49 protein-coding genes, 1 tRNA gene, 2 rRNA genes, 1 other RNA gene and 1 pseudogene (1 of these 54 running past the window's edge) are annotated in these 57671 nt (G+C 51.7%); 35 read left to right on the plus strand and 19 right to left on the minus strand.

Annotation, left to right across the window (positions count from 1 at the left end):
• From rrf (E6C74_RS13240) to rrf (E6C74_RS13250), 3 genes are all read left to right on the plus strand, one after another.
• Window positions 1-94 (plus strand): 5S ribosomal RNA (gene rrf, locus E6C74_RS13240); the annotation flags it as partial.
• Between the two features lie 96 nt (window positions 95-190).
• Window positions 191-266 (plus strand) — tRNA-Thr (locus E6C74_RS13245).
• A 34-nt stretch (window positions 267-300) separates the two neighbouring features.
• Window positions 301-416: ribosomal RNA gene (gene rrf / locus E6C74_RS13250) — 5S ribosomal RNA — on the plus strand.
• Window positions 417-584: 168 nt separating this feature from the next.
• Here the strand turns inward: rrf (E6C74_RS13250) and E6C74_RS13255 are convergent.
• The 5 genes and pseudogenes from E6C74_RS13255 to leuA all read right to left on the minus strand — a co-directional run bounded on the left by E6C74_RS13255 (window position 585) and on the right by leuA (window position 6330).
• Window positions 585-1374 (minus strand): annotated as a pseudogene (locus E6C74_RS13255) (DUF547 domain-containing protein).
• A 151-nt stretch (window positions 1375-1525) separates the two neighbouring features.
• Entirely contained in the window at window positions 1526-2128 is a 603-nt protein-coding gene (gene leuD, locus E6C74_RS13260; protein ID WP_136485969.1) for a 3-isopropylmalate dehydratase small subunit, read from the minus strand.
• An 18-nt stretch (window positions 2129-2146) separates the two neighbouring features.
• Complete coding sequence (leuC, locus tag E6C74_RS13265; RefSeq protein ID WP_136485971.1) at window positions 2147-3553, minus strand: 3-isopropylmalate dehydratase large subunit; 1407 nt, start codon at window positions 3551-3553, stop codon at window positions 2147-2149.
• Window positions 3554-3627: 74 nt separating this feature from the next.
• Entirely contained in the window at window positions 3628-4719 is a 1092-nt protein-coding gene (leuB, locus tag E6C74_RS13270; protein ID WP_136485973.1) for a 3-isopropylmalate dehydrogenase, read from the minus strand.
• Window positions 4720-4779: 60 nt separating this feature from the next.
• Window positions 4780-6330: a 2-isopropylmalate synthase gene (gene leuA / locus E6C74_RS13275; protein WP_136485975.1), complete on the minus strand. Its 1551-nt coding sequence runs from the start codon at window positions 6328-6330 to the stop codon at window positions 4780-4782.
• A gap of 534 nt (window positions 6331-6864) precedes the next feature.
• Here leuA and E6C74_RS13285 point away from each other — a divergent pair.
• The 6 genes from E6C74_RS13285 (at window position 6865) to ilvN (ending at window position 14382) form a co-directional block, all read left to right on the plus strand.
• Complete coding sequence (locus tag E6C74_RS13285; RefSeq protein ID WP_136485977.1) at window positions 6865-7398, plus strand: phosphatase PAP2 family protein; 534 nt, start codon at window positions 6865-6867, stop codon at window positions 7396-7398.
• Window positions 7395-8441, plus strand: coding sequence for an MJ1255/VC2487 family glycosyltransferase (locus E6C74_RS13290; protein ID WP_136485979.1), 1047 nt, complete (start codon window positions 7395-7397; stop codon window positions 8439-8441). The genes E6C74_RS13285 and E6C74_RS13290 overlap by 4 nt, the downstream gene beginning before the upstream one ends.
• A gap of 360 nt (window positions 8442-8801) precedes the next feature.
• Entirely contained in the window at window positions 8802-9758 is a 957-nt protein-coding gene (gene leuO, locus E6C74_RS13295; protein ID WP_136485981.1) for a transcriptional regulator LeuO, read from the plus strand.
• 175 nt (window positions 9759-9933) lie between these two features.
• Window positions 9934-11742 (plus strand): long-chain fatty acid--CoA ligase, encoded by a 1809-nt coding sequence (locus tag E6C74_RS13300; protein ID WP_136485983.1) that lies wholly within the window; start codon window positions 9934-9936, stop codon window positions 11740-11742.
• A gap of 422 nt (window positions 11743-12164) precedes the next feature.
• A complete protein-coding gene (locus E6C74_RS13305) occupies window positions 12165-13886 on the plus strand; it encodes an acetolactate synthase 3 large subunit (RefSeq protein ID WP_136485985.1) in 1722 nt (573 codons plus the stop codon).
• A 1-nt stretch (window position 13887) separates the two neighbouring features.
• Window positions 13888-14382 (plus strand): acetolactate synthase small subunit, encoded by a 495-nt coding sequence (gene ilvN / locus E6C74_RS13310; RefSeq protein WP_136485987.1) that lies wholly within the window; start codon window positions 13888-13890, stop codon window positions 14380-14382.
• Window positions 14383-14510: 128 nt separating this feature from the next.
• On the opposite strand, the gene serA is transcribed toward ilvN, so the two are convergent.
• The 5 genes from serA to E6C74_RS13335 form a co-directional block, all read right to left on the minus strand.
• Window positions 14511-15740 carry a phosphoglycerate dehydrogenase gene (serA, locus tag E6C74_RS13315; RefSeq protein WP_136485989.1) on the minus strand — a complete coding sequence of 410 codons (1230 nt, stop codon included), beginning with the start codon at window positions 15738-15740 and terminating at the stop codon, window positions 14511-14513.
• A gap of 376 nt (window positions 15741-16116) precedes the next feature.
• Window positions 16117-16773: a ribose-5-phosphate isomerase RpiA gene (gene rpiA / locus E6C74_RS13320; RefSeq protein ID WP_136485991.1), complete on the minus strand. Its 657-nt coding sequence runs from the start codon at window positions 16771-16773 to the stop codon at window positions 16117-16119.
• Between the two features lie 119 nt (window positions 16774-16892).
• Window positions 16893-17483, minus strand: coding sequence for a 5-formyltetrahydrofolate cyclo-ligase (locus E6C74_RS13325; RefSeq protein WP_136485993.1), 591 nt, complete (start codon window positions 17481-17483; stop codon window positions 16893-16895).
• A 3-nt stretch (window positions 17484-17486) separates the two neighbouring features.
• Window positions 17487-17670, minus strand: a non-coding RNA gene (gene ssrS, locus E6C74_RS13330) — 6S RNA.
• A gap of 18 nt (window positions 17671-17688) precedes the next feature.
• Window positions 17689-17997, minus strand: a complete 309-nt coding sequence (locus E6C74_RS13335; RefSeq protein ID WP_136485995.1) for a cell division protein ZapA — start codon at window positions 17995-17997, stop codon at window positions 17689-17691.
• A gap of 240 nt (window positions 17998-18237) precedes the next feature.
• Between E6C74_RS13335 and E6C74_RS13340 the strand changes: the two genes are divergently transcribed.
• From E6C74_RS13340 to E6C74_RS13350, 3 genes are read left to right on the plus strand one after another with little or no spacing between them, the layout of a single operon-like run.
• Window positions 18238-18813: a YecA family protein gene (locus E6C74_RS13340; protein WP_136485997.1), complete on the plus strand. Its 576-nt coding sequence runs from the start codon at window positions 18238-18240 to the stop codon at window positions 18811-18813.
• Window positions 18814-18833: 20 nt separating this feature from the next.
• Window positions 18834-20009, plus strand: coding sequence for a 2-octaprenyl-6-methoxyphenyl hydroxylase (gene ubiH / locus E6C74_RS13345; protein WP_168797034.1), 1176 nt, complete (start codon window positions 18834-18836; stop codon window positions 20007-20009).
• A gap of 15 nt (window positions 20010-20024) precedes the next feature.
• A complete protein-coding gene (locus E6C74_RS13350; protein WP_136486001.1) occupies window positions 20025-21251 on the plus strand; it encodes an FAD-dependent 2-octaprenylphenol hydroxylase in 1227 nt (408 codons plus the stop codon).
• Between the two features lie 69 nt (window positions 21252-21320).
• Here the strand turns inward: E6C74_RS13350 and E6C74_RS13355 are convergent, their stop codons facing one another.
• The 3 genes from E6C74_RS13355 to ygfZ all read right to left on the minus strand — a co-directional run bounded on the left by E6C74_RS13355 (window position 21321) and on the right by ygfZ (window position 23531).
• Entirely contained in the window at window positions 21321-21527 is a 207-nt protein-coding gene (locus E6C74_RS13355; protein ID WP_136486003.1) for a DUF1107 domain-containing protein, read from the minus strand.
• Between the two features lie 563 nt (window positions 21528-22090).
• Window positions 22091-22570 carry a YbaK/EbsC family protein gene (locus E6C74_RS13360; RefSeq protein WP_206208412.1) on the minus strand — a complete coding sequence of 160 codons (480 nt, stop codon included), beginning with the start codon at window positions 22568-22570 and terminating at the stop codon, window positions 22091-22093.
• Window positions 22560-23531, minus strand: coding sequence for a tRNA-modifying protein YgfZ (gene ygfZ / locus E6C74_RS13365; RefSeq protein ID WP_136486005.1), 972 nt, complete (start codon window positions 23529-23531; stop codon window positions 22560-22562). Before ygfZ ends, E6C74_RS13360 begins: the two co-directional genes overlap by 11 nt.
• 267 nt (window positions 23532-23798) lie before the next feature.
• On the opposite strand from ygfZ, the gene E6C74_RS13370 reads away from it, so the two are divergent.
• Entirely contained in the window at window positions 23799-24059 is a 261-nt protein-coding gene (locus E6C74_RS13370) for a succinate dehydrogenase assembly factor 2 (protein WP_136486007.1), read from the plus strand.
• Window positions 24028-24420, plus strand: a complete 393-nt coding sequence (locus E6C74_RS21155; protein WP_240798190.1) for a hypothetical protein — start codon at window positions 24028-24030, stop codon at window positions 24418-24420. Before E6C74_RS13370 ends, E6C74_RS21155 begins: the two co-directional genes overlap by 32 nt.
• A 22-nt stretch (window positions 24421-24442) precedes the next feature.
• On the opposite strand, the gene nadB is transcribed toward E6C74_RS21155, so the two are convergent.
• A complete protein-coding gene (nadB, locus tag E6C74_RS13380; RefSeq protein WP_136486009.1) occupies window positions 24443-26056 on the minus strand; it encodes an L-aspartate oxidase in 1614 nt (537 codons plus the stop codon).
• Between the two features lie 443 nt (window positions 26057-26499).
• On the opposite strand from nadB, the gene rpoE reads away from it, so the two are divergent.
• The 11 genes from rpoE (at window position 26500) to acpS (ending at window position 35864) form a co-directional block, all read left to right on the plus strand.
• Window positions 26500-27072 carry an RNA polymerase sigma factor RpoE gene (gene rpoE / locus E6C74_RS13385; protein WP_136486011.1) on the plus strand — a complete coding sequence of 191 codons (573 nt, stop codon included), beginning with the start codon at window positions 26500-26502 and terminating at the stop codon, window positions 27070-27072.
• 30 nt (window positions 27073-27102) lie between these two features.
• The gene (locus E6C74_RS13390) at window positions 27103-27732 is read left to right on the plus strand and encodes a sigma-E factor negative regulatory protein (protein WP_136486013.1); all 630 of its coding nucleotides are present in this window, start codon (window positions 27103-27105) and stop codon (window positions 27730-27732) included.
• Entirely contained in the window at window positions 27729-28697 is a 969-nt protein-coding gene (rseB, locus tag E6C74_RS13395) for a sigma-E factor regulatory protein RseB (RefSeq protein ID WP_136486015.1), read from the plus strand. Before E6C74_RS13390 ends, rseB begins: the two co-directional genes overlap by 4 nt.
• Window positions 28694-29164 (plus strand): SoxR reducing system RseC family protein, encoded by a 471-nt coding sequence (locus E6C74_RS13400; RefSeq protein ID WP_136486017.1) that lies wholly within the window; start codon window positions 28694-28696, stop codon window positions 29162-29164. Before rseB ends, E6C74_RS13400 begins: the two co-directional genes overlap by 4 nt.
• A gap of 299 nt (window positions 29165-29463) precedes the next feature.
• On the plus strand, window positions 29464-31257 hold the full coding sequence (gene lepA, locus E6C74_RS13405) for a translation elongation factor 4 (protein WP_136486019.1): 1794 nt from the start codon (window positions 29464-29466) through the stop codon (window positions 31255-31257).
• A gap of 93 nt (window positions 31258-31350) precedes the next feature.
• A complete protein-coding gene (gene lepB, locus E6C74_RS13410) occupies window positions 31351-32247 on the plus strand; it encodes a signal peptidase I (protein WP_136486022.1) in 897 nt (298 codons plus the stop codon).
• A 35-nt stretch (window positions 32248-32282) separates the two neighbouring features.
• Complete coding sequence (gene rnc, locus E6C74_RS13415) at window positions 32283-32960, plus strand: ribonuclease III (protein ID WP_136486024.1); 678 nt, start codon at window positions 32283-32285, stop codon at window positions 32958-32960.
• Window positions 32953-33918, plus strand: coding sequence for a GTPase Era (gene era / locus E6C74_RS13420; RefSeq protein WP_136486026.1), 966 nt, complete (start codon window positions 32953-32955; stop codon window positions 33916-33918). Before rnc ends, era begins: the two co-directional genes overlap by 8 nt.
• A gap of 100 nt (window positions 33919-34018) precedes the next feature.
• Window positions 34019-34744: a DNA repair protein RecO gene (gene recO / locus E6C74_RS13425; protein ID WP_136486028.1), complete on the plus strand. Its 726-nt coding sequence runs from the start codon at window positions 34019-34021 to the stop codon at window positions 34742-34744.
• Entirely contained in the window at window positions 34741-35472 is a 732-nt protein-coding gene (gene pdxJ, locus E6C74_RS13430; protein WP_136486030.1) for a pyridoxine 5'-phosphate synthase, read from the plus strand. The genes recO and pdxJ overlap by 4 nt, the downstream gene beginning before the upstream one ends.
• A 14-nt stretch (window positions 35473-35486) precedes the next feature.
• Window positions 35487-35864 carry a holo-ACP synthase gene (gene acpS / locus E6C74_RS13435; protein ID WP_136486032.1) on the plus strand — a complete coding sequence of 126 codons (378 nt, stop codon included), beginning with the start codon at window positions 35487-35489 and terminating at the stop codon, window positions 35862-35864.
• Window positions 35865-35924: 60 nt separating this feature from the next.
• On the opposite strand, the gene barA is transcribed toward acpS, so the two are convergent.
• A complete protein-coding gene (gene barA, locus E6C74_RS13440; RefSeq protein ID WP_168797027.1) occupies window positions 35925-38723 on the minus strand; it encodes a two-component sensor histidine kinase BarA in 2799 nt (932 codons plus the stop codon).
• Between the two features lie 174 nt (window positions 38724-38897).
• Between barA and rlmD the strand changes: the two genes are divergently transcribed.
• The 5 genes from rlmD to eno all read left to right on the plus strand — a co-directional run bounded on the left by rlmD (window position 38898) and on the right by eno (window position 46655).
• A complete protein-coding gene (rlmD, locus tag E6C74_RS13445; protein ID WP_136486036.1) occupies window positions 38898-40220 on the plus strand; it encodes a 23S rRNA (uracil(1939)-C(5))-methyltransferase RlmD in 1323 nt (440 codons plus the stop codon).
• A gap of 62 nt (window positions 40221-40282) precedes the next feature.
• Window positions 40283-42508 (plus strand): GTP diphosphokinase, encoded by a 2226-nt coding sequence (gene relA, locus E6C74_RS13450; protein WP_136486038.1) that lies wholly within the window; start codon window positions 40283-40285, stop codon window positions 42506-42508.
• Window positions 42509-42643: 135 nt separating this feature from the next.
• Window positions 42644-43453: a nucleoside triphosphate pyrophosphohydrolase gene (gene mazG, locus E6C74_RS13455; protein ID WP_136486040.1), complete on the plus strand. Its 810-nt coding sequence runs from the start codon at window positions 42644-42646 to the stop codon at window positions 43451-43453.
• Window positions 43454-43638: 185 nt separating this feature from the next.
• Window positions 43639-45276: a CTP synthase gene (locus tag E6C74_RS13460; RefSeq protein WP_136486042.1), complete on the plus strand. Its 1638-nt coding sequence runs from the start codon at window positions 43639-43641 to the stop codon at window positions 45274-45276.
• Window positions 45277-45353: 77 nt separating this feature from the next.
• Entirely contained in the window at window positions 45354-46655 is a 1302-nt protein-coding gene (gene eno / locus E6C74_RS13465) for a phosphopyruvate hydratase (protein ID WP_136486044.1), read from the plus strand.
• A gap of 175 nt (window positions 46656-46830) precedes the next feature.
• On the opposite strand, the gene E6C74_RS13470 is transcribed toward eno, so the two are convergent.
• A complete protein-coding gene (locus E6C74_RS13470) occupies window positions 46831-48045 on the minus strand; it encodes a multifunctional CCA addition/repair protein (RefSeq protein WP_136486046.1) in 1215 nt (404 codons plus the stop codon).
• Window positions 48046-48134: 89 nt separating this feature from the next.
• Here E6C74_RS13470 and E6C74_RS13475 point away from each other — a divergent pair, with 89 nt between their 5' ends.
• Both E6C74_RS13475 and E6C74_RS13480 read left to right on the plus strand, forming a co-directional pair.
• Window positions 48135-49730: an ExeA family protein gene (locus E6C74_RS13475; protein WP_136486048.1), complete on the plus strand. Its 1596-nt coding sequence runs from the start codon at window positions 48135-48137 to the stop codon at window positions 49728-49730.
• Complete coding sequence (locus E6C74_RS13480; RefSeq protein WP_136486050.1) at window positions 49730-50581, plus strand: general secretion pathway protein GspB; 852 nt, start codon at window positions 49730-49732, stop codon at window positions 50579-50581. The genes E6C74_RS13475 and E6C74_RS13480 overlap by 1 nt, the downstream gene beginning before the upstream one ends.
• A gap of 94 nt (window positions 50582-50675) precedes the next feature.
• On the opposite strand, the gene E6C74_RS13485 is transcribed toward E6C74_RS13480, so the two are convergent.
• The 3 genes from E6C74_RS13485 to E6C74_RS13495 all read right to left on the minus strand — a co-directional run bounded on the left by E6C74_RS13485 (window position 50676) and on the right by E6C74_RS13495 (window position 53532).
• Window positions 50676-51284, minus strand: coding sequence for a TIGR04211 family SH3 domain-containing protein (locus E6C74_RS13485; protein WP_136486053.1), 609 nt, complete (start codon window positions 51282-51284; stop codon window positions 50676-50678).
• A 164-nt stretch (window positions 51285-51448) separates the two neighbouring features.
• Window positions 51449-52708: an inorganic phosphate transporter gene (locus E6C74_RS13490; protein WP_136486055.1), complete on the minus strand. Its 1260-nt coding sequence runs from the start codon at window positions 52706-52708 to the stop codon at window positions 51449-51451.
• Window positions 52709-52851: 143 nt separating this feature from the next.
• Window positions 52852-53532: a TIGR00153 family protein gene (locus tag E6C74_RS13495; protein WP_168797028.1), complete on the minus strand. Its 681-nt coding sequence runs from the start codon at window positions 53530-53532 to the stop codon at window positions 52852-52854.
• Window positions 53533-53737: 205 nt separating this feature from the next.
• Here E6C74_RS13495 and E6C74_RS13500 point away from each other — a divergent pair, with 205 nt between their 5' ends.
• The 3 genes from E6C74_RS13500 to glnE form a co-directional block, all read left to right on the plus strand.
• Window positions 53738-55255, plus strand: a complete 1518-nt coding sequence (locus E6C74_RS13500) for an inorganic triphosphatase (protein ID WP_136486059.1) — start codon at window positions 53738-53740, stop codon at window positions 55253-55255.
• Between the two features lie 329 nt (window positions 55256-55584).
• Window positions 55585-56841: a methyl-accepting chemotaxis protein gene (locus tag E6C74_RS13505; protein ID WP_136486061.1), complete on the plus strand. Its 1257-nt coding sequence runs from the start codon at window positions 55585-55587 to the stop codon at window positions 56839-56841.
• 264 nt (window positions 56842-57105) lie between these two features.
• Window positions 57106-57671 carry the 5' portion of a bifunctional [glutamate--ammonia ligase]-adenylyl-L-tyrosine phosphorylase/[glutamate--ammonia-ligase] adenylyltransferase gene (gene glnE, locus E6C74_RS13510; RefSeq protein ID WP_136486063.1) on the plus strand. It continues 2278 nt past the right edge of the window, so the window shows 566 of its 2844 coding nt (coding positions 1-566); its start codon is at window positions 57106-57108; the stop codon falls past the right edge of the window.

Raw genomic sequence — 57671 nt, forward strand, 5'->3', positions numbered from 1 at the left:
ACCCACCTGACTCCATTCCGAACTCAGAAGTGAAACGAAACAGCGTCGATGGTAGTGTGGGGCCTCCCCATGTGAGAGTAGAACATCGCCAGGCTTTAACTTCTTGTTTTCAGCTTTTTCAGAAAAGCTGAAGGCAAAGCAGAGACTTGTTTTAAACAGGTTTCTCGTCCTCAGTGACAAGATTTAGTGTGCTGATATGGCTCAGTCGGTAGAGCGCATCCTTGGTAAGGATGAGGTCCCCAGTTCGATTCTGGGTATCAGCACCATTTATTCGACACGCGTAAGCGGTCAAAAAATTTGTTTGGCGACCATAGCACTTTGGACCCACCTGATTCCATTCCGAACTCAGAAGTGAAACGAAGTAGCGCCGATGGTAGTGTGGGGTTTCCCCATGTGAGAGTAGGACATCGCCAGGCTTGATTTCAAAACCCTGACCACAAGGTCGGGGTTTTCTCGTTTTAAGCTTCCAGAATCCTAGTTCCTAGAGTGACAACTTGTCCCTTCCTTCTCTCTGTTTTTATCAATAATTGTTCTCACATGGGTGTGGCTTAGTATGCCCCTATGCGACATATTTTCTAGACCCTCTATATTCCCGCTCCCGCCTCATTTAATGCCCAGTTGTACTGATAGCGGATATTGCCCCGAAAACCGGACAGGTCTGCACGATAGGTAGCCAGGTGCTGTATGAGCTGCTGACGGGAGCCAAAATCGACCTGATACCAGTCATAAATACTGGAGAGAACCAGCTTTTCGTCTTGCATGTGCGCGCCTTTTTCACTATTGATAAACTCTTGTGCGGCACTATCGAGCAACTGATCGAGATTATCAGCAGTAAAGGCTTGAGGCTGCAGATTGGGGCAGCCCAGGCTGGCGCAGTTGAGTGCATAGTGAGTTCTTGGTTCGAGCCAGATCGGGCGCAGTATACGGTGCTCTATGTCATTCAGGGTTAACGTTTGACCGGCAATCGTGAGCACTTTGTCATCCCAGGGCCCAAAGCTGAACAGGCCGCCTAATTGGGTAATGGAGTCGAGTGGGATAGTGTTGCAGGATGAGTTGTACCGTTTGTGCATTATAGAGATTTATCCAATAGGCATATTGCTCTGAACGGTTAAGCGTCCTTGGGTCGATAGCCGCCAGAGAAGAAAGGTAACGACTGAGTTTGTGCTGATCTGTCTGGCTGACGGCGGCGTAGTTAAACAAGGTATATTCGCCATTGCGGGAGAGATAGCGATCAAGTAGTTGTTGCCAGGCGTCATGAGCTATTTTTTGCCGGTTTTCTTGGTTACTGGCCGCCCAAAAAAGCCACAAATCAGCTTTTGGTGCAGCGAATACGCTGACAGGCAAGCAGAGTAATAAACTCAGTAGGTATTTCATCGGCTTAACTTTCCTTACTGTTGCTGAGCTGATGTCATTCAGACCGGATAAGGTGACAATTGCTTATAGAAGTTAATACTAGCCGCTAAAATACGTCAGGTACAAAAAGGGCTGCAGTATGCAGCCCTTGTACAGAATCTCAATCGCGCCGTTATTTCAGAAACGCCGGGATTTTTGCTTCATATTCGGCGATCTTCGCTTCATGCTGAAGCGTCAGGCCGATGTTGTCTAACCCGTTGAGCAGACAGTGACGACGGAACTCATCGATTTCAAATGAGTAGCTTTTGCCATTCGCAGAAACTGTCATGCTTTCCAGATCAACCGTGATGTGTGCACCTTCGTTAGCTTCAACGTAAGTGAACAGTTCATCCACTTCCTGCTCGGTCAGGCGTACCGGAACCATCTGGTTGTTGATTGAGTTACCGTAGAAAATGTCCGCAAAGCTTGGGGCGATCATGACACGGATACCATAATCAGCCAGTGCCCAGGGAGCGTGCTCACGAGATGAACCACAACCGAAGTTCTCGCGCGCCAGCAGAATACTGGCGCCCTGATAACGGGCTTTGTTCATCACAAATTCCGGATTGGCCTGCTGACCGGCATCATCCAGGAAGCGCCAGTCGTGGAACAGGTGCTTACCAAAACCGATGCGGTTTACTTTCTGCAGAAACTGTTTCGGGATGATGGCATCTGTATCGACGTTTGCTGCGTCCAGAGGAACCACTAAGCCTGTATGTTGTTGAAAACCTGCCATTGTTTATGTCCTCTGTCCTTAGTTAATTTCGCGGATATCGACGAAGTGGCCAGCGATCGCGGCGGCTGCTGCCATTGCCGGGCTGACCAGATGGGTACGACCATCACGGCCCTGACGGCCTTCAAAGTTACGGTTGGAGGTCGATGCACAACGCTCCCCAGGACCTAAGCGGTCATTGTTCATCGCCAGACACATTGAGCAACCCGGCAGGCGCCATTCAAAACCGGCTTCGATAAAGATCTTATCCAGACCTTCAGCTTCCGCCTGAGCTTTCACCTGTTCAGAGCCAGGGACGATCAGAGCCTGCACGTGAGAGGCGACTTTCTTGCCTTTGGCAACTGCCGCTGCTGCACGCATATCTTCGATACGTGAGTTAGTACAGGAACCGACGAAGACTTTATCAACCGGGTAGTCAGACAGCATTTTGCCTGCTTCCAGACCCATGTAAGCCAGTGCTTTTTCTGCTGAAGCGCGTTCTACCGGATCGGCAAATGAAGCCGGAGCCGGAATCGGTTGATCAACCGCGATCACCTGGCCCGGGTTGGTTCCCCAGGTAACCTGCGGTTTGATGTCAGCACCGTTCAGAGTTACGACAGCATCGAACTGCGCGTCTTCGTCCGTTTTAAAGGTTTTCCAGTACTCGACGGCCGCATCCCAGTCAGCACCGCTTGGTGCAAACTTACGACCTTTGATGTAGTTGAATGTGGTCTCATCTGGTGCGATCAAGCCAGCTTTTGCGCCTAACTCAATAGCCATGTTACACACGGTCATACGGCCTTCCATCGATAGATCACGGATAGCTTCGCCGCAGAATTCAACCACATAGCCGGTACCGCCAGCCGCCGTGGTTTCACCAATGATAGCCAGTACGATATCTTTCGCGGTAATGCCCTCGGCAACTTTGCCTTTGACTTCAATTTTCATTGTCTTGGCGCGCGCTTGTTTCAGCGTCTGGGTCGCCAGAACATGTTCAACTTCGGACGTACCGATACCGAATGCCAGTGAACCGAACGCACCGTGAGTCGCAGTATGTGAGTCACCACATACGATCGTCATGCCCGGCAGGGTAATACCCAGCTCAGGTCCCATAACGTGTACTATGCCCTGGTATTTGTGGTTGAGGTCATACAGGGTGACGCCAAACTCTTCACAGTTCTTAGACAGGGTTTCCATCTGAATACGGGCCATTTCGCCGGACGCATTGATGTCTTTGGTGGTGGTCGATACGTTGTGGTCCATGGTCGCGAAGGTCTTACCGACCTGACGCACTTGGCGTCCTTTTTCGCGCAGGCCGTCAAATGCCTGTGGCGAGGTCACTTCGTGGACCAGGTGGCGGTCGATATACAGAATCGGGTTTTCACCCTGCGCCGCAACGACAACGTGCGCATCGTAAACTTTTTCGTATAAGGTTTTTGCTTGGGACATTGCTACTTCCTTGAGCTCAAGAGAGCCAGAGTGGAGCCGGTTTAAACCGGCTCTTTTAGTTATGCTTGAGACGATTATGCGTTCAGAATGTATCCGGCAATCACATCACCCATTTCGCTGGTCGACAGCGCTGGTTTGTCACCAGCCAGATCTCCGGTCAGCTGGCCTGCAGACAGCGCCTTGCTGACGGCTGTCTCGATGTCCTGCGCCGCATTCTCTTCGCCCAGACTGTAACGCAGCATCAGTGCCGCAGACAGGATCTGCGCGACCGGGTTGGCGATGTTCTTACCTGCGATATCCGGCGCACTGCCGCCCGCAGGCTCAAACAGGCCAAACTGGCTCTCGTTCATGCTGGCAGATGGCAGCATCCCCATGGAACCTGTGATCATTGCACATTCGTCAGAGATGATGTCACCGAAGATGTTAGAGCACAGCATGACATCGAACTGAGATGGATCTTTGATCAGCTGCATGGTCGCGTTGTCGATGTACATGTGCGACAGTTCAACGTCCGGGTAATCCTTGGCGATTTCAGTCACCACTTCGCGCCACAAAATGGAACTTTGCAGTACGTTGGCTTTATCGATTGAGCAGACTTTCTTACGACGCAGGCGCGCAGACTCAAACGCAATCTTGGCAATACGTTCAATCTCGTAACGGTGGTAGACCTCGGTATCAAACGCTTTTTCATTTGCGCCTTCACCTTCACGGCCTTTTGGCTGACCAAAATAGATACCACCGGTCAGCTCGCGGACCACCACAATATCAAAACCACGCTCAGAAATATCAGCACGTAAAGGAGAAAAGGCTTCCAGACCTTTATGGATCTGCGCAGGGCGCAGGTTACAGAACAACTGGAAATGCTTACGCAGTGGCAGCAGGGCGCCACGCTCTGGCTGATCGTTTGGTGGCAGGTGTTCCCACTTAGGGCCACCGACAGAACCGAACAGCACGGCATCAGACTCTTCACAAGCCTGCAGAGTGCTTTCTGGCAGCGGACAACCGTGATTGTCGATGGCGATACCGCCAATGTCATGTTCTTCACGCACGAAAGTTAACTGGTGTTTCTTTTCTACTGCATCCAGCACCTTGTGTGCCTGCTGCATTACTTCTGGGCCGATGCCGTCACCTGGAAGTACGGCAATCTTGTAAGTTTTGTCTGTCATGCGAGTCCTTTACGTATCTGATATTTTTCGTTCAAAGTTGTGTTTGCGATAGTGGCGGTCTTAAACCGTCGCTATTTTCTTTTTCTGTTTAATTTCGGCAATCTGGTCAGCACGGTGAATGCTGTTAATCACGTGCAGTAGTGCCTGGCCGGATGCTTCTACGATATCGGTTGAGATGCCGGTACCGTGATATTTACGGCCTTTGTAATTAGCGATGATATCCGCCTGACCTAAGCCGTCTTCACCTTCGCCTTTAGCGGTCAGATCAAACTTGTCCAGTACGATATCGTAACCGGTGATGCGGTAGATACATTGGTATAGCGCATCTACCGGGCCGTTACCGACTGCGGCTTCGCATTTCTCTTCGTCACCGCATTGCAGTTTGATGGATGTTGTCGCCATCACACTACCGGACTGGACACTCAGGTAGTTCAGCTTGTAGAAATCATCTTCTTCGCGCAGATTCGAGAAGTGCATCAGCGCTTCCAGATCGTAGTCAAATACCTGGCCTTTACGGTCAGCCAGTTTCAGGAAGTCGGCGTATAAAGCATCCAGATTGTACTCAGCCTCGTTGTAACCCATGCTATCCATGTGACTCTTGACTGCAGCACGGCCGCTGCGGCTGGTCAGGTTCAGAGCTTGGTTTTTCAGGCCAATCGACTCCGGTGTCATGATTTCGTAGGTATTCTTATTTTTCAGCATACCGTCCTGGTGGATACCGGAAGAGTGACTGAAGGCATTGGCACCGACGATGGCTTTGTTACTTTGAATCGGCATGTTACACAGCTGGCTGACCAGTTTACTGGTACGGCTGATTTCTTCATGCTTGAAGCCGGTTTTTACGCCCATCAGTTCGCCACGCGTTTTGATGATCATAGCCACTTCTTCCAGCGCGGTATTACCGGCGCGTTCACCGATACCGTTGATAGTCCCTTCTACCTGACGTGCACCAGCTTGAACAGCTGCAATTGAGTTGGCAACCGATAAGCCTAAGTCATCGTGACAATGAACGGAGATAACCGCTTTATCGATGTTTGGTACGCGGTTAAACAGCTGCTCAATAATACCACCGAATTCGCTTGGCAGGGTGTAACCCACGGTATCCGGGATGTTAATTGTGGTCGCGCCCGCATTAATCGCCGCTTCCACCATACGGCACAGATTATCGATAGGAGTGCGGCCAGCATCTTCACATGAGAACTCGACATCATCGGTGTAGTTACGCGCATGTTTAACGGCATTTACTGCCATTTCTACCACATCATCGTAAGTGCGGCGTAATTTGTCTTGAACGTGGATGGTGGAAGTCGCCAGGAAGGTGTGGATTCGGAAAGCTTCAGCGACTTTCAGTGCTTCTGCTGCGACATCGATATCTTTTGCAACGGCACGGGAAAGGGCACAAACACGACTGTTTTTGATGTTTTTAGCGATGGTTTGCACCGATTCAAAATCACCAGGTGATGAAACCGGAAAGCCCGCTTCGATCACGTCAACACCCAGGCGTTCCAGTGCGAATGCGATTTGCAGCTTCTCCTTTACAGTTAGGCTGGCAGATAATGCTTGTTCACCATCGCGCAACGTTGTGTCGAATATAATCACCTGATCGTTCATGTTTGCTTCCTCTTTCCGAGAGTTAATCGTTTACTTCCTGAATTTAATTATAAAAAAACCCGCATTGGATGCGGGTTTCTGTAAATCTGTTGTGGTGTTTTTCTGCCACAGACTACCCGCGCGATGGAATCACGATAAGGAGCAGGCTGAGGAGTAGAGAAAAGCGCATTGTCATTACAAGCTGACCACCAAAATTAAGATAACAGATTAGTACCGCACTCACTTGAGCACGTCAACCATAAGTTGATTTTTTATTCGCGGTCTGGAGTTTTAAATTGCAATCGAATCTACAGTTAGCATTATATGCTATTGCTCGTATCGTAATCCCACTCTAAATACAGAGTTGCCGAAGTTTTCTCTTTTTGTCTTTTGTTCTGTTTTATAGCAATAAGGTGCTTATCTGGCGTTAAGCGCGTGCATGAACTTGTGCCTGCTGACTTTGTCATTCATTTACAAACAAAGCATCACCGATTTGTCATCTGCTGCTCTTATCTTTGGCCTAGATAGGGTATCTCAACAGGGAGAAGAGTGCTTATGCGTACCATCGAACCTATCGCTAAGCTTGACTTGGCCTTTTCAATACTGTGTTTACAACACAAATTCAATCATCCGATCGCCCGGGTGAGCAGGGCCGTATCCCATACTGGCGACGGCCACTTGTACGTTTTGTTTGGGGTATTGGCGTGGGCGTTGGATGGGCACAACGGACATCTTTTTTTGTATGCTGGTCTGCTGGCGTTTGCGTTTGAGTTACCGGTGTACTGGGGGTTAAAAAACAGCTTTCAGCGCCGTCGACCGGCAGAATTATCACCTCATCTGACCGCGTTTATTACTCCGTCTGATCGCTACAGCCTGCCATCCGGTCACACCGCAGCAGCGTTTGTAATGGCAACCCTGATTGGCCATTTCTATCCTGAGATTTATGCACTGGCCTTGTTATGGGCGGCATTGATTGGCAGTGCACGTATTTTGCTCGGGGTACATTTTTTAAGTGATGTACTGATTGGTGCCTGTCTGGGCATCGGCAGCGCGACTCTGTCGCTGTTATTGCTGGAGAGCTTCCTGTGAAGATCCTTTACGGTGTGCAAGGCACGGGCAACGGGCATATTACCCGTGCTCGCGCGATGTGTGAGGCATTTGCCCTGCGCGGTGCGCAAATTGACTTTTTGTTTTCCGGCCGGGCACAGAGACAATATTTCTCGATGGAGTGTTTTGGGGATTACCAGACCCGGCGTGGAATGACGTTTGCCACCGATAAGGGGCGGGTGAATTATTGTAAAACCGCACTCAATAACAGTCCGCTGCAACTGCTGCGCGAAATTAAGCAGTTGGATCTCTCTGCTTATGATCTGGTGCTGAACGACTTTGAACCGGTGTCCGCCTGGGCGGCAAAGCAGCAAAAGGTTCCTTGCATCGGCATTAGCCATCAGAACGCTTTTCGTTACTCGGTGCCCCTGAAAGGCGCGAGCTGGCTTGATAAAGTGATCATGCGCCGTTTCGCTCCGGCCGATCACCACCTTGGCCTGCACTGGTATCATTTTGAACAGCCGATTCTGCCGCCTATTGTGCACACTTCACTGCAACCGAGCAGCTGTCAGGATTACATTCTGGTCTATCTGCCGTTTGAAAACGTCGAAGAGGTGTGTGAGCTGCTGTTCCGTTTTGCTAATCACCAGTTTGTGTTTTATCACCCCAATATTGTTGAAGATGAGGTGATCGAGAACGTTGAGTTGCGCTCGCTTTGTCACAGTCGCTTTCAACAACATTTGCATCATTGTGCCGGTGTGATGGCCAATGGTGGTTTCGAGCTTCCGTCAGAGGCGATGTCGCTGGGTAAGAAACTTTTACTCAAGCCGCTGAATGGTCAGTTTGAACAGCAAAGTAATGTCGCGACATTAGATATTCTTGGCTTGGCGTCAGTGATGGATTTTCTCGATCCTTCCGCAGTGAGCCGCTGGCTGGATGAAAAACAGGCAGAGAAAGTGGTGTACCCTAATGTGGCGAATGCGATCGTTGATTGGGTGCTGAAAGGCCACTGGAATGATCACTCTGAGCTATGCAACAGTTTATGGCAGCAGGTCGATTTTCCGAGCTATGTCTCAATAAATTGATTGCTCTCATGATTGGATTTTATGCTTCTATTAACCCGCTAAATGATGGTTAACGATAAAACTTTTATTTATTAATCCAGTCAATGAGTGTGGTTATGTCATTGATGTCGATTTTTACATTTTTTTATAAAAAGCCAATGTATTGAATTGCATTGGCTTTTTTTGTGTTCGGGTAAAAAATACTGACTTTTTATCAATCGTATTGCCAATCGATTAGGGAATGTTGATATTAGATTTCCCGATGGATGTATCCGGTAGATAAATACCACCAATAATGGCTATTCACTTGCCCCTCCGGACATCAATAAGTCGTCGAATGTTTCGCGACTGTGAGCAGACAACTACGAAGAGGCGTACCAAATGCTAGATAGAAAAGATACGATGAGCGCCATAGCCAGCTATCGAATGGAAAGTACATTACGTGGTGTAGACCTCAATTTGCTGACGGTGTTTGATGCTGTCATGCAAGAGCAGAATATTACCCGAGCCGCACACAACCTGGGCATGTCTCAACCGGCGGTGAGTAACGCCGTTGCCCGTCTGAAAGTGATGTTTAATGATGAGCTGTTTATGCGTCAGGGACGTGGTATCCAGCCAACCCAGCGTGCGCGTCAGTTGTTTGCTCCTATCCGTCAGGCTCTGCAATTAATTCGCAATGAACTGCCAAGTGCGGTGTTTGCCCCTGAATCTTCAACCCGTCTGTTTAAACTGGCGATTTGCAGTCCGTGTGATATTCGTTTCGCACCGCAAATCATGACCGGAATTCACCAGCAGGCTCCGAATGTTCAGCTGCATTTAGATGCGGAATTTGATCGTCAACTGGCTGAGCGTATGCGTTATCAGGAGATCGATTTCGTTATCGATTACGCTCACTTTGATGAGCAGGGCTTCTCCAGTACAGAAATCTTCCAGGATGAGCTGGTGGTCGTCACTTCAAAACACCATCCGCGTATTCAGGGGGCTGTGAGCCGTGAAGAGTTGGCACGCGAGCAGCACGCGAAGCTGTCCAAAGTCCATGGCCAGCGCAGTTTTTCTGAGCAGGCTTATCGTGAGCTCGATTGTCAGCCAAGCTACGAAGGCACCGGTCTGAGCAATGTACTGTATGTGGTTGGCCAGTCTGAGCTGGTGACCATTGCTCCACGCTGGATGGTAGAAAATGCCGCCAACAAGCAAGAGCTGCAAATGCTGGAGTTTCCGTTTGATCACGGCCGTATCAGTGGTTACCTGAGCTGGCATGAATCGAGTGAAAAAGACAAAGGACACATTTGGTTACGAGATCAGTTAATGATGATTTGTGGTAACGTGGTCGCCGGATAACCTGCCACTCAAGCCAGAAATGACCTCAGATTGAAGTGATTCAGTCTGAGGTTTTTTTATCTCTGTAGCACACCACGATTACTGATAACTTTGATATCCATCGTTGTCTTTTACTCCGCGAAAGGTAGACTTGCGCGCGAAATAGCTTACAGGTGTAAGCCAAAGGTAAATAGAGATGACGAAGTTGACTTTTCATATCGTTAAACGCATCCGGGAGCAGGTGGCTACCGGCAATAATCGAATCGCACTGCAACATAAAGTTGGCGGGCAATGGCAAGGTATCAGCTGGACGCAGTTCGGCCGGCAAATGGACGAACTGTCACTGGCACTACTGAGTTTTGGCCTTGATGTGCAGGACAAAATCGGCATCTTTGCCAATAACAGCCCGCGCTGGACGATGGCTGATTTTGCCGCGTTACAGATTCGGGCGGTATCAGTGCCTATCTACCCGACCAATACCCTCGAGCAGGCGGCTTTCATTGTCCAGGATGCGCAGGTAAAAGTTCTGTTTGTCGGTGAGCAGGCACAATATGACGCGGCGCGCCAGTTACTGGCACTGTGTCCGTCTTTGCAGCTTATCGTGGTGATGAGTGATGAGGTTGCAGTCCGCGATGAGCCGCAGGTTATTCACTGGCAGCAGTTTGTTGCTTCAGCTCAGCCCGAACAGCAATCACAGCTATCTGAGCGTCTGCTGCAGGCCAACGACGATGATCTGTTTACCCTGATTTATACCTCCGGCACGACTGGCAGACCGAAAGGGGTGATGCTGGACTATCGTAATGTGGCGGCACAGCTTAGTGGTCATGATCAGCGTCTGACCCTGACAGAGCAAGATGTATCACTCTGTTTCCTGCCTTTATCACATGTGTTTGAACGGGCCTGGACCTGTTTTGTGCTTTATAAGGGAGCGACTAACTGTTATCTGCAGGATGTCGCAGAAGTGCGTGATGCCCTGACCCAGGTGCGGCCGACAGTGATGTGTGCAGTGCCGCGTTTCTACGAGAAAATTTTCTCAGCCATTCACGACAAAGTCGCCAGCGCACCCTGGCATAAAAAGTGGCTGTTTACCTGGGCGGTCAACATGGGCGCCAAAATGGCCCAAAGCCGGGCGAGGCAGGTTAAGCCAGCCTGGCTATTGAGTCAGGCTTATCGGCTGGCCGACCGCCTGGTGCTGACTAAGCTGCGCGAGCTGCTTGGTGGCAGAGTGCGCTTTATGCCGTGCGGTGGGGCCAAACTCGATGCCACCATTGGCCGTTTTTTTCATGCGGTGGGGATCAACATTAAACTGGGCTACGGCATGACAGAAACCACGGCAACGGTCTCGTGCTGGGATGATGATACGTTTCATCCGGACTCGATCGGTACCATGATGCCGGGTGCCGAGGTGAAAATTGGTGCCAATAACGAAATCCTGGTTCGTGGTCCTATGGTGATGCGCGGTTACTACAACATGCCGCAAGAAACAGCGAGTGCCTTTGATGAGCAAGGATTCCTCAAGACCGGTGATGCGGGTTATCTGGATGCAGAAGGTAACCTGTTTATTACCGATCGGATTAAGGAGCTGATGAAAACATCAGGGGGTAAATACATAGCGCCGCAGATGATTGAAGGCACGCTGGGTAAGGATCATTTTATTGAGCAGATCGCGGTGATCGCGGATACGCGTAAATTCGTGTCGGCGCTGATCGTTCCCTGTTTTGATACTTTGGAACTCTATGCCAAACAGCTGAACATTAAGTATCAGGATCGCCTTGATCTCATCAAGCACAGTCAGATCATTGAGTTGTTTGAGCAGCGTATCAACGATCTTCAGCATGGGCTGGCAAAATTTGAGCAGGTCAAAAAATTCAAATTGCTTCCCAAAACCTTTTCGATGCATGACGGAGAATTAACCCCGACGCAAAAACTGCGCAGAAAGGTGATTCATGACCGTTATCAGGATGAAATCGAAGAAATGTATCAGGATAAACCTGATCGCCGTTAAGACGATTAGGCTCTGATTTTACCTTCAATCCCCGCTGCCACTGGTGTGCGGGGATTTTGCTATTGGCAGACTGTGCTGGTGGTCTGATAGGTATTTTGTGTGGTTTTAATCCGGCTGCAGCAAAATATTCCACTTTTTTTTATGTGTATGGTTGCGTTACTGGCTGAATATGTAACCTGGGTTAGAATTGAACACTTGAGATTGCACTATTTGCCATATCTTGTCAGAAATGCGTGTTTTGGCCGGTTAGACCTGATGGAAATAAAGCGTTAAAGTTGTTGCGTTACCTTAGTGCTTGTTATGACAAGTACGGGACATAGCCGAAAGCGGAAAGTTTTCGAATTAGGCTACGAATAAGCCCTAACTATGTATAACCCATCCCGTTTACTGACCTGGTAACTGGTGTTGGGTAAGGAGAAAATATGGCAATGTTATCCGGCGCAGAGATGGTGGTTCAGTCTCTGATCGAAGAAGGTGTAGAGCAAATCTTTGGCTACCCAGGTGGCTCCGTTCTCGATATCTACGACGCCCTGCACGAAAAAACTGACAGCATCAAACACGTTCTGGTTCGGCATGAACAGGCTGCTACGCATATGGCCGATGGTTATGCGCGTGCAACCGGTAAACCGGGTGTGGTTCTGGTCTGCTCTGGTCCGGGTGCGACCAATACCGTGACCGGTATTGCGACCGCATACATGGACTCTATCCCAATGATCGTAATTTCCGGCAACGTGGCGACCAATCTGATTGGTAATGACGCGTTCCAGGAGTGTGATATTGTCGGCGTCTCCCGTCCGATCGTGAAACACAGCTTCCTGGTGAAAAAAGCCGAAGACATTCCTGAGACGATCAAAAAAGCATTTTACATTGCATCCACCGGACGTCCCGGCCCTGTGGTTATCGACGTGCCAAAAGATGTGATGAATCCGCAGATCAAATTGCCTTATCAGTACCCTGAAAGCGTTAAAATGCGCTCTTACAACCCGACCACTTCCGGGCATAAAGGTCAGATCAAGAAAGCACTCAAAGCGCTGTTAGAAGCGAAAAAGCCGGTGCTGTACATTGGTGGCGGCGCGGTAATTTCCGAAGCGCACGAACAGGTGATCAAACTGGCGGAAGAGCTTAACCTGCCTGTGGTCAGTACCCTGATGGGGCTGGGCGCGTTTCCGGGTACCCACAAGAATTCTCTCGGTATGTTGGGCATGCACGGTGTGTATGAAGCCAACATGGCGATGCACAATGCCGATTTGATTTTCGGGGTCGGCGTGCGTTTTGATGATCGCACCACCAACAATCTGGAAAAATACTGTCCGGATGCCAAGATCATGCACATCGATATCGATCCATCCTCGATCTCGAAAAACGTCAAAGTTGATCTGCCGATTGTCGGCTCGGCTGACCAGGTGCTGGAGACCATGCTTAAGCTGCTGGCCGAGCAGCCAGAGCGTAATGACAGCGAAGCGCTGGCAGCGTGGTGGAGTGAGATCGAAGTCTGGCGTTCACGTCAGTGCCTGGCGTATGAAACCAATCCGGAGCGCATCAAACCACAGCAAGTGATTGAAACGCTGCACAAACTGACCAATGGTGATGCGTATGTAGCATCGGATGTGGGTCAGCACCAGATGTTTGCAGCCTTATACTACCCGTTCAATAAACCACGTCGCTGGATAAACTCCGGTGGTCTCGGTACGATGGGCTTTGGCCTGCCGGCTGGGATTGGGGTCAAGTTCGCCATGCCGGAAGAAGAAGTGGTGGTGGTGACGGGTGACGGCAGTATCCAGATGAATATTCAGGAACTGTCTACTGCGCTGCAGTACGATATTCCGGTCAAAATCATTAACCTTAACAACCGCTTCCTGGGTATGGTCAAGCAGTGGCAGGACATTATCTACCAGGGGCGTCACTCAAACTCATACATGAGTTCTGTGCCGGACTTTGCGGCAATCGCAGAAGCTTACGGCCATGTTGGTATTCGAATCTCCACTCCGGATGAACTGGAGGCGGGGCTGAAAAAAGCGCTGGATATGAAAGATCGTCTGGTGTTTGTCGATATCAACGTGGATGAAACGGAGCACGTCTACCCAATGCAAATCAAAGGCGAGGGGATGGACAAAATGTGGTTAAGCAAAACGGAGCGAACTTAAGATGAGACATATTATTTCACTACTACTAGAAAACCAGCCGGGTGCTTTGTCTCGTGTTGTTGGCTTGTTCTCACAGCGTGGCTATAACATTGAAACCCTCAATGTGTCGCCAACCGATGATGAGACCTTATCGCGTCTTAACATCACCACCACCTCAAACGAGATGCAGCTTGAGCAGATTCAGAAGCAGCTGCACAAGCTGATTGATGTGCTCAAAGTGCAGGAAGTGACGGAGTTTGAGCATATCGAACGTGAACTGATGCTGGTTAAGGTCAAAGCCAGTGGTTTTGCCCGTGCCGAAGTGAAACGTACTGCTGATATTTTCCGTGGTCAGATTGTTGATGTGACCGCCTCACAATACACAGTCCAGTTGGCAGGCAGCAGTGATAAGCTTGATGCTTTCATCGACGCGATTGCGGAAGTGACCGATGTGATCGAAGTGGCGCGTAGTGGTGTGGTGGGCATTGCCCGCGGTGAGCGTGCACTGCGCGGTTAACGAAGCCGTCAAATAAAAAAACCAGCCGCATGGCTGGTTTTTTTATGTTCAAGCAACTTGGATATTCAAACCACTCTTATATTTAAGCGATCACAGCGGGCGAAGCGCTTTGCTCCGCCCGGTGAGGCTTAGTGCAGGATACGTGCGCGAATCGTGCCTTCGATGTTCTTTAGTTTGTCCAGCGCTTCTTCTGAACGTTCTGCTTCAACGTCAATCACCACGTAGCCGATCTCCGGAGAGGTTTGCAGGTACTGGGCTGCGATGTTGATGCCATCCTGAGCAAAGATGATGTTGATTTGAGTCAGGATACCCGGACGGTTCTGGTGGATGTGCAGCAGACGAGAGGTGTTACGCTGCTCTGGCAGTGAGACCTCTGGGAAGTTCACGCTCGACAAGGTTGAACCATTGTCTGAATATTTCGCCAGTTTGCCCGCCACTTCAATCCCGATGTTTTCCTGGGCTTCCTGAGTTGAACCACCCACGTGCGGAGTCAGCAGTACGTTGTCGAACTTCATCAGCGGTGATTCGAACGCTTCTTTGTTTGAGCCAGGTTCAGTCGGGAATACGTCGATGGCGGCACCAGACAGGTGGCCTGACTCCATCGCATCACACAGGGCCGGAATATCGACCACAGTACCGCGTGCTGCGTTGATAAAAATCGAGCCCGGTTTCATGCGTGCGAATTCTTCTTTACCCATCATGTCTTTGGTACCTGCTGTTTCAGGCACATGCAGCGAGATCACGTCACACTTGTTCAGCAGCTCACTCATGGTGTGCACCTGAGTGGCGTTACCTAATGACAGTTTGTTCTCGATGTCATAGTAGTAAACATGCATGCCGAGGTTTTCAGCAATAATGCCCAGCTGAGTACCGATATGGCCGTAACCGATGATGCCAAGTTTCTTGCCACGTGCTTCGTAAGAGTTGTCCGCACTCTTTTTCCATACACCGCGGTGTGCCAGGGCGTTTTTCTCAGGAATACCGCGCAGCAGCAACAGAATTTCGCCTAATACCAGTTCTGCCACACTACGTGTGTTCGAGAATGGGGCGTTAAATACCGGAATACCACGTTTGGCAGCCGCGTTCAGATTAACCTGGTTAGTACCGATACAGAAACAACCAATTGCGACCAGCTTCTCTGCTGCGTCGATCACTTTCTCTGTCAGGTTAGTGCGGGAGCGAATACCAATAAAGTGAACGTCTTTGATTGCTTCAAGCAATTCAGATTCGTCCATTGAACCTTTGTGGTATTCGATGTTGGTATAGCCGGAAGCTTGCAGAACTTCAACTGAAGATGGGTGAAGTCCTTCAAGGAGCAGGATTTTAATTTTGTCTTTTTCCAGTGAAACTTTGGCCATTGTTCTCGTCCTTAAATATGGGAAGTGGGCAAAAGAAGCTATCCCTTTTCTCCCTGAAATTGCAGTGGTGTGTGCCGTACAGAACGGCCGGGCCACACAATCAGCTAAGCTCAACGGGCAAGTTTGCCTGCTGACTAACTGCAACTCCAAGTTGTTTTGGGTATATCACCCAACGAAACGCGTCATTATAGAGGCTTTTACAACGAAGCAAACGTTTGCATTGTGTATCTTCTATGCAATAAGTTAACAAAAAATTTTTGCTTTGGGTAAGAAAATTACGGAATAAGGCATAATTTTATTGGAGAAAAGAAATAAAAAACGGCACCCCAGGTGCCGTTTGTAGTCAAATGACTGAAAAAATACGATTGTTTCAATCTTATTCTGCGATTTTCGTGCCTTGCGGGGTACCGGTGATCACCACATCAGCACCACGATGGGCAAACAGGCCATTGGTGACCACACCGGCGATGGCGTTGATGTCGGCTTCCAGTGCTTTCGGATTGGTGATACGCATGTTGTATACATCCAGAATGATGTTGCCGTTGTCCGTTACCACGCCTTCACGGTACACAGGATCACCGCCCAGTTTGACCAGCTGACGTGCCACGTAAGAGCGCGCCATCGGGATCACTTCCACCGGCAGCGGGAATTCGCCCAGCACATCGACGGCTTTGCTGCCATCGACGATACAGACAAATTTATCGGCAATCGCTGCAACGATCTTCTCACGGGTCAGTGCGGCACCACCGCCTTTGATCATCTCGCGTTGCGGGTTGATCTCGTCCGCACCATCGACATAAATATCCAGGCTGATGACGTCGTTGCAGTCAAATACTTCAATACCTAAGCCTTTGAGCTTTTCGGTTGATGCCACAGAGCTGGAGACGGCACCTTTAATATCATCTTTGATCGAACCCAGAGCATCGATGAAGTGATTGACGGTCGAGCCGGTACCGACACCGACAATGCTGCCTTTTTCTACGTATTTCAGCGCAGCCCAACCGGCGGCTTTTTTCATTTCATCTTGAGTCATGCCCATCTCCTGATTTCGATTGTGTGAGGACGCAGTTTTGCGCGGCGCGATTATACCCGCAAACTAAGGTGATATGTACTCAAACAGAGCGATAATGCGCTTTGTGAAGCGGTTCTGGATCACGCTTTCCATTGCCACAAACGGCTGGGAGTGAGAATTTTGGGCAGAGGAACATCCCACGCTTCGGTCGGCAGTTGTTCGACATGCTGACAGTCATGAGCCAGGCCAATCGGCATCGCTCCCTGACCGGTTTTAAACCAGCTTTCCAGGGTGCGATCATAATAGCCGCCCCCCATACCAAGCCGGTGTCCGTGTGAGTCAAATGCGACCAGCGGAGTACAGATAAGGTCCAGCTCTCGCACTGGCTTCACCAGGGGCTGATTGAGCTTAGGCTCGAGGATACCGTACTTGTTAAAGGTCATTGCCGTATCGGTATCATAACGTAAGAACAGCAGGTTACCGGCGGAGAACGGATGCAGGACAGGCAGATACACCGATTTACCCTGGGACCACAGCCATTCGATCAGCGGCTGGGTATCGAGTTCTCCGTCAGTCGACAGATAGAGGGCGATGTGCTGACAGGTGTGCATTTCAGGCAGTGCGGCGAAACGTCGGATCAGATCCTGACTGGCCTGATAATGAATATCGCTGGTCAGTTCATTACGTCGTTGACGGATGAGCTTACGCAGCTCAGGACGAGAGTATTGCATAAGAGGGACCCCAGGGTGCCGTTGAGGATTGTGGCCCTTGAACCAGCTGGTTCAAGGCGGGTCAGCAAGGATAACCGTAGGCTTCTCGATACGAGCCGAGCTTGCTCAATAGCTACCAAATACTAACCCTTTGGTGTTGCTTATCGGCTCAGGGACTTACATCCGCTGACGAACACCCCAGGGAAAATTCGTTGTATGGTAAAGGCTACAGCTCTCCTGGCTTGACTTTACGTAGTGCTTCTTCAAGAGAAGCAGCGAGCTTTTCCATTCGCCCGTTTATTTCCGACTGCTGACCGTCTTTTTCCTGCTGCTTGGTTTGCAGCTCATAACAGATGTTCAGCGCGGCGATGGTCAGTAGCTTAACCTCATTGGTTACCTTAGTACGATCGGCCATCTCTTTCAATCGTCGGTCGAGGTCTTGGGCGGCAGTTAACAATGATGCTTCTTGTCCCGGTGGACAGTTAACCCGAGTTACTTTGCCTAAAATTTCAACGTCAACCGCTTGATTACTCATGATAAATGAACTCTATTCGCGTACTAGGATGATATCGCTTACGTGACCATCGAGGGTCAAACTATAGGTAAAGCGATAGTAAGATTCAAGCTTTTCACACTCGGAATCAAAAATTGTCAGGACAAAAACACAGTTATTGGGCAATTTGCATAAAAGCTGGTCACAATTGATGATGTGAGCGTTTTCGCCGGATCGCTGAAGTGGTACGATGGCAGTTATTTGCCTGAATACGAGCCCATTATGAGCGATAACACCTTCCCTGATTACGCAACTCTAGCTTCTGAACTGCAGTCGGCCGCCGTTGGCGTGACACCGGCAGAACTGCATGGTCTGCTGACCGGCATGCTGTCTGGTGGCCTGAGTCTGCATGATAAAAGCTGGCAAGCGCTGATTTTCGATTACACCAACGACGGAATGGGCTGGCCGGTCCAGGCGCTGACACTGGCTGAGCAAACGCTTAACGCCACCAGTGCGGAACTGACGGCAACGGATCTGGAACTGACCCTGCTGCTGCCGGCAGAGCAGGGTGAACACGCACTGATGCTGTTTGCTGATGCCGTTGCGGAGTGGGTCAATCACTTTATCTCTGGGCTTGGCCTGGTTGGCGCTAAAGTACAGAACGCGTCAGCGGTAGCCAAAGAAGCGTTGGAAGATCTGGAAGAGATCGCCAAGCTGGGGATTGATGAAGAGGATGATCTGGAAGAGCAGGCACAACTGCTGGAGCAGGTGATCGAGCATGTCAAAGCCTGCGTACTGACTCTGCACGCCGAGTTCGGTGTTAAACCGCAAAAAGATTCTCAACCAACCATTCACTAAGTGAGGTGTCAGTGAACGAGGTGCACTGTTTTGATGTGATTATCGCCGGTGGTGCGATGGCGGGCGCAACCCTGGCTCTGGCCCTGGACAAGCTCAGTCATGGCCGCTTATCCGTGGCGGTTGTAGAAGCATATCAGCCGGATCATGACCAGCATCCCGGGTTTGACGCCCGATCGATTGCGCTGTCGCATGGTACGGTGCAGATTTTAACCTCGTTAGGGCTGTGGCAGACCATTGCCCCGGTCGCCTCACCGATTTCACATATTCATGTCTCGGATCGTGGCCATGCCGGTATGACCGATATCAGCAAGGACACACTCGCTATTGATGCCCTGGGGTATGTGGTTGAGCTGGCGGATGTGGGCCGTTTGTATGCCGGGTTAATCGAACAAAGCACCGCGATTCGGTTGTTTTGCCCGTCCAGCGTCACGTCGGTGGTGCGTCAGCACAACCAGGTGGAGGTGACGCTGAACAGCGGTGAACACCTGCAGGCTAAAATGCTGGTGGCGGCTGACGGTGCGGTTTCAACCTGTTGCGAACAGGTCGGCATGGCTCTGGCCGAGCATGATTTCGGTCAGGTGGCCGTGATTGCCAACGTGGTGGCCAGTGAAGCCCATCAGGGACGCGCGTTTGAGCGCTTTACCGAGCACGGCCCGGTGGCTTTACTGCCGATGCGTGATAATCGTCTGTCTCTGGTATGGTGTCTGCCGCCACAACTGGCCGAACAGGTGATGGCGCTGGATGATGCCGCTTTCATGGCGCAATTGCAGCAGGCGTTTGGCTGGCGGCTGGGCGCATTTGTCAAAGCCGGTAAACGCAGCGCTTATCCGCTGCTGCTGCGTCACCGTGAGCAGAATGTCTCACACCGGTTTGCGATTGTCGGTAATGCCGCGCAGACGCTGCATCCCATCGCGGGGCAGGGATTTAATCTTGGTATCCGCGATGTAGCCTCTCTGGCCGAAGAGCTGACCCGAGGTGATGAGCTGGGCTGTTACGCGCAGTTGCACCGTTTTAGTCAGCGCCGCGCTGCGGATCGTCAGCACACCATTACGCTGACCTCGGCTCTGGTGCACCTGTTCTCCAATGATTTACTGGCACTGCGTATCGGCCGTAATCTTGGCCTGGCAGCGATGGATAACCTGCCGCTTCTGAAATCTCCTTTACTGCGCCGCACTCTGGGCGTAGTGAATCGATAAAGGGTATAAAAAATTATGATGCAAAGCGTGGATATTGCGATTGTTGGCGGCGGTATGGTCGGACTGGCTCTGGCTGCGGCATTTAAAGAGACTGATCTGCGAATCGCGGTAATTGAAGGCAAGATTCCCCACGAAGGGTTGAATGAACTGCCGGATGTACGCGTCTCTGCGCTCAGTCGCTCCAGTGAGATCATCCTCAGTAATCTAGGGGCCTGGCGTGGCATCATGAGTCGCCGTGCGGCGCCTTATCATGCGATGGAAGTGTGGGAACAGGACAGTTTTGCGCGGATTGAATTCAGTGCTAACCATCTCACTCAGCCAAATCTGGGCCATATTGTCGAAAACCGTGTGATTCAACTGGCGCTGCTCGACCAGGTCAAACAGCAATCCAATGTCTCGCTGTTTATGCCGGCTACCTGTCAGAACCTGGCGGTTGGCGAAAGCGAAGCGTGGCTGACTCTAAGTAATGGTCAGGCTCTGACGGCCAAGCTGGTGGTTGGTGCTGATGGCGCGAACTCCTGGGTGCGCAAACAGCTCGATATCCCGCTCACTCACTGGGACTACGGCCACAGCGCGGTCGTGGCGAATGTGCGCACTGCAGAGCCGCATCAGTCGGTGGCGCGGCAGATTTTTACGCCGCAGGGCCCGCTGGCCTTTTTGCCGATGGGGCATCCGCTGATGAGTTCCATCGTCTGGTCGACCGAAACCTCGCGCGCAGAGCGCTTGGTCGCGATGGATGATGCTTCATTCAACAAGGCGCTGACAACGGAATTTGATGTCAAACTCGGTTTGTGTGAAGTGGTTGGGGAACGCTATGCCTTCCCGCTTAAAATGCGTTACGCGCGCGATTTTGCCGTTGAGCGGGTGGCTCTGGTCGGGGATGCTGCGCATACTATTCATCCGCTGGCCGGGCAGGGGGTGAACCTCGGATTGCTGGATGCTGCCAGTCTGGCTCAGGAAGTGATGACACTGTGGGAGCAGGGACAGGATATCGGCACCAAGCGTAACTTACGCGGCTATGAACGCTGGCGCAAAGCCGAGGCCGCTAAAATGATTGCCGCCATGCAGGGTTTTAAAGATCTGTTTGCCGGTGATAATCCGGCCAAGAAACTGATTCGTGGCATTGGCATGCGCCTGGCGGGGCAGTTGCCTGGGGCGAAAGATGAAATTATGAAACATGCGCTGGGACTGAAAGGCGATCTGCCGCAGTTGGCCAAAGTCGCGCCTAAAAGCATGGTTTAGTCTGGATAAGACGGAAAGTTAAAAGGGTTGGCGTAAAAGCCAACCCTTTTTTGTTTGCGGGAACTCAGGTTATGCATAGGCGCAGCGCAAGCGCATAATTTCCTGGTTGACCTCTTTGACGGTCTGGTAATGGCGTGGTTCAGCACGCTCCGGCAAGATCAGCTTGCCGTTATCAAATTCAAACTTACCGACACCGTAGATATAGATTCGACCTTTAAAAAGACGACTAACATGTTTAGCTATCATACCAGGTGTATAGCGCTTAAACAGTCTCATTTCTCGATCCTTTCTTTGTTGCTGCGCTGCATAGTATACGAATAAACCCGCTTCAAGAGTGTGATGGCCCGGGGATACCTGCAGCGAATATCAAATTACATGGATATTTGTGCTGCTACGTGCAAATTTGCCGATGAGTATCCATTTTTATGTGACTTTAACCCAGCAAAACAGCAGTTAATTTGGTTTCTTCAGTCAGAGCGCCGCTATTTAGCCAAAGTAATGTGACACTGTTAAGAATAGTTGTCCTGAATTAAAAGGTGTAAGAAACATGTCATTATTTGCATAAAAAAAAGCCCGCAGTCAGATGCGGGCCAAATAGTCACAGATGCATTACACAAAAAGTGGATGTCCTGAAACAATCAGTGGATTCACTTTTTTGTTGGAGAAGGATATCAACCGAGTCGTACCTCTGATTGAACTTTACCAACGTCGAGAGAGTAAACGAAAATCTGGCGTGTGACTATTTATGTTTTAACATTGGATAAAAATTCACGACCCAATGATGCTAAATTGGAGGTGGATCACGATCACATGTAATGGATTACACGGATTTGCATCACTTAATCACGTTGAATATGTGCAAACTGTGGCTGACAAAGTTGAATCAGATCGTTTGGCGCCAGGCCGATCCCGGCCATTAACGATCCGCTGCTGATCGTAACCATGCGGTGCGCACAGATGGCATGATCAAAAATGACCGGCATCGGTGTACGCAGCAAGAGCGGGGTCACGGTTCCTATCCGGTAACCGGTGATCGCTTCCACCTGGCTGAGATCAACACAGGTCATACGGCGCCAGTTGAGCAGGGCTCGAACCTTTTTCGGATCCACGCTGCGATCGCCGGGCGTACAGGCCAGGGCAAATCGATCACTCATATCGCGCAGCAGGATGCATTTCACCATTTGGGCAGGGTTGATACCACGCTGATGTGCGGCATCTTCTATTGTCTGAGCTGCGCTGTGGTGAGGCAGCAGGTGATAGGCCACCTGCTGCTGGTCGAGATACTCAGTGAGCGGGGTGCGCAGTGAGTTATTCATCATCTAAAGAATAAGGCAGGGCTTCAATCACCCAGCGCGTATTCGGTTGAGCGGTCAGACGTAACTCAGTACCGGCCTCAAGATTATTGGGCAGGACAATCAGGCCGATGGCGCTGTTATCAGAGAAGGTGTAATGTGCCATCAGATGGCCGGCACTGCGCCAATTGTCACCAACCGAGCGTTCCATCTGCTGCGCTTCATCAGTAGACAGCGGCTCATTCACATCACCGCGCACTATGTACATCGCACGTTTGTTGATACCGCGATATTTTGCCCGGGCAACGGTTTCCTGACCGGTATAGCAGCCTTTACTGAAACTGATGCCGCCCAATGCCTGCACATTGACTGCCTGCGGAATATGTTCGCTCTGCTCAGAGCGTTCAATCACCGGAATCGCTTCTTCGATATCAAAACGGGTCCACAGGGTCGCATCCGCTTTGACCGCTTCACTTTGGCTGACCAGTTGTGCAGCGTGATCTTCATTCAGCAGCAGTAACCAGCGCTGGGCGCTGATCCGCACCGCCGTGCCACCTTCGATGGCACGGACGTCACCTTCGCTGTTACTCAGGCTATTAATGTAGGCGTCAGCGCCGTTGCCCATGACGCCCAGTGCCACATCCTGGCTGTGCGTCAGTTCGATCTTAGAGAAAATCGCGTATTTTTTCAGTTCGCGCAGTTCCGCTTCAATTGCCGATACAGGTTGGAACATCGCGTAACCATCATGGTGATGGAACAGACGAAATACCGACCATACCTTGCCTTTGGCGTCGCAATGTGCGCCGAAGGTGGATTGTTGGCTTTGCAGCGATACCACATCGCAGGTCACCTGACCTTGCAGGTAGCTTTTTTTATCCGCACCAACGGCAGTAATCGCACCCCAGTTATCCAGATGGGTCAGCATCAGGTCTGGCAGGGCATCAGTTGGTTTGACGCGCAGCGGAGCAAATGTGTTTTTCCAGTTCATATCCTTCACCTGGGTGAAATCTCGTTTCACTTCATACTTCTGTCGGTTATTGCAGCGCGTTGAAAGCCACGACCTGATGTTAGGGCAGGTTGGCGGATGGAATCCCGGCTGCAACGATGTTGGTTTTAACAATCATGTTGTTTTAACAATATGGTAATCTGGTTCAAGTTTTTTGTCAGCATCAACAGGGACTGTGACTGAGTTACTAGTTGAGCGCCTTGTCTGTTGATAGACTTGGCGCAAATAATCATAAGGTGAGGATAACCGATGTACACCCCGGAAGAAAAAGCGCGAATCAAATGGGCATGCCGCCGCGGAATGCTGGAGCTTGACGTAGTCATCATGCCATTCTTCGAAGAGTGTTTTGACTCTCTGACTGAATCAGAACAACAAGACTTTGTTTCCCTGCTGGAGTGTGATGATCCGGACTTGTTTACCTGGGTCATGGGGCATGGACGCTCTGAAAATCTCGGCCATGCGTCGATGGTGGACAAGATTGTCGCTCATAACCTCGGCAAAGTCCGTTAAGCTCTACCTATTTCCCTCCTTCTACGCCCACATCGTTGCGCTGTTACAATTTAACATGCTGATATGGGCGTTGCTTATCTCCGCCATCCCTGTTGTTGTTAGTTTGGTTATTATTGCGATATGGCTGCGTGTGGCGCTGTGTGGCTGGCTGACGCCGACCCTGAGCGGAGCCGTGGACATCGATTTTTCCGGCCGGTTGCGGACGCAGGATAACGATGAACCTATTCGCTCGGTTGGCTTTAAGTTTGCGTTTGCTTTTGTGGTTATTGTCACGCCGCAACGGCGTTGGCTGTTGTGGCGTGATAGCTGTCGCGACGGCGATTATCGTCAGCTACTGATGAGACTAAAACGGGAGCTGTGACGCTCCCGTTGCTATGATGAGGTTATTGCTGGTCCGGTGTCAGTATGGTCGGACCGCTGTCAGGCTGCAGTTGCGGATAGTCCAGAGTGTAATGCAGGCCGCGGCTCTCTTTACGTTGCATTGCGCAGCGTACCATCAGCTCCGCGACCTGGAGCAGGTTACGCAGTTCGAGCAGGTTATTGGATACCCGGAAGTTACTGTAATACTCATGGGTTTCCTGTTGCAGCAGCTGAATGCGGCGCAGGGCTCGTTCGAGGCGTTTGTCGGTGCGAACGATACCCATGTAGTCCCACATAAACAGACGCAGCTCGTGCCAGTTATGCTGGATGACCACTTCCTCGTCGGAACAGGTAACCTGGCTTTCATCCCAGCTTGGTACTTCCGGCGCTAAAGTCGCTTCTTTAACTTTACTGAGGATATCTTTCGCGGCTGACCAGGCGTAGACCACACATTCAAGCAGAGAGTTTGAGGCCATACGATTGGCACCATGCAGGCCGGTATAGCTTACTTCACCAATCGCATACAGCTGCCGGAGGTCGGTCTGGCCCTGCTGATTGACCATCACCCCGCCACAGGTGTAGTGCGCCGCCGGTACAATCGGAATCGGCTCTTTGGTCATATCGATGCCGAGATCCATCAGACGGCTGTAAATCATCGGGAAATGTTTCTCGATAAAATCGGCCGGTTTATGGCTGATGTCGAGATACATGCAGTCGGCGCCGAGACGTTTCATCTCGTAGTCGATGGCCCTGGCGACTACATCACGCGGTGCCAGTTCGCCACGCTCATCAAAGTCCGGCATAAAGCGTGAGCCGTCAGGACGGCGCAGGTAAGCGCCTTCGCCGCGCAGGGCTTCGGTGAGCAGGAAGTTGCGTGCATCCGGATGATAAAGGCAGGTCGGATGGAATTGGTTGAATTCCAGGTTCGCCACCCGACAGCCGGCGCGCCAGGCGATCGCAATGCCGTCACCGGAAGAGACATCCGGGTTGGACGTGTACTGATACACTTTAGATGCGCCGCCGGTGGCCAGGACAACAAACTTAGAGCGAATCACTTCAACGTGTTCGTCATTCCGGTTCCAGACATAAGCGCCAATCACTTTTTTCTCGTCACCACCGACTTTGTCTTCGGTGATCAAATCCAGAGCGTTGTAGCGTTCGAACAGAGTAATGTTAGGGTGATTATGAACGTTATCCTGCAAGGATGTCTGCACCGCCATGCCTGTAGCATCAGCAGCATGCAGAATGCGGCGATGGCTGTGGCCACCTTCGCGGGTCAGGTGATAACGGGGTTCTTCATCATCGCTGCTGTCTTCTTCTTTATCGAACGGGACACCACCGTCAATCAGCCATTGCACGCACTCTTTGGCATGTTCAGCGATAAAACGCACAGTGTCTGGTTCACAAAGACCGGCACCGGCGATCAAAGTGTCCTCGACATGTGAGTCGATACTGTCCGATTCGTCAAAAACCGCGGCAATACCGCCCTGAGCATAATACGTTGACCCTTCACTGCGCGGGCCTTTACTCAAAACGATGACTTTACAGTGTTTGGCGACACGCAGCGCTAACGACAAACCTGCTGCTCCGCTGCCCACAACTAATACATCACACTGATGTTCTCGGTTGGCGTTCATAAAATGTTTATATTCCCGAACTAGAGTAGAGCTGTCCTGCTCTGCTGCAAAATTAACTATGTCTGTCCTTTCATGCTTTGTCAGGTGCATGTGCCGCATCTGACAAAGCATGGAGAAGCGCTGCGCGCACAAAATAATGTGCGCTGACCCGAACATACCCGCATGGGCTATGAGGGTATCATCATCGCGCCAAAAGCAATACTTTATAAATACTATTGTCTTTTGTGATTGCTGTCCCCAATATCAGGGGAGAATCCCAACAATTTAGATTACATCACATTGCACCGGGAAAAAGGTAAAATTTTTCACCGGGTGTTGAACTTTCCCTGCGCGATTGAGTCACAATAGTGCTCATGTAAGCAGTGGTGTCAAGACAGCATTCTGCATAATTAGTGCCCATATCTGAGAAGGTAGGGGAGATAACAATAGGAGTAACCGCTCGAATGAACGAGCAGCTGACCGATCAAGTGTTGATTGAGCGAGTTCAGAATGGCGATAAGCAGGCATTTAATCTTCTGGTGCTGAGATATCAGAACAAAGTATGCAATCTTATCTCCAGGTATGTGAGCAATTCAGGTGATGTAGCCGACGTAGCGCAGGAAGCGTTTATTAAAGCGTATCGGGCGATCCCCACATTTCGTGGCGAGAGTGCCTTCTATACCTGGCTGTACCGTATTGCTGTCAATACCGCGAAAAATCACATCGTGGCGCAAAACCGCCGCCCGCCGGCAAGCGATGTTGATGCTGAAGAAGCTGAATTTTACGAAAGCGGTAACGCGCTTAAAGAAATATCGAACCCAGAAAACATTACGCTGTCCAAAGAGTTAAAGCAGGCGGTGTTTCATGCGATAGAAGCGTTACCTGAAGATTTAAAAACCGCGATGACGTTACGCGAGCTTGATGGCTTGAGTTACGAAGATATCGCAGAAGTCATGGATTGCCCCGTAGGTACGGTGCGTTCTCGTATCTTCCGTGCTCGTGAAGCGGTAGAAAAGAGAATCCGTTCTCTTTTATAGCGCAAACCAGCAAATTTAATGGTGAAAAGAATGGCTGACAAAGAAAAACTTTCAGCGCTCATGGATGGAGAGCTGGTCGATAAGCTGCTAATTCAGGAATTAGCCAGCGACAAGGACAGTCTCGATACGTGGAAGAATTACCACCTGATTGGTGATGTAATGCGTGGCGAGGCACCTGAGCGACCAGAGTGGAATATCGCTGAAAGGGTTGCCTTGGCGTTGGAAAACGAACCTGCGCACACCCTGCATCACGCTGCTCATGCCAATGTTACCCAGCTTGACCAAGTCCGGATCGAAGAACAGCCGCAGCCGAAACAGGCGCGTCGTCAGCTTCCGGGCTGGTTGTCCCAGTTTGGTCAGGTCGCAGTGGCGGCTTGTGTCTCTTTAGCGGTAATCATTGGTGTACAGCAATATGGCGGCAGCGACAGCGCAGGCGCGCAGGATCAGCAGTTGCCTGTCCTGCAGACCATCCCGTTTTCCGGCAGTGCTGAGCCAGTAAGTCTGACCCGTGACTCAATGGAAAGACACAGTTCGGAAGCGAATGTGCAGGAACAGCGCCGTCGTGTGAATGCGTTGCTGCAAGACTATGAACTTCAATTAAGATTGAATAGTGAGAGCCTGAGCGCTCAACCAGATTCAGTTGAACCGGTAGTTGAATGAAAAAACTTCTGATCAGTGCTCTGGCGCTGTTCAGCTTGAGTGCATCGCCAGTCTTTGCTGAGGATTCCTCAGCAAAGACTTTGTTGCATCAGATGAACGAAGCCAGTCAGCACCTCAATTACGAGCTGTCCTATATCCTGATTAAGAAAAACAGCATTGAACCTTTGCTGTATCGCCATGCGCGGGAAAAAGACAATCAGCAACTGGCCCATTTGGTTTACCTCAGCGGGCCGGTGCGTGAAGTGATCCGGCGTGGTAATGAGGTCAGTTATGTCGAGCCGGGCGTAGAACCCTTTACCATTGAATCTGGTAACATGGTCGCGCCGACCATTCCGATGCTCAACAGTGATGTGGCTGAGATCAGCCAGTATTACGATTTTGTCAAAGTCGGCCGCGCACGTGAAGCCGGTACGGCATGTCAGGTACTGCGCGTAGTGCCGAAAGACGGGCTGCGTTACTCGTACGTGTTATGGGTCGATGAAAATAGTCACCTGCCGCTGCGCGCCGATTTGGTCGATCGTGACGGAGAAGTACTGGAACAGTACCGCACGATTTCTTATTCTATCAGCGACCAGTTGGTGGAGATGATGTCCGGCCTGAATAAGGTGCAGTTACCTGAGGTGCTGTCGCTGCCGAAAGGTAACATTGAGGATACTTTCTGGTCTGTTGGCTGGACACCGGAAGGGTTTAAACCTCTCGAGCTTAACCGCTACCGCATGGCCATTACCGAGCGGGTCGTGGAAAGCCAGATGTTCTCAGATGGTCTGTTCAGCTTCTCGGTGTACGTCTCGGACAGTGACAACTTCTCCCTCAAGGGACAATTGGTTCGTCAGGGCCGGCGCACACTGCACAGTTTTGTGAAAGGTAACAACGAAATTTCGGTTGTGGGTGATATCCCGCCGGATACTGCCAAGCGTATTGCGCAGTCTGTGACCTTTAAGGCCCATGAGGAAGCCAAACCATGATGACCGCACTTGCTACCGTGACCGATGTGCACAGCCAGCGAAATGGCTACCACATTGCGCTCAGTTGTGAACAAAAAACCAGTTGCAGCAGCTGCGCGTCAGCCAAAAGCTGCGGCACGGGAATTGTGTCCAAAGCGGTTGGCAAAAAGTCGCTGTTGTGGCAGCTCGATACCGAGCAAAAAGTCACACCGGGTCAGGTGGTGGAAATCGGTTTTCCGGAAAAAAGTCTGCTTCAGTCGGCGGCACTGGTTTATCTGCTGCCTCTGGTCATGATGATCCTGGGTGCCTGGCTTGGTGATGCCTGGCTGGCGCCTGCGCTCGGTGCGGGAGAAGGCGTGACGATTGCCTGCTCGGCACTGTTTATCGGTGTTGGGATTGCTCTTGCCAAGCGCTGGTCGGTGAATCTGGAACGGCGCAGTGCGCAGGAAGTGATCTTGGTCCGGGTTCTGGGCGAGCCGATTGCTTAGTCGGTTAGCAATTTTGGGTCGGTTAGCAATTTTGGGCCGGTTAGCTGCTTTTGGCCGGCCAGCGACCTTGGTCCGTAAACAACCTTGGTCTGTTCACAACCTTGCCTCAGCGGGGCTCACTTTGCTTGGCTGGCTTGCGACTATACCTGACTTAGCCTGCCGGGCTCGCGTTCATCTCATCCCAATTTATGATGCGAACCCCAACGAAATTGGGTAGAATCGGCCAACTTGAATGAAATGCCGCCAGCTGCGGTATTTCTTATGTCCTAATTTGCAAAGAGTTTAGTCATCCCAAACCTATGAAGCACATTCGTAACTTTTCGATTATCGCCCACATTGACCATGGCAAATCGACCCTGTCTGACCGTTTGATCCAAGTGTGTGGTGGATTAACCGACCGTGAAATGGCCGAGCAAGTTCTGGATTCCATGGACCTTGAACGTGAGCGTGGCATCACCATCAAAGCGCAGAGTGTGACTCTCGACTACAAAGCAAAAGATGGCGAAACCTATCAACTGAACTTTATCGACACTCCGGGGCACGTTGACTTCTCGTATGAAGTCTCGCGTTCACTGGCCGCCTGTGAAGGTGCGCTGCTGGTGGTCGATGCCGGTCAGGGTGTCGAAGCCCAGACTCTGGCTAACTGTTACACCGCGATTGAGATGGATCTGGAAGTTGTCCCCATCCTGAACAAAATCGACCTGCCGGCGGCAGAGCCTGAGCGTGTAGCCGAAGAGATTGAAGACATCGTCGGTATCGATGCTATCGATGCGGTGCGCTGTTCGGCCAAAACCGGCCTCGGCGTTGACGATGTGCTGGAAAAAATCGTCTCTGATATTCCGGCGCCAGTCGGCGACCCGGATGCACCACTGCAAGCTTTGATCATTGACTCCTGGTTCGATAACTACCTGGGCGTGGTTTCTCTGGTCCGGATTAAAAACGGCAAGCTGAAGAAAAACGACAAGATCAAAGTGATGAGTACCGGCCAGGTATGGGGCGTTGACCGTCTCGGGATCTTTACTCCGAAACAAGTCGACGGCACTGAACTGGAAACCGGTGAAGTGGGCTGGGTGGTGTGCGGTATTAAAGACATCCTCGGCGCGCCAGTCGGTGATACGCTGACGCTGGCCAAAAACGGCTGTGAAAAAGCCCTGCCAGGCTTTAAGAAAGTCAAACCTCAGGTTTACGCGGGTCTGTTCCCGGTATCTTCTGATGATTATGAAGCATTTCGTGATGCGCTGGGCAAACTGAGCCTGAATGACGCGTCACTGTTCTACGAGCCAGAAACGTCTGCGGCACTGGGCTTTGGTTTCCGTTGTGGCTTCCTTGGTATGCTGCACATGGAGATCATCCAGGAGCGTCTTGAGCGCGAGTACGATCTGGATCTGATCACCACCGCACCGACGGTAGTGTATGAAGTACTGAAAACCGACAACGAGATCATGTACGTTGACAGCCCGGCGAAACTGCCTGCTATCAATGATATCGAAGAAATTCGTGAGCCGATTGCCCGTTGTAACATCCTGGTACCGACAGAATACCTGGGTAACGTGATTACCCTGTGTGTGGAAAAACGCGGTACACAGGTCGACATGGTGTATCACGGTAATCAGGTCGCCCTGACTTACGATGTCCCTATGGCTGAAGTGGTCCTGGACTTCTTCGATCGTCTGAAATCGACTTCGCGCGGTTATGCGTCTCTGGATTACGGCTTCCAGCGCTTTGAAGCGTCAAGCATGGTTCGGGTTGACGTGTTGCTCAACGGCGACAAAGTAGACGCGCTGGCGATCATCACTCACAAAGATCAGTCCCAGACCCGTGGTCGTCTGCTGGTTGAGAAGATGAAAGAGTTCATTCCGCGCCAGATGTTTGATATCGCGATTCAGGCAGCGATCGGTAACCACATCATCGCCCGTTCAACCGTGAAACAGCTACGTAAGAACGTACTGGCGAAGTGTTACGGTGGTGACGTGAGTCGTAAGAAGAAGCTGTTGAAGAAACAGAAAGAAGGTAAGAAACGCATGAAGCAAATCGGTAACGTTGAGCTGCCGCAAGAAGCGTTCCTGGCCATTCTGCACGTTGGCAAAGACTAAACCTCGTCAGGGGATGTCTGGTAGATTGCATTAACTCTCAAGTGAAAGGGTCCCGGCTCTTTCACTTTCGTATTTTTTAGATAAGGGAAGTCAATGGCGAATACATTTTCACTCATTCTGGTCATCGTCACGCTTGTGACCGGTGTCATCTGGGCACTGGAGAAGTGGCTATGGGCGAAGAAACGGCACGCGAAAGTGGCGCAGCTGCAAAGTGAAACCAATGGTATTGATGCCAGTCTGACTGCCAAAATCCATCCGCAGCCATGGTGGGTAGAGAACTCGGTTTCTATCTTCCCGGTTATCGCTTTTGTCCTGGTGTTGCGCTCATTTATTTTTGAACCGTTTCAGATCCCGTCCGGTTCTATGATGCCAACCCTGCTGGTCGGCGATTTTATCCTGGTTGAGAAGTATGCCTACGGCCTGAAAGATCCGGTCTGGCGTACTCAGCTGCTGGAAACCGGCAAACCAGAGCGTGGCGATGTGGTGGTATTTAAATATCCGAAAAATCCGAGCATTGATTACATCAAGCGTGTGGTTGGTATGCCGGGCGATACGGTACGTTACAGCAGCACCAAAGAGGTGTGTATCCAGCCGCAGGGTCAGTCGCAATGTAAGCCGGTCAAGTTGTCGAACGTGGTGGAAAGTGAATTTATTCAGAATAATGTACCGCTGATCAAGCTCGACGAGCAGTTGGGTGACGTACAGCACAACATTCTGATTAACCCGCTGCGCATTGATAACGTCAACGAATATGAACCGCGTCACGGCGTGAATGAGTGGGTGGTTCCGCAGGGGCACTATTTTGTTATGGGTGATAACCGTGACAACAGTGCTGACAGCCGTTACTGGGGCTTTGTGCCAGAGCAGAACTTAGTCGGTAAAGCGGTGGCAATCTGGATCAGTTTTGAGTTCGAACGCTCAGCTGACAGTGTATTACCAGCGTGGATCCCAACCGGTGTGCGTTTTAATCGCATCGGAGCTATTAACTAGGTCGGCGCGCGCCGGCCACAACACATCGAGAGAGCATGAATTCTCCAATTAGTAGATTAGAAACTAAGCTCGGGTATCAGTTTAATGATCCCGAGTTTATCGCCCTGGCGCTGACTCACCGCAGCGCCAACGGTAAACACAATGAACGTCTTGAGTTTCTGGGCGATTCAATTTTAAGTTTTGTCATTGCTGACGATCTTTACCATCGTTTCCCGAAAGTAAACGAAGGCGACATGAGCCGTATGCGTGCCACTCTGGTGCGTGGTAATACGCTGGCAGAACTGGGTCGTGAATTCGACTTAGGAGATTACTTAAAATTAGGTCCAGGCGAGTTGAAGAGTGGCGGTTTCCGTCGTGATTCAATTCTGGCCGATGCCGTAGAAGCCATCATAGGCGCGATTTACCTCGATAGTGATATCGAAGTTGTGCGCGGTATTGTGCTGAGCTGGTATCAGTCGCGCCTGGACGCCATCAAACCGGGGGTTTCACAGAAAGACCCGAAAACGCGTCTGCAAGAGTTCCTGCAGGGCAGAAGAAAACCGCTGCCTGTCTACACAGTGACTAATATTAAAGGTGAAGCACACAACCAGGAGTTTACTGTGGCGTGTGACGTAGCAGGCATCGGACAGCCTGTGATCGGTAAAGGAACCAGCCGCCGCAAGGCAGAACAAGCGGCTGCGGAAACGGCACTAGAGCAATTAAGCAATGGCTGAGCAAGAATTTGATATTGATGCGTTCTTCGCATCCAGTGGTGAGCCAACCAGTTCACCAGACAACCAACACTGTGGCTTTATCGCCATCGTTGGCCGCCCGAACGTGGGCAAATCGACCCTGCTGAATAACCTGCTGGGCCAGAAGATTTCTATCACGTCGCGTAAGCCGCAGACGACGCGTCACCGTATCATGGGTGTTGAGACGGAAGGTGACTACCAGGCGATTTTCGTTGACACGCCGGGGCTGCACATCGAAGAGAAACGCGCCATCAACCGCCTGATGAACCGTGCTGCCAGCAGCTCACTGAGTGACGTGAACCTGGTGCTGTTTGTGGTGGAAGGGACGCACTGGACTGACGATGACGAAATGGTACTGACCAAGCTGAGAAATGCTAATTTCCCAGTGGTGCTGTGTGTCAATAAAGTCGATAACGTCAAAGACCGTAATGAAGTGATGCTGCACATGCAGGAGCTGTCTAAGCTGATGGATTTTGTTGATGTGGTGCCGATTTCGGCTAAGCACAGTAAAAACATTGATGTGCTGCGCAAACATGTGCGCGCGCACCTGCCAAAAGCGGTACACCACTTCCCGGAAGAGTATGTGACCGACCGTTCACAGCGTTTCATGGCATCAGAGATCATTCGTGAGAAACTGATGCGCTTTACCGGTGACGAACTGCCGTATTCGGTCACGGTGGAAATCGAACGTTTCGATTACAACCCGGACAACGACGGTTTCCATATCAACGCCCTGATCCTGGTCGAACGTATCGGTCAGAAGAAAATGGTGATTGGTAACAAGGGTGAAAAGATCAAAACCATCGGCCGTGAAGCCCGCCTCGATATGGAAGAGCTGTTCGGACGTAAGGTGTATCTGGAAACCTGGGTGAAAGTCAAATCCGGCTGGGCCGACGATGAACGTGCGCTGCGTTCACTCGGTTACATCGACGACCTGTAATCGTTTCTGCACTGGCTCCTTTGGGAGCCAGTGTGCTCTTATCCCGTCTTATTCATAAGCTCCCGCGCATCTGTTCGCGCTTTCAGAGGGTTGACCACCAATGTCAGAGGGTTTACAACGCTGTTTTGTCCTTCATCGACGTCCTTACAGTGAGTCGAGCCTGATTCTGGATGTGTTCAGCGAAGAATATGGTCGCCTGACCCTGATCGCCAAAGGCGCGCGCAGCAAACGTTCCAATCTAAAAGGTGCGCTGCAGCCGTTTACTCCCTTACTGCTCAAATGGTCCGGCAACAGCTCGATGAAAACCCTGCGCCAGGCCGAAGCCATCAGTCTTGGCCTGCCGCTGCATGGTATCCATCTCTATTCAGCCATGTATGTTAACGAGCTGATCGGGCGAGTATTGGCGCCGGAAGTGCCGTTTCCCGGCCTGTTCCATGACTATCTACTGGTCCTGACTGAGCTGGCACAGAGTGACAATCCCGAGCCGGCGCTGCGCCGCTTTGAACTCGCCTTGTTGCCCAATATGGGCTACGGCGTCGATTTCCTGCATTGCGCCGGTAGCGGTGAGCCGGTCGACCCAGATATGACTTATCGTTATCGTGAGCAAAAAGGCTTTATTGCTTCGGTGCGGCGCGATAATCTGACTTTTGCCGGTAATGAGCTGATTGCCATCAGTGAACGGCGCTTTACCACCAAAGAGCAGCTGCAGGCGGCAAAACGCTTTACACGCATTGCCTTAAAGCCGTATCTTGGCGGCAAACCTTTAAAAAGCCGGGAGTTGTTTCGGCAAGTCCTTCAACCCAGAGCACGGAGTATAGGAAAATGAGCTCAATTCTTTTAGGTGTGAATATCGACCACGTGGCCACTTTGCGTAACGCGCGCGGCACCAAGTATCCGGATCCTGTCCATGCCGCCGAGATCGCAGAGCGCGCTGGCGCTGATGGCATCACCATTCACCTGCGAGAAGATCGTCGCCATATCCTTGACCGTGATGTACGCATTCTGCGTGAAACGATTCAGACCCGTATGAACCTGGAGATGGCCGTCACAGATGAAATGGTTGAAATTGCGCTGCAAACCCAGCCGGAGTTTGTCTGTCTGGTGCCGGAGAAGCGGGAAGAGCTGACCACAGAAGGTGGCCTGAACGTTGTGGGTCAGCTGGAAAAAGTCAAAGCCGCGACTCACAAGTTGAGCCAGGCAGGAATTAAAGTGTCGCTGTTTATCGATGCTGATCGCGAACAGATTGATGCCGCAAAAGCCTGTGGCGCGCCGTTTATCGAGCTGCACACCGGCCATTATGCCGATGCTGAAAACGAAGCTGAGCAGCAGAGTGAACTGAAGAAAATCGCAGCAGCAGCGAGCTATGCTGCCGATCAGGGCATCACGGTGAATGCCGGTCACGGTCTGACTTACCACAACGTAGCCGCGATCGCTGCGATCCCGGAAATTTATGAACTCAACATCGGTCACTCGATCATCGGGCGTGCGGTGTTTGATGGCCTGGCAAAAGCTGTCGCGGATATGAAAGCCGTGATGGAAGCGGCACGCCGTTAATTCCGGTATTTAGCATGATTGTTGGTTTAGGGACTGATATTGCGGAAATCGCGCGCATCGAGCAGGTGTTGGCCCGCAGCGGGACGGCATTTGCGGCGCGCATTCTGACGCCGCAGGAGCTGGCGTTGTTCGCGGCGCGCAAACAGCAGGGCCGTTTTCTCGCTAAGCGTTTTGCCGCCAAAGAAGCCGCATCAAAAGCGCTCGGTACCGGGATTGCTGGCGGGGTCAGTTTTCAGGATTTCATCATCAGTAATGATGAGCTGGGTAAACCTGTGCTGAGCCTGCAGGGTAAAGCCGCCGAGCTGGCTGCAGGCGCAGGTGTCACCGCGCTGCATCTGTCGATTTCTGATGAACGTCATTACGCGGTGGCGACCGTTATTCTTGAATCCTGAGCTGAACGCGGCTGAGCGGTGAATAAAAAGAGGTGCCTTTGTGGCACCTCTTTTTATTTGTTAGCCCTGCTGCAGATACGGCTGGGCAGTGACAATCACTTTTTCCATCTCGTCCTGCAACTCGAACAGCTCGGGTTCGACGTCACTGATGCTGGCACCGGAGCGCAGAGTCTGTTCCAGCGTCGCACATACTTTCTTGAGGCGTGGCACGCCGCTGTAGGAGCAACTGCCGTGCAGTTTGTGCACGTGATGCAACAGGTCGGCAATCGGGTACTCGTCATCCTGCAACGCCATATCGATCACCTGGTTGATTTCCGGAATCGAGTCAACCAGCATGCCTAACATCTCACGCGCCAGATCTTCTTTGTTGGCGGCTTGTTTGAGCGCGGCCTGCCAGTCGACAATGATGTTATTGTGCTGCGGTTCGCCTGTGGCAGGCTGAGTCACCTGTTCAAACGCTGTCGGATCCGGCAGATCGAGCTTATGTACGTTTTGCAGTAGTGAATCCGGGCTCCAGTGCACCAGCACCTGCTGCAGGATATGTTCCTCAATCGGTTTGGTCAGGTAGTCGTCCATGCCCGCTTTGAGCAGGCGATCACGCTCACCAGGCATGGCATGCGCAGTGACTGCGATGACAGGTGTGGTCTGGTTGAGCTCAATTTTTTTGATCTCTTTACACGCGGTGACCCCGTCCATGTGCGGCATCTGAATGTCCATCAGGATAATATCGAAATGACGCTGGCGCGCCTGGTCAATGGCACTCTGGCCATTATCACAGGCGACCACACTGTCGACCCGCTCCTGCAGCAGGGCGGTGATCAGTTTCAGGTTGGCCGGGTTATCATCGACCGCCATCACGGTCAGCGGCAGCTTGTCTTCATGCACTACCGGCAATGGCAGCGGTGCTTCAATGACGGCAGGCTGATGGGCAATCAGGGTCTGCAGCAGTTTCTTACGCGACAGCGGCTTGGTAATACATTGCACCGGATACTGCTTCATCAGTTGATCGGCCAGCGCCAGCTCGGTACTCGGTGTCCCTATGATCACGTGGGACGTCATCGCCGTGGCACGTTGTACCCACTGATGAACCAGTTCCAGATTGGTCTCTGTGCTTGGTGACAGGTTGAGCAGGACATAGTCGAAATGATCCGACTCTTCCGGCATGGCTGAGCGGTAGGTCACCGCAACTCCGGCCTGAACCAGTTGTTGCTGCACAATCGAGGCGGCCTGCATGTTCGGCTCGACCAGCAGCAGCTGTTTGGTGCTCAGCACTTGCGGATCCAGCCAGTCGCTCATCGGCATATCCGTGATGTGCAGGCGCAGGGTGAACCAGAAGGTGGACCCCTGGTGCAGACGACTGGTGAGACTGATCTCGCCGCCCATCTGGCTGACCAGCTTCTGGGTGATGACCAGCCCCAGGCCGGTACCGCCATAACGACGTGAAATGCTGGCGTCAGCCTGACTGAACGCCTGGAACAGCTGGGCCTGCTGGCGCTCGGAAATACCGATACCGGTATCGCGCACCATAAACTGCAGCTCGACCAGATCGTCACGCTGAGAGCGCATCTCGACGCTGATATCGATATTGCCGCGCTCGGTAAATTTGATGGAGTTACCGACCAGGTTGGTCAGGACCTGCTGGATCCGCAGCGGGTCACCGACCAGACCGGCCGGGATCTTCGGATCCACTTTGAGGGTGATTTCCAGCCCTTTTTCATGGGCGCTGGTGGCCTGCAGGTTGACCACTTCTTCCAGAGTTTCCTGGAACTCGAACGGAATGTTCTCCAGGGCCAGTTTACCGGCTTCCAGTTTGGAGAAGTCGAGAATGTCGTTGATGATTTTCAGCAGGTTGTTGGCCGATTTCTCAATCGTTTGCAAGTAGTCAGCCTGGCTGTTGGTGAGCTGGGTTTTCAGCATCTGACGGGTAAAGCCGATCACGCCGTTGAGCGGGGTACGCAGTTCATGGGACATATTGGCCAGGAACTCAGACTTGACCCGCGCCGCTTCCTGGGCGCGTTTTTTGGCGATATCCAGTTCGACGTTCTGGATTTCGAGCTGCTCCAGGGTTTCGCGCAGGTCCGACGTTGCCTGGTCGATACTGTGCTGCATCTCGACATGGTATTCCGACAGCGACACGGCCATCGCGTTGATGCCTTTTTTCAGCGAATCGAGTTCGCCGTGCATGGTGCCTTCAATCCGCACATCGAGGTGACCGCGGCGGATACGGTCGACCATGTTTTTCATATGCGTGATTGGCCGGGTGACGTCATGCATCAGGCGGAATGCGAATACTCCGGACAGGATCAGGCCCATGATCAGCACCAGACAGGCCGAAAAAATTTCCTGATACTGCTGCAGTCGCAATGAGGAGAGATCGAGCTCAATCGCGATATAGCCAAGCACTGGTGTGGACTGGGCGTTGAGCGAATCTTCCACCAGGCGGCTTTCGGCCAGAATTGGCGTTCGCAGGATCAGGGTGTTGTCGTCCAGTTCCGCACTGCTCAGCACCGGGATCGGTTCATTTTTCGGATACATCAGCGCTTCGAAATTGGGATGAAAGTTGGAGGTGACAAACAGTTCATGCCGGGCATCAAACACGGCAATACTGCGCACAAACTTAGAGTTTTTGCGATGGGCATAGCTGATGATGCGGCGCACCGATTCGCGGCTCTGGTTTTTCAGCGCCTCTTCACTGGCGATCGCCAGCGGTTCGATGATGCTGGCACCGGCATTTTGTACCTGGGTCTCCAAATCGTGATAACGGTTAAAGGAGAATAATGCGCTGAGCAGCAGCCCGATTATCAGCGTCGGGGCTAAAGTAAGAGTAATTACGCGCGCACGTAAGCCATATCTGGTCATTATTGTCTAAACATCGTGGTGTGGATATGGGAAAATACCCGGCAAACATGATTGGCGGATTTTTCAGAATAGCGGTTAGCTTAATTCAAGTACGGCAGCTTCGACAATCTTCCCCGGGCAGAATAGTGATTCCGGGGTAAAAACCTTCTTATAAATCACACTTGGGCACAGAGCATGGCACGTTTTTTCCAACCGAAGAAAAAGACCACACTTAATCAGAAACATCAGGCGGTCAGTGTGACTAAGCTGGATCACCAGGGCGCAGGGATCGCTTTTCAGGATAACAAGCCGGTGTTTATCGACGGGGCTTTGCCGGGGGAAGAGGTGCTGATGCAGCTCACGGAGAGCAAAAGTAAATTTGCCCGGGCCAAGCTGATTAAAGTGCTTAAACCGAGTGGTGAGCGGGTGGAGCCTTTCTGCCCGCACTATGGCGAATGCGGCGGCTGCGATTTGCAGCATCTGGCGCACAGCGCGCAAATTGAACATAAACAGCAAGCGCTGAGTCAACTGATGGCAAAGTTTGCCGGTCAGACCCTTGCACTCTCCGCGCCGGTTTGTTGTGATGATCAGGGCTACCGCCGCCGTGCGCGCCTCAGCCTGCTGTGGGCTAAAAAGTCCTCCCAGCTGCAGTTTGGTTTCCGCCGCAAACAGAGCAAAAATATTGTCACTGTCACTGACTGTGCAGTGCTTGAGCCGAGCCTGAATGCTCTGCTGCCTGAACTGAAAACCCTGTTGAGTGATTTTGCCCGCCCGGATCAGCTCGGTCACGTTGAACTGGTGAAAGGTGACAACACCCGCGTGCTGGTGCTGCGTCATCTTGCGCCACTGACGAAGGCCGATATGGCTGCGTTGAGCGGCTTTGCCGAGCAGCACGCTCTGACCCTGTATCTGATGCCGGCCAGTGATGAGCTGAATCTGATCTGCGGCCCTGAGGCTGAATATCTCGAAGCCGGGGTGACAATTCCGTTCTTACCGAGTCATTTTATTCAAGTCAACCAGCAGGTTAACCAGGCGATGGTCAAGCAGGCGCTGAGCTGGCTGGATGTGCAGCCGCAAGACCGGGTGCTGGATCTGTTCTGTGGTCTGGGCAACTTCAGCCTGCCGCTGGCCAAGCTTGCCAAAGAAGTGGTCGGGGTTGAAGGTGTGGATGATATGGTGCGTCATGCGCAGAGTAATGCCGCACGCAACCAGATTAGTAATACTGACTTTTATCAGGCTAATTTGGAACAAGATATGACGAATGAGGCGTGGGCAGGGGAAAAATTTGCTAAAGTACTGCTCGACCCGGCACGAGCGGGGGCTGCCGGCATTGTCGAACAGTTGGCCCGACTTGGCGCCCAGCGTGTGGTTTACGTCTCGTGTAATCCTGCTACGCTTGCTCGTGACAGTCAAAGCTTGCTGAGTCAGGGATACCAGTTGGTGAAGCTGGGCATGCTGGATATGTTTCCGCATACCAGTCACCTCGAATCCATGGCTTTGTTTGTAAAAAATCGGTAAGTGGTGTTCTTGCAATAGCGTCAGAACACCCGACCACAAAATATAACTATTAGGATAATCTCATGGTTGCGGTACGTAGCGCACACTTAAACCCAGACGAACAGTTTGAGCTAGAAAAATGGATTTCTAGTTTACAACAAGAGCCCAAAACAGCGGCCAGACTGACCGAAGTGTATCGCCAGTGCGAACACTTGCTGGTGGGTAATCCGCGCGGGCATCTGCTGTTGTGGCGTGGTCGCGAAATGATCGAAATACTGAGCACGCTGTCGATGGACCGACCGACGCTGATAGCGGCTCTGTTATTCCCTATCGCGACCAGCGGCTTACTGGATCGCGAAGAGCTGGAAGAGCATGCCGGTAAAGAGATCGTCAAGCTGATTCACGGTGTGGAAGAGATGGCGGCGATTGGCCAGCTCAATATCACCATGCAAGGCAGTGAGGCTTCGGCCCAGGTCGATAACGTGCGGCGCATGTTGCTGGCTATGGTGGATGACTTCCGCTGCGTGGTCATCAAGCTGGCTGAACGTATCTGCAACCTGCGGGAAGTGAAAGATCAGCCGGACGAGGTGCGCCGCACCGCCGCAAAAGAGTGTGCCAATATCTACGCACCGCTGGCCAACCGGTTGGGTATCGGTCAGCTGAAGTGGGAAATTGAAGACTACGCTTTCCGCTACCAGCAACCGGATACCTATAAGCAGATTGCGAAACAGCTTTCTGAGCGCCGCATCGTGCGTGAGCAGTATATCCGTGATTTCGTTGATGACCTGCGTCAGGAGATGAAAGCGTCCAGCATCAACGCCGAAGTGAGCGGTCGTCCTAAACATATCTACAGCATCTGGCGCAAGATGCAGAAGAAAAACCTGGCGTTTGATGAACTGTTTGATGTACGCGCGGTGCGCATCATCGCCGACAAACTGCAGGACTGCTACGCCGCACTGGGCGTGGTGCACACTAAATACAAACACCTGCCGAGCGAGTTTGATGACTATGTCGCCAACCCGAAACCGAATGGCTACCAGTCGATCCACACGGTGATTTTGGGCCCGGAAGGCAAAACCATCGAAATCCAGATCCGTACCAAGCAGATGCACGAAGAGTCAGAGCTTGGCGTGGCGGCACACTGGAAATACAAAGAAGGCAGCGGCGGTGGTCGCAGCGGCTACGATGAGAAAATCACCTGGCTGCGTAAGCTGCTTGACTGGCAGGAAGAGATGTCCGATTCCGGTGAAATGCTGGATGAACTGCGCAGTCAGGTGTTTGATGATCGCGTGTACGCCTTTACTCCGCGTGGTGATGTGGTCGATCTGCCGATGGGAGCCACTCCGCTCGATTTTGCTTACCACATTCACTCGGAAGTGGGCCATCGCTGCATCGGTGCCAAAGTGGCTGGTCGTATTGTGCCGTTTACCCATAAACTGCACATGGGCGATCAGGTGGAAATCATCACGGCCAAAGAGCCGAACCCGTCCCGTGACTGGCTGAACCCGTCACTGGGCTTTGTCCACTCCGGCCGAGCGCGGGCGAAGATCAACGCCTGGTTCCGTAAGCAGAGCCGCGAGAAGAACCTCGAAGCCGGGCGCGAGATCCTCGAGACCGAACTGGCCAAGATCGGTGCGACCTTAAAAGATGCTGAAGCCTATGCGCTGAAACGTTTTAACGTCAACACGGCGGATGAGCTGTACGTCGGGGTTGGCAGCGGTGACCTGCGGATTAACCAGATTGTTAACCACATTAATGCGCTGGTAAACAAACCGACCGCGGAAGAAGAAGACAAGCTGGCGCTGGAAAAACTACAGGTTGGGGAAAGCAAAGTCGCTCACGCTCACCATCGCCCGCATAAAGATGCCGTCGTGGTGGAAGGGGTCGATAACCTGATGACCCATCTGGCTCGGTGCTGTCAGCCGATCCCGGGCGATGTCATCAAGGGATATATCACCCAGGGGCGCGGTATTTCCGTGCACCGCAGTGATTGTGAGCAGCTCGAAGAGCTCAGCCATCACGCCCCGGAGCGCATCATAGATACGGTATGGGGGCGCGGCTTTGTCGGCACTTATTACCTAACTCTGCGCGTTGAAGCGATGGAGCGCAGCGGTCTTTTGAAAGACATCACGACCTTGCTGACCAACGAGAAAGTGAAAGTGACCACCATGAAAAGCCGCAGCGATTATAAGCGTCAGATGGTGGTGATGGACTTTGAGCTCGAACTGAACAGTGTTGAAGTGCTGGATCGGGTGTCGAAGCGGATTGAACAGATCAAAGATGTGATGCTGGTGAAACGCCTCGGCTAGCAGGCTGATGAGATAAATCAGTTTCAGACATTGAAGGCGAGTGGTGATGCTGCTCGCCTTTATTATTTGGTCAGGGAAATAGTTGGTCAAGGAAATCGTTGATCAGGAAAATATTTTATCAAGGAAATGCCTCATATGAGCCATCCAATCGAACAGCTTGAACGTATCATGGCCAGCCTGCGCGATCCGCACAGTGGCTGCCCGTGGGATAAGGAACAGACTTTTGACAGTGTTGTGCCGCACACCATTGAAGAGACTTTTGAAGTGGTGGATGCGATTCACCAGCAGGACTGGCCCAACCTCAAAGAAGAGCTGGGCGATCTGCTGTTTCAGGTGATTTTTTACAGCCAGCTCGCCAAAGAGCAGGGCTTGTTTGAGTTTCATGACGTGGTGGACGGTGTGAACGAAAAGCTGACCCGCCGCCATCCGCATGTGTTCGGCGATGCCAGCTTCACGACAGAACAAGAGCTGAATGCCAACTGGGACGCGCAGAAAGCGCAGGAAAAAGCCCGGGCGGGCAAAAGTGAGCAAAGTATTCTAGACTCAATACCACAATCGCTGCCGGCCCTGTCTCAGGCCAATAAAATTCAGAAAAAATGCGCCAAATATGGCTTTGACTGGCCGACGCTCGGTCCGGTGGTGGCCAAGGTGCATGAAGAGATTGATGAAGTGATGGCGGAAGCGCTGCATGTCGATATTGATGAGCAGAAAGTGGAAGAAGAGCTGGGCGATCTGCTGTTTGCTACCGTCAATCTGGTGCGCCATTTGGGTAAGGATCCGGAAGTGGCTCTGCGCAAAGCCAACCATAAGTTTGTGCGCCGTTTTAAGGGCGTAGAAGCTCAGGTGGCCGGGCAGGGGAAACAGCTGCAACAGTGTTCACTGCAAGAGCTGGACGCGATGTGGGATGAAGTAAAAAAGCAGGAAAAAACGACTGACGGGCGATGATTCAGTCAATTTACAGCGAGGAAATTGCCACGAAACGAAATCCTGTTCAGTCAGTTTGATTTGAAGCAAAAAATAAAAAACTGAGTGTGATAGATTTCACGTTGTGGCGATAAATGGGTTCTGGTATAGTTTCGTCCCGTCCAGAAGAAATCCATTTCCCTCATTCAACCAATTTCAGGTTAAACATGACGACAAATTATATTTTTGTTACTGGCGGGGTTGTATCCTCTCTAGGTAAAGGTATTGCGGCAGCATCCCTTGCGGCGATTTTAGAAGCTCGTGGTCTTAAAGTGACCATGATGAAGCTTGACCCTTACATCAACGTTGACCCAGGCACAATGAGCCCAACTCAACACGGTGAAGTGTTCGTCACGGAAGATGGCGCAGAAACTGACCTAGACCTTGGTCACTACGAACGTTTTATTCGTACCAAAATGACCAAGCGCAATAACTTCACCGCAGGTCGTGTTTACGCCGACGTTCTTCGTAAAGAACGCCGTGGCGACTACCTGGGTGCAACCATTCAGGTTATCCCTCATATTACTAACGCGATTAAAGATCGTGTGATTGCCGGCTCTGAAGGCCACGATGTTGCGATCGTCGAGGTAGGCGGTACCGTTGGTGATATCGAATCGCTGCCATTCATGGAAGCGATCCGTCAGCTGGCGATCGAAGTGGGTCGTGAACACGCGATGTTCATGCACCTGACTCTGGTTCCTTACCTGGCAGCGGCTGGCGAAGTGAAAACCAAGCCGACCCAACACTCTGTGAAAGAACTTCTGTCGATTGGTATCCAGCCAGACATTCTGGTGTGCCGCAGCGATCGCATGATCCCGGCCAACGAGCGTAAGAAGATTGCTCTGTTCTGTAACGTATCAGAAAAAGCCGTTATCTCAATGAAGGACGTAGATTCGATCTACAAGATCCCTCAGCTGATCCGTGCTCAGGGGCTGGATGATCTGGTTTGTAACCGTTTCGGTATCAATGCACCGGAAGCTGACCTGTCTGAATGGGAACAGGTGATTTACGAAGAAGCAAATCCGACTGACGAAGTCACCATCGGTATGGTAGGTAAATACACTGAGCTGCCAGATGCGTACAAGTCTGTTAACGAAGCGCTTAAGCACGCCGGTCTGAAGAACCGTCTGAGCGTCAGCATCAAATACGTTGATTCACAAGACATCGAAACCAAAGGTGTTGAGATCCTGGAAGGCCTTGACGCTATCCTGGTACCAGGTGGTTTCGGTGACCGTGGTATTGAAGGCAAGATCCGTGCGGCGCAGTACGCACGTGAAAACGAAATTCCGTACCTGGGCATCTGTCTGGGTATGCAGGTTGCACTGATCGAATACGCGCGTAACGTTGCGGGTATGGAAGGTGCACACTCGACCGAATTTAACCAAGACACCAAATACCCAGTGGTTGGCCTGATCACTGAATGGGTAGACAGCGAAGGTAACGTCGAAGAGCGTACTGAAGCGTCAGATTTGGGTGGTACGATGCGTCTGGGTTCACAACTGTGTCACCTGGCGGAAGGTTCTAAAGCGTACGAGATGTACGGTAGCGCGACGATTCACGAACGTCACCGTCACCGTTACGAAGTGAACAACAACCTTCGTCCACAAATTGAAAAAGCAGGTCTGAAAGTGTCTGGCTTGTCTGCGGACAAGAAACTGGTAGAAGTAATTGAGAACCCGGCGCACCCATGGTTCGTTGCGGCTCAGTTCCACCCAGAATTCACCTCAACGCCTCGCGATGGTCACCCATTGTTTGAAGGCTTTGTAAAAGCTGCAGGTCAGTTCCAGCGCGGTGAATTGAAGTAAAAGGATACGGGTAGCGGCGTAAGTTGTGCGGCTACCCTTTTAGTTTTGACATTTAAATTCAATGAGAGGAAACATTAATGTCTAAGATCGTTAAAGTTCTAGGTCGTGAAATCATCGACTCACGTGGTAACCCAACTGTTGAAGCTGAAGTACACCTGGAAGGCGGTTTCGTAGGTATGGCAGCTGCTCCATCTGGTGCATCTACTGGTTCTCGTGAAGCTCTTGAGCTACGTGATGGCGACAAATCTCGTTTCCTGGGTAAAGGCGTTCTTAAAGCAGTTGGCGCAGTAAACGGCGCAATCGCTGACGCACTAGTTGGTAAAGATGCTAAAGATCAAGCAGCTATCGACCAAGTGATGATCGACCTGGACGGCACTGAAAACAAATCTAACTTCGGTGCGAACGCTATCCTGGCTGTTTCTCTGGCGAACGCGAAAGCAGCTGCTGCAGCGAAAGGCATGCCTCTGTACGAGCACATCGCTGAACTGAACGGCACTCCTGGTCAATTCTCTATGCCTCTGCCTATGATGAACATCATCAACGGTGGTGAGCACGCAGACAACAACGTTGATATCCAAGAATTCATGATTCAACCAGTTGGCGCGAAAACTCTGAAAGAAGCACTGCGTATCGGTGCTGAAGTGTTCCACAACCTGGCTAAAGTACTGAAAGCTAAAGGTCTGAACACTGCAGTTGGTGATGAAGGCGGTTTCGCTCCTAACCTGGAGTCTAACGCAGCAGCACTAGCAGCAATCAAAGAAGCGGTTGAGCAAGCGGGCTACGTTCTGGGTAAAGACGTGACTCTGGCTATGGACTGTGCAGCTTCTGAGTTCTACAACAAAGAACAAGGTATCTACGACCTGAAAGGCGAAGGTAAAACCTTCACTTCAGAAGAGTTCTCTAAGTACCTGGAAAGCCTGGTTGCAGAATACCCAATCGTTTCTATCGAAGACGGTCTGGACGAGTCTGACTGGGACGGCTTCAAGTTCCAAACTGAACTGCTGGGCGGCAAAATCCAGCTGGTTGGTGACGATCTGTTCGTAACTAACACTAAGATCCTAAAAGAAGGTATCGAGAAAGGCGTAGCGAACTCTATCCTGATCAAGTTCAACCAGATCGGTTCTCTGACTGAAACTCTGGCTGCTATCAAGATGGCTAAAGATGCAGGCTACACTGCCGTTATCTCTCACCGCAGCGGTGAAACTGAAGATGCCACTATCGCTGACCTGGCGGTAGGTACTGCAGCAGGCCAAATCAAAACTGGTTCTATGAGCCGTTCTGACCGCGTTGCTAAGTACAACCAACTGATCCGTATCGAAGAAGCGCTGGGTGAACGTGCTCCTTTCAACGGTCTGAAAGAAGTGAAAGGCCAAGCTTAATCTTAAGCTGAGCTCAAACGCTTAATAAAGCCCCGCATTGCGGGGCTTTTTGCGTTGTATGGGGTGGTTATTCTTGGTTGAGAGCAAGACAAGAGAGCGATTGTGCGGCATTAGCAAATAAGTCTGCCGATCACGCTACCCAACCGCTCGATACCAGAGCTGACCTTAACGCTGGTCAGCCGGCATTCTGGATCGCATCCACCCGGCGTTTATCTAATTCTTCGCGAATCGCCGGTCCTTTAAAGCCACTTTGAATCACCTGCTGCACATCCACCGCTTTGGCGGCCACATAGGCGCGCAGTAAAATATCGCGCTGCGGATACGGTTTGTCTTCCAGTCCGAGACGGCCGCGATGATCCGCTTCACAGCACAGCAACACCTCATCCAGGCGATCCGGTTTACGCCAGACGTCGAGACGATTGAAAATTTTCAGTTTAGTCGCGGCTTTGAGCTCGGCGGCACGATGGACATTGGAGTGCTGGGCACATACCGCCAGCGCCAGATCGCGGTAGTCGTTCGGCACCCTTACCCGGGCACATAACTGCTCGATCAGTTTCAGGCCGGTGTGACAATGCAGCTTATGGCTCGGCCACTCTTTTTGTGGTGTCACCCCTTTACCCAAATCATGCACCTGAGCGGCAAAGCGCACCGGCAACGCTTCTGACAGACGTGCTGCCTGCTCGGCGACCATCAGGGTATGAACACCGGTATCAATTTCCGGATGCCATTTTTCCGGTTGCGGCACGCCAAACAGGGCATCGAGTTCCGGCAGTACCACAGCCAGAGCTCCGCAGTCACGCAGTACCTGAAGAAAGACCTGCGGGTTTTGGGTCGACAGGGATTTATGCCACTCCTGCCACACCCGCTCCGGAGTCAGGTGACTGAGCTCACCGCTGGCGCTGATGGTCTGCATCAAAGCCAGTGTCTCGGGCGCCACCTGAAAACCAAGGTGAGCCAGTTTGGCCGCAAAGCGAGCCACGCGCAACACGCGCAGCGGATCCTCGACAAACGCCGCTGAGACATGCCGCAGCAGGCGCTGCTCAATATCGCGCTGGCCGCCATAGGGATCAATGATGGTGCCGTCTGTATCCTGAGCCATGGCATTAATGGTCAGATCGCGGCGCTGCAGATCCTCTTCCAGCGTCACATCCGGCGCATAGTGGCAGGCAAAACCGGTATAGCCGCGGCCGGTTTTACGTTCGGTACGCGCCAGCGCATGTTCTTGTTTGGTCCGCGGATGCAGAAAGACCGGGAAGTCTTTGCCGACCGCCTGAAACCCGGCTTGTTGCATTTGTTGCGGGCTGCTGCCCACCACCACCCAGTCTTTGTCATATACTGGAAGCTGAAGCAGCTGATCGCGGACAGCGCCGCCAACGAGATAAATTTGCACCACCAGACCTCAATATTTACGTTTATTGCGTTGGATAATCATAGTCATAATGATACTTTGCGCCTAACCACATTCAAAGAGACGACATCATGTATCCAGAATTTTTTGGCCTGATCGAACATCCTTTTTCCATCGTGCCTAATTCTCGGTATCTGTACCTCAGCCAGCGCCATAAAGAGGCCATGGCTCATCTGCAGTCAGGGCTGGGGGATGGCGGTGGTTTTGCCATGCTGACCGGTGAAGTGGGGACGGGCAAAACCACAGTCGCGAAGGCGATTCTGGCCGGCTTACCCGCCCATACCCGGGCCGGATTTATTCTCAACCCGACCTTCTCAGAGCGTGAACTGCTGGAAGCCATTTGTGATGAATTTGCTATTCAGTATCCGGCTCAGGCGACGCTGAAACAGCTCAGCCAGGTGTTGTATCAGTTTCTGCTCAATGAATATGCCAACGGCATTCAGGTTCTGCTGGTGATTGATGAGGCGCAGCACTTGGCACCGGATGTGCTGGAGCAGTTGCGCCTGCTCACTAACCTGGAGACCGAGAGCCGTAAGCTGCTTAAAGTACTGCTGATTGGCCAGCCAGAGCTGCAGTTTAAATTGCAACTGCCGCAGTTGCGCCAGCTCGCGCAGCGTATCACCGGGCGCTATCATCTGCTGCCACTCGATGAGAGTGAAACGGCGCACTACATTCGTTTTCGCCTCCAGCAGGCCGGAGGGGACGGTAATCTGTTTTCGGCGCGCGGGGCGAAATGGATAGCCCAGCAAACCCATGGTATTCCGCGTCTGATTAACCTCGCCTGCGATGCGGCATTAAAGAATGCCTACCAGGCTGGCGAGCGCAATATCAATCTGGAGCGGGTCAAACAGGCCTGTACCCAGGTGATGAGTTTCCAGTCGACCGTTTACCAGCCGCAGAGTGCACCTCAGGCGCGCCGTTTCCCTCTCGCTGGTGTGATGTCAGCTCTGGTCGGTATCGGGGCCGCGGCCGCGATTGCTTACTGGCTGCCGCCACTGATTAGCCAGCAGATAGAGCAGCAGTGGCCGTTACCGGCACCTGCTGAGGCCGCTCAGCAGGCCGTTTTTCCACAGACAGTTGAAGATGCGTTACGCCAGTCCACAGACCGTGAGCAGGCGGTGAGAGCGTTATATGCAGTGTGGGGTTATGAAGCATCGGTGATCGAAAGTTTCTGTCAACGCTCGGCGTCTTCACTACTGGAATGTGAGCAGAATATGGGCGACTGGAGCACTCTGGAGCAGCTCGATTTGCCGGTGGTGCTGACCTTAAGTCTGCGCGGTTTGCGCACTTATGCCGTGCTGTATCATCTGCAGGGCCAGCAGGTTGATCTGCTTATCAATCAGCAGCGCGTGCGCCTGGATCGCAAATGGATTGAGCCGCTGTGGCAGGGCGAATATCGGGTGGTGTGGCAGCCGTCTTTCTATCAGACGCTGCGCAGCGGGATGCGCGGCGATGATATCACCTTACTGGACCAGAAGTTATCTCGCCTGCTCGGCGAGCCGCAGCGCCGCAATGTGGTACTGTTTGATAAAGAGGTAAAACGCAAAGTGGAAGTATTTCAGCGCTGGCAAAATATGCAGGTGGACGGGATTGCCGGACGACAGACTCTGCGTCAGCTTGATTTGATGACGCAGCAGGACGGGCCGCGGCTGATGGAGGCGCAGTAATGTCACAAGTGATGAAAGCGCTACAGCGCTCAGAGGCCAGCCATCAGCAATACAGCGCCCAGGCCGCGCAGATGATGTTGCCGGATACCGCCCATCGGCAGCGTGGTTTTCGCTGGTATCATGCTTTGTGGCTGCTGGTACCGGGCATTGTCACTGCTGTGGTGGTCGCGGTGCAGAGTTATCAGCATCAGCAGGCGCGAATCGCGGCGCTTGGGGATATCGGCCCAAGTGTGGTCCAGGTGCCAGCCAGTGTCGAACAGCTTGATTATCCGGATTTCGGTCCGCTGGCACGCAGCCAAGTTGAAGTGCCCGAGTTTGACCAATCAGCCGCTGACGAACTGATGGCAAGTGAGTCCGTAGGAGCCAATCAGCCGGCAGAGGCTGTGCCGGTTGCCTTAGCGTCTGCTGCTAATCAGGTTCCGCTTGCCAGCAATAGTCGTCGTCTGACTGCGGCGCAAAGTGAGGCTGAGATGGACCGTCAGAACCAGCAGGCGCTGCGTTCACTCGACCTCAGTCAGTTATCGCCGCAGATGGCAGCACGGGTTGAATCGGTTCTGCAGCAGGACGACACAGCCGCAGCGCAGCAAAACGAGCATCATGACGAAGATGCGATTGCCCTGGTTCAGCACAGCAATGAGTTCAGTGGTTATCTGCCGGCGATGAACTTCCAGACTCATGTTTATGCCAGTAACGCGGTTAAACGCTGGATTAAAGTCAACGGGGTGGAATATCAGGAAGGGGATAAGATTTTCGATAATGTACAGCTGGTGGCGATTAAGCCGCAAAGCACGATTATCCTGTTTGGCCAGCAACCCATAGAGATCCCGGCACTGTACGACTGGCGCGGTTGATGGCGCGCCTATACCAACAGTATAAAAATACACGGTCAAGATAAAAAAACGGTCACTGCAGAGTGACCGTTTTTTTATCTCATGATGTTGGCACTTAAGCCCAGCCAGCCGGGTTGCGTTTACGGCGCGGAATAATGTGTGGCAGGATAAGACCCAGCAGCAGGCCGATACCAGCGACACCACCACCGTACATAAAGTACTTCAGCAGCAGGTCTTCTTTCTGGGTATCCAGTTTGGCGCGCAGTTCACGGACTTCGCTCTGCGAGGTGGTCAGCTGTTTGCTGATGTCGCTGTAGTTCTTTTCCAGCTCCGCAATTTGTTTATTGCGAATTTCCAGTGAATCGACCAGGCCGGCTTTTTCACTGTCGGCGGTCTGACGTGCGTTAGCCAGCTTGCTTTTCACTTCAGTCAGCTCTTTTTCCAGCTGAGGCAGGCGAACTGCCATACTGACATCACGAGTAATAAAGCGGCTTTCTACCCAGCCGGTACGTCCACGCTCGTCGACGATTTGGCTGAACTCAGTCTCTTTATTCTGGCTAACTAATTTCACTTTCTCACCGGCATCGACACTACCGATAATTCGATACTGGTTACTAGGACCTGAATGCATGTAGGTAAATAGTTTGTCCGCGATATAGCGGTCTTGTGCAAACGTTGGTGCGGCCAACATGGAAAATAGCACCATGCAGATCAGTTTTTTCACGGTAAATCCCTTGTTATGACGAGTTTGGCGTGGGTAGCCATTGTGTTTAACTGTCGATAGTAAGAATTTTCATTAAGCGGTGCAACAAAGAAGGGAGGCAAAGCCTCCCTTTCTGTGCGTTTGAGTCAATAATGACAAAGCGCTTACAAACGTCTGACTGGCGTTTAGCCGAACACGCCCTGAATCGCGTAGAAGAAGACGACTGCCAGCAGGGCGCCTGCCGGTAGCGTTACGATCCAAGATGCCACAATGTTGCGAACCACACCCAGGTTCAGAGCAGCGATACCACGGGCAAAACCGACCCCGAGAACTGCACCCACCAGAGTCTGAGTGGTTGAGATAGGTAAGCCGGTACCTGAAGCCAGAACCACAGTCGAAGCGGTTGCCAGCTGTGCGGCAAAGCCGCGGCTAGGAGTCAGTTCTGTGATGCCTGTTCCCACAGTTGCCATCACTTTATGGCCCAGAGTTGCCAGACCCACCACGATACCAAAACCACCCAGCGGTAGAATCCACCATGCAATCGTGCTTTTCGCCCCCACTTCACCCAGGCTGGTGACGGTGGTGACTACCGCAGATAGTGGACCAATCGCGTTGGCGACATCGTTAGAGCCGTGCGCGAATGCCATCGCACAGGCAGTGATAACCATCAGAACGCTGAAGATACTCTCTACGCCGGCAAAACTATGGTCGTCATCACGGTTGGCAAAGCGTTTCTTGATGTAAAAATAGCCGCCGACCATGACGATAGCCGAAACCGCCGCCGCAGATAACCAGGCTTCAGTGCCGGTCAGGTGCAGGCCAACGTGTTTGAGGCCCTTTTTGATGGTCACCAGTGCAATCACCATAGTAGTGATAAACATGTATACCGGCACAAAACGTTTCGCATTAATCAGCGGATCTTCGGTATCGAAAATCAGGCGTTGGGCGCTGACAAAAATAATATAAGCAAACACCCCGGCGATAATCGGTGTAATGATCCAGCTACCGACAATGCCTTGCACTGAGTGCCAGTCAACCGCTTCTGTACCCACAGACACACAGGCAAAACCAATGATGGCACCGATAATTGAGTGGGTGGTGGATACTGGCCAGCCCATGTACGAGGCAAGCAGCAGCCAGGTACCGGCGGCCAGCAGTGCTGACATCATGCCGTAGACCAGAACTTCTGGCTGACTGGCAAACAGAGAAGTTTCGATAACGCCTTTACGGATCGTTTCGGTCACTTCACCACCCGCCAGGTACGCACCGGCGAATTCAAAGATCATCGCGATAATGATGGCTTGTTTTACCGTTAGCGCTTTGGAGCCAACGGAGGTGCCCATTGCATTCGCAACGTCATTTGCACCAATACCTATCGCCATTAAAAAACCGAAGATCGCCGCAACAATAATCAGGATAGTGCCGTAGTTCGCAAGGATATCCATCGTAATACCTAGTTGTTTATAACAAGCGGAGCGGATTCGAATCGCGCTTTTCAGGCACGAGTTGACCCCTTCAGCGAGGAAATACTCTACGCCTAATCCATGGTGTTCGAATACTGCTCTTAGTTATGTGTTTACTTTATGATTTAAGAACGAGATAGCATCAGTTCCAGACGAGCGCCTACACGCTGAGCCTGGTCGGCGATGCCGCCTACCCATTCAAAGATTTTGTACAAGAACATGACATCGATAGGGTTCATACCAGATTCGAGCGCGAGCAGTTGCTGACGCAGACGGATCTGCATGGCATCGGTATCATCTTCAATCACATCCAGTTGGTGGATCATTTCAGCCACTAGCGTGACTTCACGGCCTTTAAAGCCGGTTTCCAACAACTCATCGAGCTCATTGATGACCTTTTGTGCCTGGTTTGCAGCATCAAGACAGCGGCGCACGTAAGCAATAAAGTTTTCTTGAAGAGGCTCTGGAATTTGGAGTTGACGACCGTAGACACGGCCTGCGATGTCCTTCGCAAGGTTGGCCAGTTTGTCTTGTTGAGTCAAAAGCTCCAGCATGTCGGTACGATCGACAGGCAAAAACAAACCGCGAGGAAGTTTAAGGCGAATTTCGCGTTTTAACACATCAGCTTCTTTCTCAAGATGAGAAATCTGTGCACGGATTTCACCGGCTTTCTCCCAGTCACCTTTCGCACAAACTTCGAAGAAGTTGACCAGATGAGAGCAGCATTCATTCACACACACGACGTGGCGTTGCAAAGGCTTAATAGGGGACTTTGCAAATAACCCCATGATTGTATTTAGTGGCATGGTCATTCAACCTAATAGCTATAACCTATAAAGAACATACACCATTGTATGGCGAAATGTTGAACGTTGGCTATAAAGGCGCGCATGGTAACCCATTAAGTTATGCATTTAAACTGTTTTAGATCATGTGATGGCGGATATTTGTCACTTGCTCAGTCGCCGATTAGGCAATATCCTGTCGCTATCTGCTGCGAAAGGTATAACTATGGAAACCGAGATAGAACTGAAGTTTTTTGTTTCTCCAGAATTTTCAGAGGTTTTACTAGAAAAAATTTCTGAAACCAAAGTACTTCAGCATCGTTGTCGTGAGTTAGGAAACACCTATTTTGACTCGCCTGACAACTGGTTGCGTCAACACGATATTGGACTTCGTATCCGCCGTTTTGATGATGTGTATGTGCAAACGGTAAAAACCGCCGGGCGTGTGGTGGCCGGTTTGCACCAGCGTCCAGAATACAACGCTGAACATAACAGCAATGACCCCGATTTATCCCTTCACCCTGCTGATATCTGGCCAGAGAATCGTGATATTGCGACGTTGCAGTCGCAACTGGTGGCTCTGTTCTCCACTAATTTTAACCGCGAACAATGGTTGATCGGCATGCCGGATGGCAGCCAGATTGAAGTGGCGTTTGACCAGGGGCTGGTAATTGCCGGTGACAGTGAAGACCCGATTTGTGAGGTGGAACTGGAGCTGAAATCCGGTCAGACCGATGCGCTGTTTACTCTGGCCCGTCAGCTGTGTGACCAGGGCGGTATGCGCCTTGGCAACCTGAGTAAAGCGGCGCGTGGTTACCGTCTGGCCGCGGGCTACCAGGGCGATGAAGTTAAACCGCTCAGCCTGGTCGACACTCAGGCACAAGACACGGTTGAGACCTGCTTTATCCAGTCCCTCGAGCATGCGTTATCGCACTGGCATTACCATGAACAGATCTACACTGAACGGGACTCGGTCGAGGCGCTGCATGAAATCAGCCACGCGATCAGCTTTATTCGCCAGGTGCTGGCAGTGTTCGGCGGGATTGTGCCGCGCCGTGCCAGTGCTATCCTGCGCCAGGAATTAAAATGGCTGGAAGGTGAGCTGAGCTGGCTCAAACAATACGACTACCTCGAGGAGCTGCTGGAAGATAAAGGTTATGCTTTGCGTAAGCTTGATGCACGCAAGTTCCTGATAAGCGAACTCAAACAGTTGCAGCAGGCTCTGCCGCAACGGGACGAGATCCTTAAGCTGCTCAATTCTGCCCGTTACACCGGTGTATTACTCGACTTAAGCCGCTGGATTCTGACCCGAGGCTGGCAGCCATTCCTGGACGAAAAAGCGCGCGACAAAATGGCGCTCAATGTCCATCACTTCTCAGTCAAGCAACTGGAACGTACCTGGGTCGAGCTGCTGGAAGCGTTTCCGCCTGAGCGTCAGCTGTCGAGCCAGGAATATATCGATCAGCAATATCGTCTGATGCGCAGTCTGTATACCGGCATCAGTTTTGCCGCACTGTTCGATGAAGAAGAGCGTCAGGCATTTCGGATGCCATGGGCTGACTTGCTGCATGGTATTGATGACCTGCTGACCCTCAAGCCGCTTGAGGGATTGGTTGAAAAACTGGCCCAGGAAGAGCGTGAGCAATTGCAGCGCTGGCTGATCCGGCAGGAAAACTCGATTCTGCACGCCATGGAACAGACCCGGATTATCGGGGTTGAAACGCCGCCATACTGGCGTGATTAAGCGGATGTGAACCTCATCAGCAAAAACAAGAAGGGATGCCTATGGCATCCCTTCTTGTTTTGTGTATCTGAGCAGAGTTTTACGCGTCTGAGCCGGTTATTGTTACTACAGTTGGTCTGTTGTCAGCCGATAGAGTGTTCAGGGCGGGATAAAATCGTGTGCGATCACAATACACAGATAAAAGCGTGAATACGCGACTGTAAGCACATGCGAAGTGTATCATTTTTGATACTATCCCATTCATACGAAGCACGAAATAAATCAATTGGCGGTGTTTTTGCATCGCCGGCTTGTTGAGAACGATGATAACACCGAGTGGAGAACTGAGAATGGCGAAAATGGCTTTTAAGCCTTGGGAGCGTTTGATCACCGATGTCCGTCTGGTCCCCAAGATGGTGATGCTGATGGTCTTCAGTACGATTTTGATTATTGCCAAGCAGTTGTGGGATGCCAGTACGTTTTATAATGCCCTGTTGGCGGCAACCCAGAACGTTGATGTGGCCCAGCGCCACTATGATGATTATCTGGTGCAGGTTGCCTGGCAGACCGGCCTGATGATCATGGTCTTTGTGGTCTTACTGCTGTTTGCTGCGCGCACTATGCTGCGCCAGACCCTGTATCTGAGTGAGTCAATTAAACAGATGGCGAGCCGCGATCTGTCTGAGCCGATCGAGATGAACTGTAAAGATGAATATGGCGATGTGGCGCGTGAACTGGAGAAAACCCGGCGTCAGTTGCAGGAACTGATTAAAACTCAGGTCAGTGCCTCACAGGAACTGACCTCTCTGACCGAAATCATGACGCTGAGTATGGCGGAGACCAAGGAATCGGCCGAAGAAGAGTTTAATGAAATCGATCAACTGGCTACCGCGATGAGTGAAATGTCCTCGACGGTTCAGACCGTCGCTGAACACGCGCAGAGTGCCTCGTCACTGACCGAGAATGCGTCGCACCAGGCGGGATCCGGCCAGCAATATGTTACCGAGACAATCGGTAAAATGCGGGCGCTGTCGCAAGACATAGCGGCGTCAGCCGATGCGGTTAATCAGGTCGAAGAGCGTGTGGTGTCGATTGGTAGTGTGGTTGGCACGATTCAGGGCATCTCGGAACAGACTAACCTGCTGGCGCTCAATGCGGCGATTGAAGCCGCTCGTGCCGGAGAAGCGGGACGGGGTTTTGCTGTGGTGGCCGATGAAGTGCGCAATCTGGCGCAGCGCACCCAGACCGCGACTGTTGAAATTCAGGAGATGATTTCCCAGTTGCAGAACAGCGCGAACTCGGCGGTGAACCTGATGGAAAAAAGCGTGGTTGAAGCGGCGGAAGGGGTCGAGCTGATTACCAATGCTGGTGGTGAGCTGGACGGTATCGTGCTGCAGGTGCAGCAGATCAACGACATGAATTTCCAGATTGCGACGGCTGCCGGGCAGCAGAGCAGCGTGGCTGAAGAGATGAATCAGAATCTGACCAATGTCCGTGAGCTGGTGGAAGCCTCGGTGACTGTGGTCAGTGAGCTGCTGGAAACCTCGGAGCTGATGCAAAATAATGCCGAGGCACTGGATCGCAAAATTACGGTGTTTAAAGTGTAAACCGCTACCTTGCCGGAGTATGAAAGAGCGCTCACTATTGATTAGTGGGCGTTTTTTATTGGCCTAACTCTGTTATAACTAGTCGCATCGATTCAAACGAATCATATAGATCACGACGAATCACATCGTTGATAATCGTTCACACAGGTTTCAGGTCAACCAGCGCCGCTTCTTGCCCGCCCAGACATGCGTTATCGGACCTGCATCATCGCCGCCGACTGCGTTCGGCCTGTGTTTGACCATCAGATATCACAAGGATGAATCATGCAATTGCCGCCCAAACTTGAGGCTCATGCCGAGCACCAGTATCAACAGCTGCTTCAGCAAACGCCGGAAGTGTCCGAGTGGAGCCCTGAGCTGACTCAACAGCTTAAAGCCGTGCTCGGCTTCAGCCAGTTTGTGGCTGATACCCTGCTGCGTGATAGTGCGTTATGCCTGCAACTGCCCACGCTGCTCAGTGAAGCGCAGCGGGCTGAGCATTACCGGCCCCGTTTGCAGGCGCTGCTCAGTGAGTGCCATGATGAGACCGGCGGCCAGCGCGTACTGCGTCAGTTTCGTAACCGGGAAATGGTGGTGATTGCCTGGCGCGATTTTCTCAGCCAATGGAGCCTGGATCAGAGTCTGGCGCATCTGTCGCAGTTAGCTGAAGCGCTGATTTTTGAAACTTATCAGTGGCAGTACGCTATTTGTTGTCGCGAGTGGGGCACACCGTGTAATGCCGCCGGTGAAGCGCAGCCGATGCTGATTATCGGCATGGGTAAACTGGGCGGCAAAGAGCTCAACTTCTCTTCTGATATCGACTTGATCTTTACTTATCCGGAAAACGGTGA

This window comes from Vibrio sp. H11, assembly GCF_004804295.1.
Classification (GTDB): Bacteria; Pseudomonadota; Gammaproteobacteria; order Enterobacterales; family Vibrionaceae; genus Vibrio; species Vibrio ostreae.

Excerpts from the sequence above, each read along its gene's own strand:
- leuD (WP_136485969.1), bottom strand. The coding sequence starts at position 2,128 with ATGGCAGGTTTTCAACAACATACAGGCTTAGTGGTTCCTCTGGACGCA.
- leuC (WP_136485971.1), bottom strand. The coding sequence starts at position 3,553 with ATGTCCCAAGCAAAAACCTTATACGAAAAAGTTTACGATGCGCACGTT.
- leuB (WP_136485973.1), bottom strand. The coding sequence starts at position 4,719 with ATGACAGACAAAACTTACAAGATTGCCGTACTTCCAGGTGACGGCATC.
- leuA (WP_136485975.1), bottom strand. The coding sequence starts at position 6,330 with ATGAACGATCAGGTGATTATATTCGACACAACGTTGCGCGATGGTGAA.
- E6C74_RS13285 (WP_136485977.1), top strand. The coding sequence starts at position 6,865 with ATGCGTACCATCGAACCTATCGCTAAGCTTGACTTGGCCTTTTCAATA.
- leuO (WP_136485981.1), top strand. The coding sequence starts at position 8,802 with ATGCTAGATAGAAAAGATACGATGAGCGCCATAGCCAGCTATCGAATG.
- E6C74_RS13300 (WP_136485983.1), top strand. The coding sequence starts at position 9,934 with ATGACGAAGTTGACTTTTCATATCGTTAAACGCATCCGGGAGCAGGTG.
- E6C74_RS13305 (WP_136485985.1), top strand. The coding sequence starts at position 12,165 with ATGGCAATGTTATCCGGCGCAGAGATGGTGGTTCAGTCTCTGATCGAA.
- ilvN (WP_136485987.1), top strand. The coding sequence starts at position 13,888 with ATGAGACATATTATTTCACTACTACTAGAAAACCAGCCGGGTGCTTTG.
- serA (WP_136485989.1), bottom strand. The coding sequence starts at position 15,740 with ATGGCCAAAGTTTCACTGGAAAAAGACAAAATTAAAATCCTGCTCCTT.
- rpiA (WP_136485991.1), bottom strand. The coding sequence starts at position 16,773 with ATGACTCAAGATGAAATGAAAAAAGCCGCCGGTTGGGCTGCGCTGAAA.
- E6C74_RS13325 (WP_136485993.1), bottom strand. The coding sequence starts at position 17,483 with ATGCAATACTCTCGTCCTGAGCTGCGTAAGCTCATCCGTCAACGACGT.
- E6C74_RS13335 (WP_136485995.1), bottom strand. The coding sequence starts at position 17,997 with ATGAGTAATCAAGCGGTTGACGTTGAAATTTTAGGCAAAGTAACTCGG.
- E6C74_RS13340 (WP_136485997.1), top strand. The coding sequence starts at position 18,238 with ATGAGCGATAACACCTTCCCTGATTACGCAACTCTAGCTTCTGAACTG.
- E6C74_RS13350 (WP_136486001.1), top strand. The coding sequence starts at position 20,025 with ATGATGCAAAGCGTGGATATTGCGATTGTTGGCGGCGGTATGGTCGGA.
- E6C74_RS13355 (WP_136486003.1), bottom strand. The coding sequence starts at position 21,527 with ATGAGACTGTTTAAGCGCTATACACCTGGTATGATAGCTAAACATGTT.
- E6C74_RS13360 (WP_206208412.1), bottom strand. The coding sequence starts at position 22,570 with ATGATGAATAACTCACTGCGCACCCCGCTCACTGAGTATCTCGACCAG.
- ygfZ (WP_136486005.1), bottom strand. The coding sequence starts at position 23,531 with ATGAACTGGAAAAACACATTTGCTCCGCTGCGCGTCAAACCAACTGAT.
- E6C74_RS13370 (WP_136486007.1), top strand. The coding sequence starts at position 23,799 with ATGTACACCCCGGAAGAAAAAGCGCGAATCAAATGGGCATGCCGCCGC.
- nadB (WP_136486009.1), bottom strand. The coding sequence starts at position 26,056 with ATGAACGCCAACCGAGAACATCAGTGTGATGTATTAGTTGTGGGCAGC.
- rpoE (WP_136486011.1), top strand. The coding sequence starts at position 26,500 with ATGAACGAGCAGCTGACCGATCAAGTGTTGATTGAGCGAGTTCAGAAT.
- E6C74_RS13390 (WP_136486013.1), top strand. The coding sequence starts at position 27,103 with ATGGCTGACAAAGAAAAACTTTCAGCGCTCATGGATGGAGAGCTGGTC.
- rseB (WP_136486015.1), top strand. The coding sequence starts at position 27,729 with ATGAAAAAACTTCTGATCAGTGCTCTGGCGCTGTTCAGCTTGAGTGCA.
- E6C74_RS13400 (WP_136486017.1), top strand. The coding sequence starts at position 28,694 with ATGATGACCGCACTTGCTACCGTGACCGATGTGCACAGCCAGCGAAAT.
- lepA (WP_136486019.1), top strand. The coding sequence starts at position 29,464 with ATGAAGCACATTCGTAACTTTTCGATTATCGCCCACATTGACCATGGC.
- lepB (WP_136486022.1), top strand. The coding sequence starts at position 31,351 with ATGGCGAATACATTTTCACTCATTCTGGTCATCGTCACGCTTGTGACC.
- rnc (WP_136486024.1), top strand. The coding sequence starts at position 32,283 with ATGAATTCTCCAATTAGTAGATTAGAAACTAAGCTCGGGTATCAGTTT.
- era (WP_136486026.1), top strand. The coding sequence starts at position 32,953 with ATGGCTGAGCAAGAATTTGATATTGATGCGTTCTTCGCATCCAGTGGT.
- recO (WP_136486028.1), top strand. The coding sequence starts at position 34,019 with ATGTCAGAGGGTTTACAACGCTGTTTTGTCCTTCATCGACGTCCTTAC.
- pdxJ (WP_136486030.1), top strand. The coding sequence starts at position 34,741 with ATGAGCTCAATTCTTTTAGGTGTGAATATCGACCACGTGGCCACTTTG.
- acpS (WP_136486032.1), top strand. The coding sequence starts at position 35,487 with ATGATTGTTGGTTTAGGGACTGATATTGCGGAAATCGCGCGCATCGAG.
- barA (WP_168797027.1), bottom strand. The coding sequence starts at position 38,723 with ATGACCAGATATGGCTTACGTGCGCGCGTAATTACTCTTACTTTAGCC.
- rlmD (WP_136486036.1), top strand. The coding sequence starts at position 38,898 with ATGGCACGTTTTTTCCAACCGAAGAAAAAGACCACACTTAATCAGAAA.
- relA (WP_136486038.1), top strand. The coding sequence starts at position 40,283 with ATGGTTGCGGTACGTAGCGCACACTTAAACCCAGACGAACAGTTTGAG.
- mazG (WP_136486040.1), top strand. The coding sequence starts at position 42,644 with ATGAGCCATCCAATCGAACAGCTTGAACGTATCATGGCCAGCCTGCGC.
- E6C74_RS13460 (WP_136486042.1), top strand. The coding sequence starts at position 43,639 with ATGACGACAAATTATATTTTTGTTACTGGCGGGGTTGTATCCTCTCTA.
- eno (WP_136486044.1), top strand. The coding sequence starts at position 45,354 with ATGTCTAAGATCGTTAAAGTTCTAGGTCGTGAAATCATCGACTCACGT.
- E6C74_RS13475 (WP_136486048.1), top strand. The coding sequence starts at position 48,135 with ATGTATCCAGAATTTTTTGGCCTGATCGAACATCCTTTTTCCATCGTG.
- E6C74_RS13480 (WP_136486050.1), top strand. The coding sequence starts at position 49,730 with ATGTCACAAGTGATGAAAGCGCTACAGCGCTCAGAGGCCAGCCATCAG.
- E6C74_RS13490 (WP_136486055.1), bottom strand. The coding sequence starts at position 52,708 with ATGGATATCCTTGCGAACTACGGCACTATCCTGATTATTGTTGCGGCG.
- E6C74_RS13495 (WP_168797028.1), bottom strand. The coding sequence starts at position 53,532 with ATGCCACTAAATACAATCATGGGGTTATTTGCAAAGTCCCCTATTAAG.
- E6C74_RS13500 (WP_136486059.1), top strand. The coding sequence starts at position 53,738 with ATGGAAACCGAGATAGAACTGAAGTTTTTTGTTTCTCCAGAATTTTCA.
- E6C74_RS13505 (WP_136486061.1), top strand. The coding sequence starts at position 55,585 with ATGGCGAAAATGGCTTTTAAGCCTTGGGAGCGTTTGATCACCGATGTC.